A 57,470-nucleotide genomic window follows, 5' to 3' on the forward strand; every position below is an offset into this window, starting at 1 on the left:
CGCCTTCGACAGCCATACATACGGTAGCCAATGGATTCATATTCGCAATGACGGCATGCAGCAGTCACAGGACGGCTGGGTCCTTGCGGGAGACCTGGTCTACGTGTACGAGAACCTGGGAAGCAGCGGGGGCGCCGTGGGCGGTGACAAGATGTACAACCCGGTCGGACTCGCCGTGGGTAGCCAGACAAATCTCGTTTTGACCACGGAAGCGATGATGAAGTCGGTCAACTATGAAGTGAAACGAGTCGTCCCAGTCCACGAAGAGCGGTTAAAGGATATGTTCCCGTCACGAATCACACAACACGACCTGCGCGTCAGCGAAATCTGTCTGGCTGCGGACCAATCTTCCGTGGTGACTCGATAATGAGCGCTATCGAACTCGTGGGCGGCAGGCCGGTTGCAATCGTCGGAGCGGGCCTGGTCGGTGCGGGATGGGCCATAGCATTCGCGCGCGCGGGACTGACAGTGCGCATCTACGATTCGAATCAGGACACGGCCGATGCATCGCTTCCATGGGCTGCCGAACAGTTGGAAGCGCTCCATAAGCATGGCCTGCTCGGCGACGCTCCTGACACTGTCAAGCGGCGCCTGACTGTAGTCCAGACGCTTGAAGCGGGGCTCGACGGCTGCGCGTATGTACAGGAATCGGTGCTCGAACGCGTGGACGTGAAACGTAAGGTGATGCTCGAGATTGAACGGCTGGCAGCGGATGATCTCATCGTCGGCAGTTCAAGCTCGGGGATTGCCGCCTCTGCATTTGCCAACGACCTGACCATTTCGCCGCGTGTACTCATTGCTCACCCAGTCAACCCCCCTTACCTGGTTCCTGTTGTCGAGATCGTCCCGTCGACCCAGACTTCCCCGCAAGCGGTGATTTTCGTCGACGCGCTGATGCAAGCGATCGGGCAGAGCGTCGTGCATGTTCGCAAGGAAATAGAGGGCTTTGTGTTAAACCGTCTGCAGGCCGTGCTCCTGCGCGAAGCATGGGCCCTGGTTCGCGATGGCGTCGCTAGCTGCGAGGACGTCGACAAGACGGTGCGCGATGGCTTGGGCTGGCGATGGTCCTTTATGGGCCCATTCGAAACGATTGACTTAAATGCCCCAGGAGGGGTGGCCGATTACGCGGCCCGTCTTGGGTCGCTCTACTATTCGATCGCGAAATCGCGCACCGGTGAGGGACCATGGGAACCCGAGCTGGTCACGCGCGTGGAGGCGGAGCGCAGGCAGTATCTCCCGGCGACCGAATTGGCTAGCCGGCGAGCGTGGCGTGATGATCGCCTGATGAGCTTTGCTGCTATCCGGTCGAGATCGGGAAGCCACGAATAAAGGTTGCCGCTCCGTACGAGCACATCTGCCAGGCACACTCTCTTGACCGCCCGACAGGGCGACCGCGCTCTCGGTTGTCAATGCCTCAAAGCCACTCGTTCAGCCACCCCAAGCCGCTCGTGGTGTCGCGCCTCGGAATGTATTCGCAACCGATCCAGCCGTCGTAACCGAGCGTATCGATCAGCCTGAGCAAATACGGATAGTTCACTTCGCCGTCGTCCGGTTCGTGGCGCTCCGGTACGCCGGCGATCTGAATATGACCGATGTCCGCGATCATCTGCTTGAGCTTCATTGCAAGGTCGCCTTCGACGATCTGGCAGTGATACAGATCGAATTGCACTTTCAGATTGGGTGCGCCGACCTCGCGGCAGATCTGCTGCGCGTCGCCTTGCCGATTGAGGAAATAGCCCGGCATGTCGCGCATGTTGATCGGCTCGATCACCACCGTCAGGCCGTGCGCGGCCGCCTGCGAGGCCGCATAGGAGAGACTTTTCAGATAGACGTCGCGATGGCGCGCGCGATCGTCGGCCACGCCCAGCAGCCCCGCCATAATGTGAATCTTCTCGTTGCCGAGCGCATGCGCATAGCGCAGCGCGGTTTCGACGCCGCGCCGGAATTCGTCTTCGCGGCCGGGCAGCGACGCAATCCCACGTTCCCCTTTGGCCCAGTCGCCCGGCGGCCCGTTGAAGAGCGCCTGAGTGAGGCCGTGTTGCTTCAGGCGTGCGGCGAGTTCGTCCGCAGGGTAATCGTACGGAAACAGGTATTCCACCCCCTTGAAGCCGTCAGCTGCGGCGGCGCCGAAACGGTCGAGGAACTCGTGTTCCCGGTACATCATCGTCAGATTGGCAGCAAAGCGTGGCATGGTTGTCTAGGTCCGAATGTTGAGAAAGGCGTGCGCCAGCTCGAGTTAGACAGTTGATCTGTGCTTGAGCCGGGCGTGCGCGGTAAACGTTGTTTGCGCTGCTCGCGTGGTTTGCGCAACGCGCATTTCACCAGCGCGCGCCGAACGTCGTGCGCAATTCGTCGATTTGCGCGTCGCTCAACGGCGCAGGGCGCGGCTCGGTCATTAGCCACAGGCGTGCGGTTTCTTCGAGTTCCTCCAGTGCCCACGCGGCCTGTGAGACGCTCGCGCCCCATACGACCGGACCGAGTCGCTCGAGCAGCACGCCGCGCACGTCGTTCGCTAGTTCGCGCACGCGTTCGGCGACGCTCGGGTCGCCGGGCCGGCAATACGGAATCAGCGGAATGTGACCTACTTTCATCACGTAGTACGGCGTGATCGGCGGCAGCACGTCGTTCGCCTGCCATACGCCTGCGAGCGTCAGCGCGACCAGATACGTCGAATGGGTATGGACGACACCGTGTATCGCCGGGTTGCGGTCGTAGATGTTCCGATGCAGCGCGAGCGTCTTCGACGGCTTGTCGCCGCTGACCCATTGGCCCTCACCATCGACCTTGGCGATCTTCGCTGGATCGAGATGGCCGAGGCACGCGTCGGTCGGCGTGATCAGCCAACCATCGTCGAGCCGGGCGCTGATGTTGCCTGCGGAGCCGACCGTATACCGGCGTTGGTACAGATCCGCGCCGATGCGCGCAATCTCTTCGCGCGCCCGGCTTTCGGCGGCGGCTGCGGACGATATCGTGGAGCTCATCGGCGTAGTTCCTGGAGTTGTTTGAAAAGCTTCAGCGCCTTGCTAAAGAAATCGACCGTGCCGAAGTTGCCGGACTTCAGCGCGAGCGCGAGCGGCGACGCGCCGAGCGAGACGGTGCACGGCACACCGGGATCGATCTGTGGCCCGATGCACAGCGCCTCGACGCCTAGCGCATTGACGACCGCGCCCGATGTCTCGCCGCCGGCGACGACGAAATGCCGGACCCCTGCACCGCGCAGGCGCCGCGCAATGCTGGCCAGGGCCTGTTCGACCAGATCGCCCGATGCCGCACTGCCGAGCTGCTTTTGCACGGCAGCGACTTCTTCCGGCGCGCTGGTCGCGTAGAAAAGGACAGGTTCGCGGCCGAGGTGCTGTCCGGCGAACGCGATTGCTTGATCGACGACCGCTTCGCCGGCGAAGAGCGCGAGCGGATCGATGCGGAACGCAGGCCGCCCGTTGCTGCGCCAGTGTTCAACCTGCGCCTGCGTCGCGCGCGAACAACTGCCGGACAGCACCGCGGCAAGGCCGTCGACCGCCGGCAGCTGTTCTGTGTCTTCGGCTGCCGGCAGCAGGCCGGCGCGCGCAAAATTGCCCGGCAAGCCTAGCGCGAGGCCCGAGCCGCCCGTCAGCAGGACATCGTCCGCGCATGCGGCACCCAGCGTATACAGGTCTTGGTCCGAGATCGCATCGGCGATCGCGAGCCCGACCCCTTGTTCAAGCAGCGCTGCGCGCGCAGCGGCGATCGCTTCGACGCCACGTTGCACGGCGTCGTAGCGCAGCAGCCCGACTTTCGTCGGTGTCTGCCGCTGCAACACGCGCACGAGGTTGGCGTCGATCATCGGTGTCAGCGGATGGTTCTGCATCCCCGACTCATTGAGCGGCAGGTCGCCGACGAACAGATTGCCGCGATACACGGTGCGGCCGTTCTCCGGAAACGCCGGGCACGCTATTGCGAACGGCGTATTCAGCTCGCGCATCAGCGCATCGGCTACCGGCCCTATGTTGCCCGCATCGGTCGAATCGAACGTCGAGCAATACTTGAAATAGAACTGTTTGCAGCCGAGCGACTTCAGCCACGCCAGCGCGGCGAGCGACTCGGCAATCGCCTCGCCACGCGGCACGGTGCGCGACTTCAGCGCGACGACGACCGCCTGCGCCGGCGTATCGAGCGGCGCGCGAGGCACGCCTATGGTCTGAACGGTACGCATCCCGCCGCGCACGAGCATGTTGGCGAGGTCGGTTGCGCCAGTGAAGTCATCGGCGATGCAGCCGAGAAGGACAGGTGACGAGGTCATGGTGTTCGCTTTCGCAAGTCGTCGCGCTCAGGCGGCGAGCGCGGCGTTGTCCGCGATGAACGCGCGCACGATGCTGTCGAAGTCCGTGTCGAACACGAAACCAAGCGAGCGTGCGTAGTTCGCCGAGAAGTTGCCCGGCCACGAATTGACGATGCGCTCGATGGCGGGATCGCGTTCGATGCGCACACGGTTCGCCACTTCATTGCCGGCGATACGCCGCAGCGACGCGAGCATCTCTTCGACCGTCACCGACAGACCCGGCATGTTGATCACGCGCCCATTGGTTAGCTTGTCCTTGGGCAACTCGTGGCCGTGCACCAGGTTGTCGATCGCGCGGTCCGGCGACATCAGCCACAGCAGTGTTTGCGGCGCGACCGGGCACACGGTATCGACGCCGTTGATCGGCTCGCGAATGATCCCGCTCGCGAAGCTCGACGCCGCGCGGTTCGGCTTGCCCGGCCGCACGACGACAGTCGGCATCCGTAAGCTGCGGCCGTCGACGAAGCCGCGCCGGCTGTAATCGGCGAGCAGCAGATCGGCGAGCGCCTTTTCGGTGCCGTAGGAGCTTTGCGGCGACCAGACATGCGCGTCTTCGACGGTGGCCGGCAACGCCCCGCCGAACACGGCAACCGAGCTCGTCATCACGAAGCGCGCCTGCGTGCCTAGCGAGCGGATGCGTTCGAGTAGCGCGCGCGTCGCGTCGAAATTGATCCGCATGCCGAGGTCGAATTCCAGTTCCGCTTGCCCGGAGACAATTGCGGCGAGATGGAAAACAGTAGTTGTGCCCGCATCGATCAGCCGCTCGACCTGGGCCGGGTCGGAGATGTCGCCGGCAGTGGCGTGAACGCGCGGATCGTCGATGCCCTCGAGCGGAACGACGTCGAATGCATCGATCTGCTCGATGCGCTGCGGCTGGCCGTCTGCGCCGGCCAGCTCGCCGCGCGCGAGCAGCTCGCGAATCAAACGCCGGCCCAAGAAGCCCGCGGCGCCAGTCACCAGGATTTTCATGTGTGTCTCCATACAATACGTGCGGCGAAGGTGTGCCGCAAAAAAAGTTGTATGATGATCTTATATTAGGTCGACGTGCGTGGCAAACGGATGTGTTCGCGCTTAACCCTGCTTGACCCCTTAGGCGCGCGTGGCTTTCTTCGCCACCTTCTTCTCTTCGTTGATGAGCGGGCGCACCGCCGCAGTACCGACGCCTTCCCAGAACGCGGAGTCTGCTTCCTGAATACGCGCTCCGGCGTTGTCGATGTGGCTGATGGCGGCGTTCCGTGCAGCGGCCGGGTCCTGCGCGGCGATCGCGTCGAAGATTGCGCGATGTTCGTTGCGGACCTGAGTTGAGAAATCGTCGCGGCGCGCTTCGTTGGTCCGCGTCACACGGATCGCCGCATGGATGAACTGACTGATGTATTCGAGCAGCGACGGGTACAGCGAATTGCCGGTTGCGCGCGAAATTGCCATATGGAAAGCGAGATCCTCGTCGACGCCGTCGCGCTGATTCTTCGCTGCCGTGTCGATCGCCGTGAGCGCGCGCTTGATGTCGGCGAGTTGCGCGCGCGTGCGGCGTTGCGCGGCGAGCGCGGCAGCTTCCGCTTCGATGCCGCGCCGCAACTCGGTCACGCGCAGCACCGCGTCGACGGAGTCCTTCGGGTCGATGTCGAGCCGGAATGCAGTCGTGCGGTTGGCCTCCCGGACGACGGTGCCGCTGCCTTGCCGGACTTCGACGAGACCGTCCGATTTCAGCCGGGAGATGGCTTCGCGCACGACGGTACGGCTCACGCCGAAGCGCTCGGAGATCACTTGCTCGGTCGGCAGCCGCGAGCCCGCCGGAAACTCGCCGCCCTTGATCTTTTCGAGCAAAACGGCGGTCACCCGGTCGGCGAGCGTGCCGACGTTCGTGATCTTCGGCGGGTCGAACTCGATGGACGATTGTGGCGAAGAAGTCGAAGTAACCATGTCGATGCACTGATATGTGATGGGTCGTGAGTGGCGATGCGTTGACACGTTATCACTTTTTACCTATGATCGATACGCAATACATAGTATGTATGGTTATAATACAACTTGATAACAATTACATAACGCGAGACAGCGGTGATTGCGCCAGTCAGGCGGGCACACGGAATTCGCAGGCAATCCGAAGATCCAGCCATCAAGAAAAGGGTGGCGCGGGCATCGACAAGGAGACAGGCAGTGCTGAAGGATTCAGTTGAAGTCGCAATGCAGGACGAGCAGGACGATGCAAAGTCGTTCGAGGCGCGGACCTACGCCAAGGTCACGTGGCGGATCGTGCCGTTCCTGATGTTCTGCTATCTGGTCGCTTATCTGGACCGTGTGAACGTCGGGTTCGCGAAGCTGCAGATGTCAGCCGACTTGCACTTCTCCGACACGGTCTACGGCCTCGGTGCCGGTATTTTCTTCATCGCGTACTTTCTCGTCGAAATTCCGAGCAACATCATCCTGCATCGCGTCGGCGCCCGGCTGTGGATGGCCCGCATCATGATCACGTGGGGCGTGATCTCGTCCGGCATGGCGTTCGTGACCACGCCCACCGCCTTCTACGTGATGCGCTTTCTGCTGGGGCTCGCCGAAGCAGGTTTTTATCCGGGCGTGATCCTCTATCTGTCTTACTGGTATCCGTCACATCGGCGCGGCAAGATGTTCGCCGCGTTCGCGGCGGCGGTGCCGCTTTCCGGATTGATCGGCGGTCCGCTGTCCGGCCTCGTGCTGCATTCGTTCAGCGGCGTAATGAACTACGCCGGCTGGCAGTGGCTGTTCTTCATGGAAGGAATACCGTCGATCGCGGCCGGCATCGGGGCGATCTTCCTGCTGACCGACGGAATCAAGAAGGCGAAGTGGCTGACGCCTGAAGAGCGGGCGCTGCTCGACGCTCAGATCCGCGCGGATTCGACTCACAAGGCTGAGCGTTCGCTGCGCGAAATCTTTACCAACGGCCGCGTGTGGTTGCTGACCGGCATTTACTTCTGCCTGATCTGCGGTTTCTACACGGTCGGTTTCTGGTTGCCTACGCTGATCGCGTCGACTGGTGTCAGCGACCCCTTGCAGGTGGGCTTGCTGACAGCCATCCCATATGGCGCGGCGGCGGTGACGATGCTGCTCGTGTCGCGCAGCGCGGACAGGCGGCGAGAGCGGCGCTGGCACCTCGCATTCACTGCGGTGCTCGGCGGCGTGGGTCTGATCATGTCGGCCGCGTTCGGCCACCATCCGGTGCTCGCGATGGTCGGTCTCACGCTTGCGGCAATGGGCGGGCTCAGCACGCTGCCGATGTTCTGGAGCCTGCCTACGGCGTTCCTCGGCGGCTCGGCCGCGGCAGCCGGCATTGCGTTGATCAACTCTTGGGGCAACCTCGCCGGCTTCGTCAGTCCCTACCTGATCGGCTTCATCAAGGACGTGACGAACAGCACCAATCTGGGCCTCTATGCGATGGCGGGTGCGTTGTTCGTCGGCGCGCTGCTGACGTTCATCGTCCCGGCCAAAGTAGTGAACCGCTGAGCGCCGGAGATCGAGGAGGAATCATGCAATCAGTCGAAACATCGGCGGTTGCGCTGGTCGGCACGACTCAGGTGGAAGCCGAGCCGGTTCAGCTTGCGGCTGGAGCACTGACGGTCGAATTCGAACGCGGCGGTCTGCGTTATCTTCGTTACGGCGGTCAAGAGGTGATCCGCGCGATTTCGTTTCTCGCACGCGACGAGAACTGGGGCACCCATCCGCTGGATCTCGACGACGTACAGATCGAACAGCGCGACGACACATTCGAAGTCCGCTTCCGCGGTACGTGCGGACCGACCGGCAGTGAACTGCGTCTGGTCGCGTCGATCATCGGGCGTGCGCACGGCAGCCTCGAATTCAATGCCGACGCGACGCTCGAAGACGATCTGCTGACGAACCGGACAGGCTTCGTTGTGCTGCACCCGCTCGACGTATCGGGCAAACGCGTGGTCGTCGAGACCGTCGACGGCAAAAGCCGAGAAACGTATTTTCCCGAGAAGATCGACCCGTTCCAGCCGTTTCGCGACATTCGCGCGCTGACGACGCAGCATAGCGACACGCTAAGCGCGCAGGTGCGGATGGAAGGCGACACGTTCGAGATGGAGGATCAGCGCAACTGGTCGGACGCATCGTTCAAGACCTATGTGCGTCCGCTCGCGTTGCCTTGGCCTTATACCCTCGACAAAGGCTCGACGTTGAAGCAGTCGGTGACGGTCAACGTGCGCGCGTCCGAAGCGGCCGCGCCGACGGCCGCTTCGCGCGATCGGGCCGTTGCAGCGAAGGTGCGGCTCGACGGGGGCAATCCCGGTGCACGGGCAATGCCGCAACTCGGCATCGGCGTGCGTGCCGAACACCTCGAGGCCGCGCTGCAGCGCGCCGATGCATTGCGCACGCTGAACCCCGCTTATTTCTGCGCCCATCTGGATCTGCGCCGGGATAGTCCGGAGCGGGCGATGCAGGGCTTCGCGCGATTGAGCGAAGCGGCTCGCGTGCCGTACGTGCTTGAAGTCGTGCTGACCGGCGAGGGGAATCCCGCCGAAGAAATGGCGCGCGTTGCACGCGCGGCACGAGACTTCGTGGCGCCGGGCGCGCTGCAGGTATCGCCTGCGCCGGACCTGAAAGCGGTGCTGCCCGGCAGCCCATGGCCGCCGTGCCCGTCGTTCGACGAAGTGTTCGCTGCGGCACGCGCCGCGTTCCCAGGCGTTCCGCTCGGCGGCGGCTCGTTCGCGTACTTCACTGAACTGAATCGCAAGCGGCCGCCGTTCGAGCAACTCGACTACGCGACGTTTACGACCTGCCCGATCGTCCACGCGGCCGACGACCGATCGGTGATGGAAACGCTCGCGACGCTGCCGTTCATCGCGGCCAGCGTCACTGCGCTCGCCGGCAGCACGCCGTACCGGGTCGGACCCAGTACGATCGCGGCGCGCGACAATCCATACGGATCGTCGACGTTGCCGAACGAAGCGGGCTCGAACGGCAAACGCATCTGCCTCACCGACGAGGATCCGCGCCAGCGCGCATGGTTCGGCGCCGCGTGGAATCTTGGCTACTTCGCCGCGTTCGCGGCGGGCGGCGCGTCGCATATCGCGCTGTCGGAGCTGACCGGTCCGCGCGGTCTTTTCGATAGAGCACGGCCGACGCCGCTGTTTTACCTGCTTGCATCGCTGGCGGCGGCGCGCGGCGCGTCGATCGCCGAACTGACGGTCGAACGGGGCCGCGCGCCGTTGGCCGCGTTCGCAGTGAAACAGCAGCATCACACGAAGGTGTGGATGGCGAATCTGTCCACGCAGCCGCAGGCGGTCGAACTCGACTTCGGTTCGTCGAACGCAGCGAAAGCTGCGAACGCGACGCTCGCGCGCTGGAACGCCGCCGCGGAATTCGCAACCGCACCGCAACACACCGTGCTCGCCGCCGGTCCGCTGACACTGGGCCCCTACGAGATTGTCGAAATCCGCACAGCGACGTAAATGATGGATACAGACGCGCCCCAGCGGGCTGGCCGACCGGCCCCGATCGAAATCCTGCGCGCCGAGCACGTGACGAAACTGTTCGGCCCGGTGCGTGCATTGAAAGACGGTTCACTGACGCTGCGCGCGGGCGAGGTGCATGCGCTTGTCGGCGTCAACGGCGCAGGCAAGTCGACGCTGTCGCGTATCGTCAGCGGTCACCTGCGCCGCTCCGAAGGAGTACTGCGCTACAAGGGCGAGGACGTCGACTTCGCGATACCGCGCGATGCGATGCGCGCCGGCATTTCGCTTGTGCTGCAGGAAACCAGCATCGCGCCGGATCTCAGCGTGATGGAGAACCTTTGCCTCACGCATTTCGGCCAGCGCGAAAGGCTCGATTGGAAAGCGCTCAGGCGCAAGGCCGAGGCGGTGCTCGAGGAGTTGCGCCAGGCGGAGCATCTGCCGCTGCACAAGCGCGCCGGCGACCTGTCGATGGCCCAACGGCAGATCATCGAAATCGGCCGCGCATTGCAGCAGGATTCGGACTTGATCATTCTCGACGAGCCGACCGCGTCGTTCTCGCCGACCGAAGTCGAGAGCCTCTTCGAAGTGATGCGGCTGCTGCGCTCGCGCGGCAAGGCGCTTGCGTTCGTTTCGCATCGGCTCGAAGAGATCTTCGAGATTACCGACTACGTGACCGTGATGCGCGACGGCCGCACCGTCGAAGGCGACGTCGCGACGAAGAATCTGACGCCCGCGTCGCTGATTCAAATGATGGTCGGCCGCGAAATCGAGAATCTGTACGAACGCGGCAGCGCACCGGCGCAAGCGCGCGTGCGCGACGAACCGCTGCTCGAAGTCAGCCGTCTCGCGTCCGGCGCGATGGTGCGCGACGTGTCGTTCACACTGCATCCGGGCGAAATTCTCGGGCTTGCCGGTCTGGTCGGCGCGGGCCGTTCCGAGACGATCGAAACGATCTTCGGCTTGCGCAAACGCGACGCCGGCACCGTGAAGCTGAACGGCGCGCCGTTCGCCGCGTCGTCGCCGCGCGACGCAATCGCGCGCGGCGTCGGTCTGATCGGCGAGGACCGGCGCCGGCAAGGGATCGTGCCTGACTTCTCCGTGACCGAGAACCTACTGCTCGCGCATCTCGGCCGCGACCCCGGCATGCACCGTCATTACGACCGGCATTTCGCCGAGATCGACCGGCTGATGACCGAACTCGACATGCCCGATCACATCCTGACGGCGCCGATGCTCGGCTTGAGCGGCGGCCAGCAACAGAAGGTGATTTTCGCGCGCTGGCTGCTGCTCAATCCGTCGGTGCTGCTGCTCGACGAACCGACGCGCGGCGTCGATATCGGCACGCGCAACACGATCTATCAGATCATCCGCAAGATCGCGGCGAAGGGGATCGGCGTGTTGGTCGTGTCGTCCGACTTCGAGGAAGTGCTTGGCCTGTCAGACCGGGTCGTCGTGCTGAGCGACGGCGTGTCCGTCGCGCAGGCGCAAAGCGAACTGCTCGATGCCGAAATCCTCGCGATGTACTCGGCGCCGCGTTCGTCGGCGCAAGGGGTGCACGATGCGCTCGCTGAACTGTCCGCGCAATGCGGCGCGACGAGCTACTGGCTGCAGGTCGAACGCGAGCGGGTGTTCTGCTTCGATCTCGTGACCCATTCGAGCGCCCACGTGGGCATCGCCGCGGAACGCTTCCCGCTCATCAGCGAGACGTCGATTCCGGAAGCGCTCAAGACGCAGAAGCCCGGCGCGGTGATCGCCGACGGCGCACTGCAATCCGTGCTGTTCCGGCTCGTGAACCAGAGCGGCCATTCGTTCGGTTATGTCGGCGTCACCGCGCCGTCGTCCGCATCACTCGATCCGGAGGCAATACGAAACATGATGACGAGCAACCTGACCCGTCACGGCGTGGGCCAACTGCTGGTCCAGACGCAGGCCGTGGAGACCGTCGCATGAGCACCGATCATTTGAACGCGCCTGCTTCGGGCGATGCGAAGGCGCCGGCGGCGCGCCGCCGGCACGGCAGTTTCCTGCATCGTTTCCAGCTGGAAATCCGCATGTTCGTTTTGCTGATGGCGCTGTCGGTCGCGCTGTCGCTCGTGTCGTCGCACTTCTTCTCGCTGGGCAACCTGTTCAACCTGATGGACCAGTCGGTGGTGACCGGCATAGCGGCGATCGGGCAGACGTTCGTGATTCTCGTCGCGGGCATCGACCTTTCGGTCGGCGCGCTGACCGGCGTGGCCGGGATCGTGCTTGGTCTTGCGCTGTCGTCGGCCGGCTTGCCGGTGCCGGTCGCGATCGCCGCGGCGATTGTCTTCGGCGGGCTAATGGGGCTGGTCAACGGGCTGTTCGTCACGTTCGGCCGGATCGCGCCGTTCATCGTCACGCTCGGGATGATGTCGATCGGCCGTTCGCTCGCCTATGTCATCAGCAACGGCAATTCGATTTCGTCGTTGCCGCAAGGTCTGTCGTACATCGGTTCGGCCGATCTGTTCGGCATCCCGGCGAATTTCCTTTTCGTGGTGCTGCTGTTCGCACTCGCGTGGTATTACCTGACCTTCACGAAGGGCGGCCGCACGATCTATGCGATCGGTTCGAACATCGAAGCGGCGCGTGCGTCAGGCCTGAAAGTCTCGTACTACACGAACCTCGCTTACGCGGTGTCCGGCGCGCTGGCGGCGCTTGCCTCGGTGATGCTCGCCTCGCGGCTGCTGTCGATCGACCCGATCGCCGGCAACGGGCTCGAACTCGACTCGATCGCGGCCGTCGTAATCGGCGGCGCGAGCCTGTTCGGCGGACGCGGTTCGATGATCGGCACGTTCCTCGGCGTCTTGATCATGGGCCTGATCCGAAACGGTCTGAATCTCCTGAACGTCGGTCCGTATTGGCAGGGCAGCGCGATCGGCGCAATCATCATCATCGCGGTGCTCGCCGAGCGCATCGTAACCACACGACTGAACCGGCGGGGCCAATGACGGATCGCGGTCGACAATCTCACCAACAGGAGACAACACAATGATCAAGATGGGAATGCGGGTATTCGTGACAGGCGCGTTGAAGACGGTTGGCGCGCTCGTGCTGGGCACCGTGCTCAGTGCATCGCTTTCAGGCGGTGCGTATGCGCAGCAGAGTGCATCGGGCAAGCACTTTGCGTATCTGACGCCTGGCCTCGACCTGCCGTTCTGGCGGATCGTCGGCAAGGGTGTGTCCGATACGGTCAAGGCGCAGGGCGGTGCGGTCACGATCTATGACTCGCACAACGACGCCGCGACGCAACTGAAGAATGCTCAGGACGCCATCGCGCAAGGCGTTGCCGGCATCGTCATTTCGCCGACCGATTCGTCGACCGCGCCTAGCGTGCTGCAGATCGCGGCGCGCGCGAAGATTCCGGTGGTGATCGCCGATATCGGCACGAATTCCGGCGATTACGTCTCGTTCATCAGTTCGGAGAACGAAAAGGGCGCATACGAAACCGGCAAGAAGCTCGCCGAGGTGATGAAGCAGAAGGGCTGGGACAAGGGCGGCTACGGCATTTCTTCCATTTCGCTCGCGCGGCAGAACGGCAAGCTGCGCACGGAGGGGTTCAGCCGGGCGATGAAGGAGGCGGGCATTCCGGAGGTCGCGCTGAACCAGATGCAGCACTACACTGCGGATGAAACGTTCCGCTTCGTGCAGGACATGATCACCGCGCATCCGGACATGCACGGCGTATTCGTGCAGACCGATGCGCCGACGCTCGGCGCCGCGCGGGCAATCCAGGTAGCTCACAAGCAGTCCGACATCGCACTGGTGGCGTTCGACGGCATTCCGCAATTCGTCGACATGATCAAGGACGGCACGCTGACCGCTTCGGGGATGCAGCAGCCGTATCTGATGGGCCAGAAGGCCGCCGGTGCGCTACTCGACGACTTGGCCGGCAAGACGCCGCCGAAGAGCATCGTGGTGCCGGTGGTCGTCGTGTCGAAGGACAACCTCGCTCAGGAATTGCCGGTGATCCAGCAAACGGTGTTCGGCGGCGAGCTGAAGTGACTTGATGGTTCGCTTCGGGTCGTAGCGAAGTGCGGCAGAAGCCCGGGCAGGGCGGATGCCGCTGCTCGCCGCTAGTCGGCCGCACAGATGGCCTCCCGAGCTTGCTGACGGCTCGTCCTCGGGTTAACCATATCCCGCTTTAGCTTGCGGTGGCGTCGAGATTCTTCTAACCTTCAATGCAATTGCATACGTATGCAACACGCAGGGTTTGATCAATTTTTTTGGGGGAATCCACATGGCGGTATGGCTCAAACATGGCGCTGAAGCCGAGGTCATCAAATCGGCGGCGAAGGAAGTCCGCGAGACGGTCGAAGCGACGCTCGCCGACATCGAAGCGCGCGGCGACGCGGCGGTCCGCGATCTCTCGATCCGTTTCGACAAGCTGGATCGGGAAGACTACCGGTTGTCGCAGACGGAAATCGACGAATGCCTGTCGCAGCTCTCGCGCCGCGACATCGCCGATATTGAGTTCGCCCAGACGCAGGTCGAGAACTTCGCAAAGCATCAGCGCGCTTCGCTACGCGACATCGAAGTCGAAACGTTGCCGGGCGTGATCCTCGGCCACAAGAACATCCCCGTAAACGCCGCTGGCTGCTATGTGCCGGGCGGCAAGTATCCGCTGCTGGCATCCGCGCATATGTCGGTGATTACCGCGCGGGTGGCGGGTGTCGAGCGCATCATCACGTGCGCGCCGCCGTTCAACCGCAAGCCGGCGCCGGCGATTGTCGCCGCCCAGCATATGGCGGGCGCGAAGGAGATCTATTGCCTCGGCGGCATCCAGGCGGTCGGCGCCATGGCGATCGGCACGCAGAGCATTGCGCCCGTCGATATTCTGGTGGGACCGGGCAATGCTTTCGTTGCCGAAGCCAAGCGTCAGTTGTTCGGCCGCGTCGGTATCGACCTGTTCGCAGGCCCGACCGAGACCCTGGTGATCGCCGATGAAAGCGTAGATGGCGAAATGTGCGCCACCGATCTGCTCGGCCAGGCGGAGCACGGCCCGGATTCCCCGGCGATCCTGCTGACGACATCGGAAAAGCTTGCGCGCGAGACGATGGCCGAAGTCGAGCGCCTCCTGAAGATCCTCCCGACTGCCGAGATCGCCCGCAAGTCCTGGGACAAGTTCGGCGAAGTCATCGTCGCAGAAAGCGATGAGGAGATGGTCAGGATTGCGGACCAGATCGCATCGGAACACGTGCAGATCCTCACGAAAGACCCAGACTACTTCCTCAACCGCATGACGAACTACGGCGCGTTGTTCCTCGGCCCGCGTACCAACGTCGCATATGGCGACAAGGCCATCGGCACCAACCACACGCTGCCGACCAAGAAATCGGCGCGCTACACCGGGGGCCTGTGGGTCGGCAAATTCCTCAAGACTTGCACGTACCAGAAGGTGCTGACCGACGAGGCGTCGGCGATGGTCGGCGAATATACGTCGCGGCTGTGCGCATTGGAAGGCTTCGCCGGACACGGCGAACAGGCCAATCTTCGCGTGCGACGGTACGGCCACAAGGACGTGCCTTACGGCGGCGCCGCAGTCTAATCCGACCCTTCAAGCAAGGGAGGCGAACGCCGCTGTGCAGTGGTGCTGACTGGGCATCACCCACGGTGGCGCAATAGCAATCAAACGCAGATATCCAGGTCAACGCACGGATCAAGCCGTTCGCTGGCCATAGGCCAGTCCCAGAAATGGCCCGTCTTCCTCACGAATCAGAGGCGACCGTTCATTGACGTCGTGGACAATTTCGTACAGCTCGCACAATGAAGCCTAGTCCCCCATCAATAGAATGCCAGCGTGATTTTTCAGCGATCGATAGGACCGCTAAGCACAGTCGGTTTTTTCAATGTCAGAACGGCATGGCGTCGAAGGGTGATGCAGCAGGTATCAATTGGATGCGTTTCAGCCAGCGCTTCAGATTCTTGACGTCTTCGAACGCAGCAAGGTCCTGTTCAAGGGCCCGGATATTGAGGCGGAGCTCGTTGAGATCAACGGCGAGATTTCGCAGAACGGTATCTGGCGAGACAGGTTCGAAAGGATCGATTCCATATGCGTAGCGAAAGGCCGACTCGACGTGGAGGATTTCCTGATCGAGTTCGCGTACCTGTTCCTTCAGGATCGTGTTGTAGTGTTTCAGGCGCTCTTCGCTCATGCTGTTGAGGGCATGCTGGTCGATATGCTCGAGCTCGAGTTGCAGCTCTAACAGCTGCAGCAAGTTATTTTTCTGATAGGCCTCGTTGACGCGTTGCATCAACTTGGTTTTCCGATCACGCTCCTGCGGATCGGTTTCGCGATCAGGGTGCAACGTGCTGGCGAGTTTGCGGTAGACCTCGCGAATGGAAAGGCTGATCTGCGCCTGCTGTTCTTGTGCGCGGGCCTCGGCGGCCTGTTGTTTCGGGGATTTTTTCCGCTTCGCGCGCCGAGCGTCCCGTTTTGCAATTTTTTCTGCCCGCTCTGCCTGAGTTTGCTGGATATGCGCCTGTGCATGTTGCAGCAGGTCTTCCGGCGAGTTCAAGTCCAGATCGTCGCCCAGATCGACGCCGAATACCGTCTCGAGCATGGATTTCATCCCGTCGACTTCCGCGGCCATTTGGCTGTCGTAGTTGGTGGGGCTGTACTTGTCGTAGACGGCTTTCAACTCCTTGCCTTCATCTTCTTCGTCGATCAGATCGCCTGCCAGATTGACGATCACCATGGCCATCTTCCGACGTTCGGCCTTGGTCAGTTCTCTTTGCTCATATGCCCGGTCGAGGCAATGCACCATCCGGATCTGCAGCGTGGTCGAAGTCTGGTCAAGAGGCAGAAGTTCGTTGACATACTGCTGCTGGAATGTGGGGGTAACCGTTTCCCAGGCGCGAAGCCGTATGCGGCGCTTCTCGATCTGCTTGATCAGCGAATTGAACGTTTTTTGCCCTTTCGATAAGGCAGGCTTGTCGTGATCGTGCGCGATGCTGACAGACCGCAAATTTGTCCTGGTCATGGGTCGGAGTTTGGCTGAGGGCAGGAGAGGCAACCGCACGGTGCATTTTACTCGATGGTGCGACCTACGGACCGGGTGGGCAGGTGCGCTGCGATGACGACTCATGTGCATCCCACCGTTGCGACAATAATTGTGTCAGTGCGCCGGGAGAGCGGCGGGCCCCTTTGCCCGCCGCAAGATCGGGACCTATCGCAACGGCAGCGGAAGAAGGTTATCAGGCACGAACCCGGCGCGTGCTTCCAGGTTTCGCCATCAAATCCGCTGAAGTGGTCGTCCTCAACTCGGCTGGGCCCCAATGATGGGGGGCGGGTACCTTCGTTCGCGCGTTTGCCGCGGCAGCACCTTCGGTGGAAACCCTGCAGTTGCGATTAGACGGACGGTCGATTGATCAGCCGGTGCCCGACGCCTTGTTCGTCGCGCCTCCTGCCGCGACGATACAATCGACAAACGTATGGGCCCGGGCTTCGGCATAGTCCAGCGCTTCGTCGACGCACGTAAATTCAACTGGCTCAGCAAAGCTCGCAATGACGTTTGATCGCAGTCCGTCCCGATGGATCGACCACGCCACCGTGTAGCGCCGTTCCGCCCCGATAAAGGAGGCGATTTCGAGTTCCGTCGCCGTAAGATCAATGCCGTATCCGCGGTACGGCGCGCATAATCGGCACGACATATTTCCTCCTGACACTCATTTATGAAGGTCGATACCCATAAAAGCGCGCAACAAGCATTCCTGAACGTGGGTGCCGAGCGGCGACTCAGACGCCGCTCGATGACACGTTAGTTATGCTGAGCATGTGGGCTCAACGTCCCCGGTACTGTGCGTCTCTGGCTGCCGCCGGACCCGCAGGCGCCGTCTTGCTTGCCGCTTGCGTGCGCGCGGCGCCGCCCGGACTATCCTCTGCCGGACCCGCTGCGCCCGACGCCAGGTAAGCTGGTGCCGCCTTCTCACGCTGCTTCTGCCCCGCCGGCGGTGCGCTCGGCGCCGTGCGCATGTCGGCGAGCATCTGCGCGCATGGCAGCGGCTTGTTGTTGCTCGGCACGATCAGCGGAATCAGCGCTGCGAAAGGATTAACCAACCCGAGCCCCACCACCGCCCCACCACGCACCGCCAGCGCGCCGGCATCCACACCGACGTCCGGGTTCTTGAACGTCCCCTTCGCGTAAAGCGGCGAGCGCAGCGAAACCACCCGGACGCCCTTGGTATGCGGATGAATCCCAAGATCCATCTGCTCGGTCCGCAGGTCGATGCGACCATCCATGTTGATCACGGCATCGTCGGTGTCGAGGGCGAACACGCGCGATTCCAGCACGCCGTTGGTCACCACAAAGTCCGCCGCCGCGCAGTTGATCTTCACGTCGCGATTGCCGAAGAGCTTCTCGTAGACTACGTTCGCCACGTTCAGCCCCGCCGCTTCCATGTACAGGCGACTGATCGTGCCATCGGTGATCAGCGCCTTCACTTCCCCATTCGACGTCGCCGCCAGCGCTGCGGGTGAATTGCCCGTTGCCGACAACTCCGCGTCGCCATTCACTTCGCCGAGCGCCGACTGCATCGTCTTCACGGTCGGGAAAAGTTGTTTGAGCTTCAGGTGCCGCGCTTGTGTAGAAAAACGTCCCTTGAGCGGCACCGCGCTGCCGTCGAGGTGAATGTTTGATGCCAGCGTGCCGCCCGCGACACCGAACTTGAGCGGCTCCAACGTCAGCACGCCGTCCGTCATGATTACGTGGGTATAGAGATCGGTGATCGGCAGAGCCGGGTCCTTGATGATGCGGCGGCCGGTGAACTTCACGTCGGCATCGATGGCCTTCCAGCGATCGGTCTTGAATTGCTCGACCGGCAACGCCTTGCTCGACGGCTGCCGGGTTCCCTCACCGCGCTTCGCCTTGCTCGCGTTGGTGTCGGCGCCGATGATCGGAGTGAGATCGGAAAATTGCAGCAGGTTGGACACGAGTTCGCCCGTCAGCAGCGGCCGCGGCTTCTTGTCTGCATAAACCATCGAGCCGTTGAGGTCGCTGCCGCCGACGCGGCCCGTGAAGTTCTCATACTTGAAGACATTGCCGTATTCCGCGAACTGTCCGACGAGCCGCCCCTCGGTCGCGTACGGCGGAGTCTCGGGCAGCGGCACGCCAGCGATCGGATAGAGATCCGCCATGCTGACGCCCTGCAGCCACAGCTTCAGGTCGAGCGCGGCGAGGTGCGCCGGGTCGGTCACGGTACCGGCGAGCGCGATATGCGTATCGCCGATCTTCACATTTGCCTGCACGGGAAACGGCCGCCTCGTGTCCTGCAGCGCGAGCACGCCTCCCACCTTGCCGCTGCCCGACACAGCCGTCTGCTTGTAGGTGCCCTTGACCGTCCAGCCGAGACCATAGTACGGCATCGAAGGCTTCGACTCCTGCTGACTGGTCGTGCCGGTATTGGCCGACGCGCTCGCCGGACTCGCCAGCACGCTGCTGGCGGCCGCGGTAGGGGACGCCGCCGATGCCGCCGACGCTTCGACCTGCTTGGCTTCGATCTGCTTGTGGAGCTTGCTCGCGCCGCTCCGGCCGACCACCTGCGCCGACGATTCGCGCGACGCCTGCTCCTGCTGCTTGATGACGTCGCCGATCGGCACGGGCTGACCGAGCGTATCGACGGCGACCTGCATGTCGGCCTGGGTGATCTGGTCGGTGTACGCAACGTGGCCCGTCGCACACGCGATGTCGTGCAGTTTGAGATTCCACGTGGACGGCGCGGCCGGTTGCTTGAACTTGAACGTCCAGTTGTTGCGGTTATCTTTGACGCGTTCGAGATCGATCGACGGATTGACGAGGTTGATCGTCGGAATCACGATGTCGCGTGCCAGCAGCGGGAGAGGCTCAACCTCAAAATCGATCTCGTCGAGGGTGGCGAATTGCGGCTGGCTGGCCCAGTCCGGATTCGCGATTGTGATTTTCTGAGCGGAAAAACGCGGCCACGGCACCCAGCGACGCCAACCGGATTCGCTCGGCGGACTGCGCCAGCCGACCTTCAGGTCCCCGGTGATATGAAACTGCCGGCCAATCGCCTGCGAGACCTTATCGTCGACCCACGGACGTGCGCGATTCCAGTCAAACGTCAGAAAGAAAGTGACGAGCGCCGCTATCAGTACCGCCAGAATGGCCAGCGTCCACGCGGTAATTCGTCCGATTGGCAGTCGTTGCCCCATAAGGGCTCCATTGCTTTCCCCGTTTCGCCTGGAGAAGCATATAGCATGCCCGTCTGACAGTGGATTCGCTTAGGACGGCGAATCTCTTCGTTACGACCGATTTGCGATTCGACCAGTCCGCATTTCGAGCAACCTGGTCACAACGAGACCGAGCAGTCTGACTTTGCATTTGTAAATTTTCTAGCGCATATGGGTACAGCATCGGATACACGCACGTTTGGCGCGGTCGACAATCAAAATTGAGGGGTCAGTTCATGAGGGCGGCCCCACCACAGCCCCGTTCATCGCATCCCGGCTGCGGGTGAACGGTCCGCGTGTCGGCGGCGTATTGCGGCGCGGCGTGGCGCGGCGCCACCTCGGCTAGCGTGCGGCAAGCATACCGACCACCAGGCCTCCAATCATCGCTAAGGCAATCGCTTGCCACGGTTTCGCGTGGGCAAAGTCGTCGTCGTATTCCGGCGGCGGAGCGTCGGGGTCGGCCTCGGGCGTCGGCGGCGAAATCGGATCGACGTCGGGCGGAGAGGGCGCGTGCATTCGCTGCGTGCGCAACGAATTGCGCCAATCGAGCGGGTGGGGAATCGTCATCGTGTTTCTCCGTGAATGAGTCGAGTGGCGTGAGCGCCTGGATCATTCCTCGATCAAAAAACTCGCCGCAACCGCTGTACCCGAATCACTTCCTGCCCGCGGTTTCGGCCGGCTTTCATCCTGCGTCGACGTGCCCGGGCGGTCCGCTTGTTGCTTCGACATACCCGTAGGGTTCCCAACGGAGGATTCCATGAACCAATCGACGGCGGCTGAAGACGGGAATGCGCTGATCGTCATTGAAGCGTCACGCGGCACACGTGCGTTTGAAAAAGATGCGCGGTGTCATGCAAGGCTTTCCGCCGAGTGACGTTGTGCGCGCGGGCGCGCAGATTCGAAAGAAGGGGGTGATCGACATGCAATACGAACGGCAGACGGGGCAGATGGAACAGGGATGCTACGAAGCATTCGTGCTGGCGGCGCGCGACTGGGTGCCGAACAACCGCAAGCTCGCCGTAGCGGTCTATCGTGCGGCGATACCGGTGACTAGCGCGCGTTGAGCGCGAGAAGCTTGTCCTGTCGATGGACGTGGGCAGTTGGCTCGCAACGGTGTCGGCCATCGAAGCCGTGCGCTTCGTCCCGGTCGATCCCGAAATCACGGTCAAGTCCGTTGAGTGGGCAGGCGAGTTTCACAAAGACCCGGCCGAGCGGATGATTGTGGCAACCGCGCGCAAACTGGCCGTCCCGCTGGTCACGAAGGACGAAAAGATTCGGGCCTACTCGCACGTTAAAAACCATTTGGTGATTCGGAAAACGGGGGGCCATATGGACGTTTTGTTTGCCGCCGACGCGGCTGTCAAAGAAGTGGTGCCCGGTGTTGTGCTGCGTCATCGATCGGCCGGTGTACTGACGTGGGTGCTTCTGCACCGCATCGAGTCAGAAGTCCTCGCGGAGGTTGCTGCGACAGGCAAACACAGCACACGAATGCTGAACATGCTGCGCGTTCCGGCCGCTCTGGACTATCCCAAAGACGATCGGCCAGCATCGTTTGAAGGACACGATTTTGTGCCAGTGGTGTTCGGCGCGATTATCGATGCATGGCGTCGTGTCAACTAGGTTTTAAACGGAAAATCCGGCCGAGCCGGCGCAGGGGAAACCAATAAATCTCGTCGAAAATATATGTTTCCATCAATCGAACTTCACGAGTTGCTGACCTCTGAGGCCACCAATCCCGGCCTCGTAGCGTTGTATCAACGGGTTATGCAACACCGCGCCCGCGCTTGGGCTGCGCACATCATCGCCGCTTGATGGTGGAAAACCGGGGAAACTTTATGTCGAATCACGCCCATGTGCGCCTTTATCCCGTGGTACCACTGATTACGCTTCTTCGTTTGATGCCTCTCCGGGTCGCGCGCCTTGTCCCGATTCTTCGTTGAGGTCGGCGCCTCGGGGCGCACCCGCGACATGGACACGGAAGGCCATCAGGCTGGTTCATGGTTGGATCGCGGTCTCAAACGAGGATGCAATCGAACGGTCGTAGTATTGTCGTTGTGAAGCTTCCTTCAGTCGGCCAAACCCAAGCGATTCTTCGACGAATTTGATAAAGGCACGCGTTTTGGCGCTCACCATACGACCTGCCGGGATGACTGCAAACAGTTCGCTCGGCGGTAGTCGCCAGTCCATGAGAACTGTCTTGACAAGGCCGCTCTTCAGCTCCGACGAGAACATCCATTCTGGTGATATCGCAATCCCGGCTCCAGACAGTACCGCTTCCCGGATACCTTCGGTTGCATTCACAGAAAGGCGTCCTGAAATCGACAGCGACAACTCTGTGTCATTTCGCTGGAACGTCCACGCGCGGCCGCCGCGGCGTCGGCTATAAGTGATAAATTGATGTGAGGCAAGATCAGTGGGCGTCGTTGGCGTGCCGAACCTTTGGAAGTAGGAAGGTGCGCCTAAAATAATTTGCCGAGCCTCGCCAATTTTGCGTGCTGTCAAGTTGGAAATATCGAGCGTTCCAATGCGTAATGCGACGTCAACGCCTTCCTCAATCAGATCGACGTTGCGATCGTCAAGTACGATATCAAGGGATATGCACGGATGTTTATCGAGAAACTGGCCGATCAACGGCATGATATGGATTCTTGCGAACGTCACGTCTGCGCTTACGCGTATCCGCCCGAAGAGTTCCGTACTGGCTCTACGTGCAACGTACTCGGCTTGCTCGACTTCCAGCAGGATACGTTTCGCGCGTTCGTAGAATGCCGATCCTGAATCGGTCGGAGTCAGTCCGCGTGTCGAGCGCAGCAGAAGCCGGACGGCGAGACGCGCCTCGAGTGTGGCAATCGCTTTTGATACGGTTGGTTGTCCGACACCGAGCGATTTGGCAGCAGTCGAGAAGGAGCCAGTCTCAACGACTCTTACAAAGGCTCCCAATACTGTCATCTGGTCCACTATCCCTTCTCCTTTTTAAGAGGCAAATGGCATTGCGTGACTCCAAAGGCGCAGAATCCAAACGGGGATCATCGTGTCACCTTCTTTCATGCATGGCGGGTGAGCGAGCGGTGCCTTCGATCCGCGCTAGCCAACCTTCCCCGGTGACCTTGCGCGTCGGTAAGCTCGTGAGTCACGAGCGTGGGGCTCAATAGCATAAGCGCGCGGACATTTTTTCATCGCCTGTCCGCGATGAATCTTCACGGTGATCTTGCTCAGATTCATCTCGGAGGCGATCTGCTTGTTCATCAGGCCGGCCACTACAAAACTCATGACCTGTTGTTCTCGCGGCGTCAACGAGTTGTAGGCGTTACGAAGCGCGGCGATCGGTTGCTCGGCCGCGAGGCGCGCGCTGTCGAAAGCGCATGTTTGAAAACAAGGTGCACGCCTGGACCAGACTCCAACAGAACTGAAAACTGGTCAAATCCGCCCAGTTGAGCACTCAGTCTGATGCCGTTCACGAGGAACGCGTGTACAGTGGTCTTGGCCTTTACGAGCGTGTGTAGAAAGTTGTCTTGTACGCATGGGCGTGCGGTCATGTTCTGAGGTCAAAGCGATATGTCCTTCGATGGTACCGGCGATATCTGAAGCTGCAAGCCAGTCCGGAGGAAGTGCGTTACCGCGACGCTAGGGCGTCGAGACGCGCTTCCGCAATCTCGCCCGGGTGTTGGTAGTCGTACGCGGCGAACAACTGTGAGCATAGCTGAGCAAGTGAAACCAGGTCGACGGCCTGGTCTGCGTGCTCGACCTCTCCTGCATTGAGTACGTCATCGAGAACCGGCGCGAGACGGCGCAGTCGCACAAACGTGGCGGTCTCTAGTCTCATGTTGAACCTCCTGTGGCCAGACGGTGGAGCGCACCCTGAGTCGGCCGGCACCCAGGCGATGCTTCACTAGTGAGTTCGAGTCAGCATACTGCAGCCCCAGCGCGTCTCAGGCGCTTATGCGGGCCTCGACCAGTTCGCTGGCCAGAATCATTGCGTCGCCGTTAAGTGGCATGACTCGTCCGCGGGTTCGGGGTCGGTAGACCGCGTCGCCCCGGCTGATATGTTTGCCGGATAGGGCGCAACGCCCCGACTCGCGAGCTAGACACGGCGACCACACCTGCTCCTGATAGTTGCAAAGCGTAGGGTCGTGCCAGCACAGCGCGAAGAGCGAATTGGACAGCTTCTCCACGACCGTCACAGTAAAGGTGCGCACGTCACCGCCGTCGGCATTGCGCGGACGGAACGGCTCGCCACCGAAGCGGGGGCGCCCGGACAGGCCCGGAGGATTCGGCATCGGGTCCGGGGGGGAAGAAAATTGATGGATGGCTGCGAGCGTCGTCGCCCACGGGTCTCGACCCTTGGGCGCTGAGGCGAGTCGGCCCGGCCGATGCGATGATGGGCAATGGGTTGACGGCAAGGCAATGGACGCATGATGAGAATCATTCTCTGACAGGATGTCAGAAGTTGTATTGGGTTCAGCGTTCAACATCTTGTTCCTCTCTTTAGCGAAGAGCGAAGCAGTAATCGAACAAATGGTCGAGGTCGAATAACCCTTGAGTTTCAGCTACTGGATGCATATTGTGGAGAGGTCGACAGTACGGCGATAGATGTTCCTGCCGAGCCACGGCACGAACGTGTACTCGTCGTATGCGTTGCTTCCGATATATATCCAACTATGCAGAACATGGGACACGATGATTCCTTGGAGACGCTATAGAGGGAACCGGTCGGGCGGGCATCCGAAAGGGCAATGTTGTCGTCGGGCCGAACCGCGAGTTTTGCGCCGTCCTAACGGCGAGCACTGTCGCGATGAGAGAAGATTAGGTTTAGCCGAAGGGCGAATCTACTCTACGGTCGGATATCTCGATGCCGCGTTAGCGTAACCCGCTTATACGCGCGTATAAGCGCGGTGAGGAGGCTTCACGAGTGGTGTTCGAGCTGCGCGAAACAATCCCCGTCGGCTATTATCTGGAGAGGAACAACAGAAGCCTCGAGAGACGAGCACTGTGTCGGTCTGAGACGCCGAGAGCTTTTGCGACAGACCGGATGCAAGCGGTGAGTACAGTTGCGCTAAGGGAGGCGTTCTGTGCGGGCAGCAGGTTCTTCATATGATAACGGCGGCCTTAAATATCTGGTGCTTTTGTGGATTGGGGGCTGCATCGCGCTCGGAGCCGTTGCTGCAGCCTGTCTCCGACTGCAGCTGCGACTGAGCACCACCGGCTTCTGTCTCTTAATTGTCATTGTCCTGTTGTCCTTGGCGGACAGCTTCATTTCATCCGCGATTTTCTCGGTTGTGGGCGCCGCGTTGCTGGACTTTTTTTTCACGCCCCCTCTCTATAGCTTTCGGATAGCCTATACCCAGGACTTTTTCCCCCTTAGTGCCTTTCTCATCGCGTCAATCGCTGTCACAACGCTTGTCAGACGGATTGACCGGATTGAGAAAGTGCAGCGTGCCCAGGCGCGGCTCCTGGACCTGACCCACGACACCGTGTTTGTCCGCGACCAGAACGAAGTCATCACGTACTGGAATTACGCCGCGGAAACGCTCTATGGCTGGAAACAGGAAGAGGCGATTGGGAAGGTCGCCGATGAGCTTCTCCGAACCCTGTTTCCGCTGCCTCGCGAGGAAATTCAACAACTGTATATTCGCGACGGGCACTGGGAGGGCGAACTGGTTCACACCAAACGCGATGGCTCCGAGGTCATCGTGGCCAGTCGCTGGACACTGCAGCGTGACGAGCGGGGCGCGCCGCTCGCCACCCTTGAGACAAACAACGACATCACCCAGCGCAAGCGTGCCGAGGATTGGCTGCGAAAAAGTCAGGCGCAGTATCTTGCTGAAGCGCAGAAGCTGAGTCGTACCGGTAGCTTCGGGTGGAATGTCTCAACCGGCGAGGTATTCTGGTCTGAGCAGGCCTTCAACATCTTCGAGTACGACATGGCAATGACACCCACGATTGACATGGTCCGGCAGCGTGTGCACCCTGACGACATGCAGGTGTTCGAGCAAGTACTCGCGCAGGCCGGAGGTTCGAAGAGTGATTTCGACGTCGAGCATCGCCTGCTGTTTCCGGATAGGAGAGTCAAGCACCTGCACGTCGTGGCGCACCGAACAACCGGTCAGGCGGATAACAGGAAGTTCATCGGAGCCGTGATGGACGTGACGGAGGCAAAGCAGACAGAGGAACAGTTGCGGCAGGCGCAAAACGAGCTCGCACGCGCCAGTCGCATCACCGCCCTCGGCGAACTAAGCGCGTCGATTGCGCATGAGGTCGGTCAGCCGCTTGCCGCCATCGTCACGAATGGGGAGGCCGGTCTTCGCTGGCTGCGCCGCCAGCCGCTCAACGTGGAAGAGATTGAGGGGTGCTTGACCCAGATAACTGATGAGGGGAACAGGGCGGCTGAAATCGTGCAGCGTGTGAGGAAATTGATGAAGGGAGCGCCACCTGACCGGGCACTGGTTCAGGTCGACGAACTGATTGACGAAGTGATGGCGCTGATTCGAGGGGAGGTCGCGAACCAAGGTGGCTCGCTTGTGCTGAATCTCGCGCCCGGACTTCCGGCGGTGCTTGGCGACCGTGTACAACTTCAGCAGGTGCTCATCAACATCATCATCAATGGTGTGCAGGCGATGGCCACCGTCGACGGCAAGCGTGAACTTGTGGTCGGGTCCGGACTCGACAACGAAGAAAACGTGGTAGTGGCGGTGCGGGACTCCGGGCCCGGTATCAGCAAGGAGAACCTGCCGCGTCTGTTTGAGGCCTTCTTTACGACGCGCAGCACCGGTATGGGGATGGGGCTGGCAATCTGCAGTTCGATTATCGAGGCGCACGGCGGTCAACTCTGGGCATCCAACAACCCCGAAGGTGGCTCGACATTCAGTTTCAGTTTGCCGCCAGTGCGAGTGTCTACAGCGGTCGCGTAGCCCGCGCCAGCGTTCGCATCACTTATACATTCGTATCATCGCGGCAAAGGCGGTTGTACGCTAACCTCCAAATAACTAGCTAACAAGACGGGCGAGTGGGTTGGCCGCTCCTTATCCCGCAGGGAGAGAGGTCGAGGGCCGCTACTTTGCAAACATCACCTGTTGTCTCGATTGTTGACGACGATAAAGCCGTTCGTCTCGCGTTAGGAAGCCTGGTGCGGTCACTAGGCTGGCGGGCACGCATGTTCGAGTCAGCCGAAGAATTTCTCATGTCGGGGGCGGTCGGCGACACATCCTGCCTCATCTCCGACGTTCGCATGCCCGGCATGTCGGGTGTGGAGATGCACGAGCGCCTGCTTGCGCAAGGCCATGCCCCGGCCACAATCTTCATAAGCGCGTACCCTACGCCGTCGCTGCACTCAAAGGCGGTCAGTAACGGCGCGCTGGTGCTGCTTCAGAAGCCATATCAGGCCGCAGTAATGACTCACTGGCTCTCGGTTGCACTTGGCGATCCGTAGGGAGAATGTCCGCGCGAGACTATCACCGTGCAGAACTGGATAGTTGCGGCTTGATGCCAAGGGATTCGGCCTTGCGGACAAGGTCCGGCATGGAACGCGCGTTCATCTTTCTCATCACCTGTCCGCGGTGGACCTTCACTGTAATTTCGCTCAGGTTCATTTCGGAGGCAATCTGCTTGTTCAACAGCCCGGACAGCACGAAGGCCATCACCTCCTTCTCTCGCGGAGAGAGGGACTGATACGACGCCCGCAGGTCAGCCACAGCCGCGTCTGCAGCAAGCCGCTCACTATCGCGCGCCAGAGCGTGTTCTACTGCGTCGAGCATGTCCTGGTCCTTGAACGGCTTGGCAAAGAAGTCCTGCGCGCCGGCTTTCATCGCTTTCACGCCCATCTCTATGTCCCCATGAGCAGTGATGAAAACGACGGGAATGCGCATGCCGCTGTTGACGATTTCCTGGTGAAAAGTCATTCCGCTTTTGCCGCGGAGCCGGACATCAAGAATCAGGCAGCTGGGCCCGGTCGAAGAGGGAAACTGGAGAAATTCTTCAGGGGACTCAAACGTTTCGACGCGCAGGCCAACCGAGCGCATGAGCGTGCTGAGAGCGATCCGGATTGCTTTGTCATCATCGACGACATAGACAACCGGGCCGTCACTTCCTGCAGCGCCGGTCATGATTGGGTCGGTCGGTCCAGCAGCCATCGGGTCACCCTGTGAAGCCGAACGGCGCTCTCATCGCGGCCGGCAATGGCTTATTCTACGCGCCCGGACGGAACGCGAACAATCATGCGCTACCCCAGGTAATTGTCCGCGACTTGTGCGATGCACTGCGCGTCTCCGCCAAAAGCTTTCATGTTGAAAGATTTTGGCGGAAAGTGTCGTTGAAATGCTTTGGGAGTCCCCGAAGCGCTGCCGGGATAACGTCTTTCTCGTTCGGTTTACCGCCCCCTTGAATGAGGCGTTGTGCGACAAGAAACCCATAAGCGGCAATGCACAGTGATGCATGGTGGGGTATGCGTACTTCTCGTGCAATTTCTGGCGGTTGCTTCCCGAAATTTCATATTTATCAAAGACTTGCGAAATCGCGCTTTGCCGGAATGATGGGGCGCCGGAAAGCCTTGCCGCAAGCGGCTCTCCGTTCGATAACCGCTAGATTTCGCACGAATCGAACGATTACACCTTCAACAGGATTCATGCTCAACCACTCCGCCTGTTTTGTCCTGTTCGCGCGGCGATCGCCACTGGTTCATTTGAAAAGCCGCCGGTCCAGCTCGAAGCGCTGCTTGTGAAGCACCACTACATGCTTCATGCCCGCATGCGCCGGATTCAGGATCAGGTTGTGATCATTCGGGCACACCACTGACGGAACCCGCATCACGAGCCGCTTGCCTTCTTCCAGCCACTGCCTCGCAAGGTCGACCGTTGATGCCGGATCGTGATCGAGCGCGTTCCAGTCGTCCGGCAGCTCGGGCACGTAGGCGCTCGATACGGCCTTGTCCGGCACCTCGAGCATGACCAGATAAAGGTTGGCCACCGGTAGCAAGCCCGACGCATGAACGCGCGCCTCGAGTACTGCCGTCGACGCGTGGCAGCACGTGTACACCACGGGCACGCCCCGCGGATTCCAGCGGCCACCGGCAAGAGCCGCACCGTTGCCGCTCAGGTCATCGGCCCGGTGCTTGCCGGGCTTCTCTTTTGCAAGACGAAACACCTTCATACGGTAACGCCGTGTTCGAGCCGCACCAGAATGTCACGTACACGGTCGAATCCCGTCTGCGTATCCAGCATGTCCAGCGGCCGCTCACCCCGCAACTGGACGTTGGGCCGCAGCAGCCATTCGGCGGCCAGCTTGTCGTCTTCGAGTACGTCCCTGGCCTGCGCATATGCCAGCATCGTGCGCGCAGCACGGTCCGACTCGCTTGCGCTGAGACGCTCACCCTGCGAAATCTTGCGGTTGATCGTGCTGCTGGGAAGGCGCAGACTGGACAGCAGCGTTTGCACCGGGATATCGAGCAATTCAGTGGCGATCCGGCTGACGATCACTGCCTCCATGCCGTCGCGAATCAGTCGAGACTGTTCGATCTGGTCCAGACCAAGAAAGAACGTGAAATCGTCGTCCTGGGCTCCGAGTCCGTTGGTGCCAATGTGCGCAAGCCGAGCGGCCGCCGCCGACTTCGCAGCCGAGGCGCTTTTTGCTCGGCGGGCGTGCCGCCGTCCCGCGATTGCTTCTGCTGTCATGATGTTCTCCCGAATGAGCAACCGTATTTGCTCAACTGGAGACAATATATACTTCTACCAAACGGGAATCAATGCAATCCCATTTGGTAAGTTCAGACGGCGAGCAGGCAATCGGGATAGGGGCAGACCTCGCGGCCCGGTTCTGATGTGATAGACGACTCCCGCTAAACGTCGTGAGATCCATGCCAAAGTGGACGGGTCGTGATGTCCACGAGCACGAAGCTTACGCCGCCTCACTCTGGAACGTTCATCGCGGCCCGCTGGTGGGACACTAAGCCTGTATCGACGGACTGCTACAATCGATCCTCTTCTTTATTGGTTGTGTACTATGGGTTTCGAACAACTCGCTGAATTGAAAGAGCAGCTTGCGAAACGGGCCGAGGTCAAGCGTGCGGCCAGGCTGCCACGAGCGCGCCGGGCCACTCCTCCGGCCAACTCGAAAACTGTGGATCCAGTGGTGCGAACGATCGGAAAATTGCAAAAACGATTCCCCGACGCATTCCCGAAGAATCCGGCGCCCAAGGTTCCCCTTAAGGTCGGTATTTTCGACGACCTTTTGATCCACGCCACCGAGCTGGCGTTAAGCGACTCAGAGTTGCGCGACGCGATCAGGATATGGTGCCGCGGTAGCCGTTACTGGACCTGCCTTGTTGAAGGCGCCGTGCGAGTAGACCTTGCTGGCGGCGCAGCAGGCCGCGTATCGCAGGCCGAAGCCGCCGGTGCGCTGAAGCTGGAAGCAAATCGTTTGGCCAGGGCTGCGTCGAAGTCGGCAAGTTCCAAGAAGATTGTCTGATAAGCAGGCCCATGTTGCCGAGAGATGCGGCTCGGCCGTGCTCGGGCCTGGGCGTCCGCAGCGGGACGCGGTGCCTGATCCGCGAACGGCGGTAGTCGGCCGATCGTGTTTGCAAGGACTTCCACCGAGAGTCAAGTTCCGGGTGAGATGGGTTGGCGCCGGCAAATGCGTGGCGTCAACGTAGTTGGTGGTCCAATTAGTTGGGTGGTCGTATCACTTCCCCGTTGTCAGCTACGGCTCACGCATCGAAGCAATACCAGGAACAGACTGCGTCTTTGCAAACGGCCTTGCTGCCGATAGCGTATCGGGCGGGCCACGATATGAGCCGCACAGGAGAACCCTATTCTAATAGCCCTGGCCAATATCGAAAGAGATCGCTCGTTAAGCGACGAAACGGCCTACGCTTCCACCTGCTCATTCCCAATGCCCAATTCGTCCGTATTCAGCGCGTCGGCGATCCACCCGCGAAGGAACTCGACCCATGTCTTGATCTTTGCGTCGAGATACTGCCGGGATGCATAGACGGCGTACAGGTTGAGCTCCTGAAGACGGTATTCGGGCAGCACTCGGACCAACGATCCGTTTCGAAGCGACGACCTCACGGCCTTCATGGTCAATGGACCGATGCCCATGCCTTCCTGAAGCGCGACGGCCATCGCGTCCGAGACGTTCACTTTGAAGCGGCCGTCGGGCAGACGATATTCATCTACCCCATTGGGGCCGACGAGCACCCAGCGGTCCGACGGGAGGATCGGCAACGCGACCTGCAAGCACTTGTGATTTGACAGGTCGGCAACGCTGGAAGGCTTGCCGTGAAGCTCCAGATAGCGGGGGGCCGCGCACAAGACGCTATCCACCACCCCGAGCTTGTGGGAAATGTAATTCGAATCCGGAAGCGTATTCGGCGTGAGTCTCAACGCCACGTCATAGCCATCTTCGAGAAGGTCCGGGACGTTCTGCGACAAGGTCAGATCCACGTTGACCGAGGGATAGTGCTCCAGATAAGCGGCGACGGCGGGCACGACATAGCTCTGGCCGATGCACGCCATGGCGTGGACTCTCAGAACTCCAACGGGCTTGGCCCGGGCGTCAGAAGCCTCGGCCTCCGCTGCGTCGATCGACGCGAGGATTCCCTGGCATCGGACCAGATACCGCTCGCCCGCCTCGGTCAGCGCAAGCCGGCGGGTCGTGCGGTTCAATAACCGCGTGCGCAGATGAGACTCGAGTTCGGAGACCGAGCGGGAGACAAATCCCGTACTCGTATCGAGCTGGCGCGCGGCCGCGGTGAAGCTGCTTGTTTCTGCAACCTCGACGAAGATCCTCATGTTGCGAAGCGTATCCATACTCGGCGATGTTCCTTTAAAGCGCGCCCTTGTGATCAACCTGCAACTGGTGCATCCGGAATTCATCGTGCCTTGGCTTGGCCCGCGAGCCATACACTCCCACACGCTTGGATGTCCGTTTGCTTCAGTGTGATCTCCGGGTAAATGGATACCCCAAACGCCGGTCATTGCGGGTGTCGGCCGGTCGCGTGCCGTCAGCGAACTTTGCGTTGCCTGGAACGTGTTGCCTATGCGTCACCGATTCGTCAATGCTCGCTGAGTGTTTCTCTGACGAAGTCGAGCCGGTCTTGTCCAAAGAACATTCTGTCTCCGACCATGATGGTCGGGCAACCGAATGCGCCAGCCTGGACGGCTTCCTCGGTATTGCGCCTGAGCTTCTCCTTCACCGCAGGTGAACTGACGCGTTCCTTGAAATCGACAGCGTCAAAGCCAGCCTCGACGAGCGTTGCCTCCAAAATCGCCGGGTCAGCAAGGTTTTTCGGGAATTCCCACATTGCCGAAAACACGGTTTCGACATAGCTGGCAAACAGGTCGCTGCCTTCATAGGCGGCCGCTCCGCGCTGCAGCGTCAACGTGTTGATCGGGAAGTAGGGGTTGTGTTCAAGGCGTGTGCCTCGCTTGTGAGCCCAGAGTTGTAGATCGTCGATCATCCATTTGGCTTTGGCAGGTAAATCCATCGGCGTTGCATTGCCGGTTGCCTGGAAAATTCCCCCCAGCAAAACGGGTTTCCAAACGACTTGCGCGCCAGTTTCCTCGGCAATTTTTGGCAACGCACGATGTGCGAGGTATGACGTCGGACTGCCGACGTCGAAATAGAAAATCGCGTGTTGGGTCATATTGCAATTCCTTCAAAATTCCCAGTGGAGTTACCACGGTTCCATGTAAGGTCGAAGATCGAGTTCGAATGTCCACGCGGTGCGCGGCTGGCTGTGAAGGTGCCAATAATTGTCGGCAATGTGATCGGGGTTGAGAATGCCGTCGACATCCTTGAGCTTGTAGTGCTCGGGAAACAATGTGCGGATGAAGTCCGTATCGATTGCACCGTCGATAACGACGTGGGCAACATGGATGCCTTGCGGACCCAACTCCCGAGCCATGCTCTGCGCGAGGGCGCGCAATCCGTGCTTCGCACCGGCGAACGCGGAGAAGCGGGCAGAGCCGCGAACGCTTGCGGTTGCTCCGGTGAAAAGCACGGTGCCGTGACCTCGCGGCAGCATGACTTTTGCTGCTTCCCGGCCTGCAAGGAAGCCGGCAAAGCAGGCCATTTCCCACACCTTGAAGTACTTCTGTGCGGTCGTCTCCGTGATGCTGAACTGCACGTTCGCCCCGATGTTGAATATCGACACTTCAATGGGGCCGATTTCACGTTCGATGATCTCATACAGCTTGATGACCTCATCTTCCTTTCGCGCGTCGACGCCGAAAGCATGAGCTTCGCCGCCCTCGTGATGAATGGCCTCGACGAGTGACTCCAGCTTCGCAGCATCTCGCCGAACCACGCAAGTGACAAAGCCCTCACGTGCAAACCTCCGTGCGATCGCTCCGCCCAGGGCGTCGCCCGCACCAACGACCAATGCGACTTTCTTGTTCACACGTTGTCTCCAGATGACTGACGGCAGTTCGAACTCGAACTGCCTCGGATCGTGCAGCAGAGCGCGCCATCGGAATGCATCCTGCCCTTGGCCGCGATCAAGTTACTGTGATAGTAACATTCAGGACCGAGGTTAGTGTGCCGAATCAAGTACGTCAAGTTAAATTGCGAGCGGGAAGGATGCAAGACAGGATGCCGCGCGGATGGAACCGTTGCGTCGTGTCGTCCCGCTACCCGGCCTTGCGTTTGTTCAGGAAGCGAGCGAATGCTTGCTGTGCAGCAACGCCGGTCACGGCGTCACGCATTGCATCTCGCTCCGCCACAAATTGACGGGCAACCAGCAGTTCGAGGCCATCCTGCATCAGGCGTTTCGTCTTGCGGATCACTTCAGGTGCCAACGCGGCCAGGTCTTGAGCGCGCGTGATGCTCACTTCGCGCAACGCGTCGACTGTAACGACCTCGTTGATGATCCCCAGCACGCAAGCCCGCTCGGCCGATATTCGTTCGCCGAGCAGCAGCAATTCGGCGGCGCGCCGGTGACCGATTAGGAGCGGCAGCAGGATCGTCGATGCACCTTCGGGTGTCAGGCCCAAGCTTGCGAACGGAAGTGCGAAGGTCGACCGGTCGGTCGCGTATACCAGGTCACAGTGCAACAGCGTGGTTGTGCCGAAGCCAATCGCCACGCCATCGACTGCCGCGACGAGGGGCTTGTCGAGATCCATCAAGGCGTGGAAATAGTGCCAAACCGGCGCGTCGTGCGTGACGGGCGGCGCGGCCACAAAGTCCTGGATGTCGTTTCCGGCCGAAAACACGCCATCTTTTCCTGTCAGGAGCACGACGCGCACGTCGTCCCGCGTCTTTGCGTCCAGCAGGGCATGGGCGAGCGCGTGATACATGTCTCCAGTAATCGCGTTCTTCCTGTCCGCACGATTGATGGTGATTTCAAGAACGTGGTCCGTGAGCGAGGAGACGATCAATTCAGACATATCGATACCTGTGGAGAGAGATATTTGAGAGGATGAGCAAATTCCGTCTTGACGCACGCGTCGAAGAGAATTAACCTAAATGCAAATGTCATCGTAACATTAACTAAATTTCATTTTCGGAACTGTTCAACGCCGGCGAGCGGTGTGTGAGAGTGAGCCGCGGGATGCATCAAAGGAGCGAGATAGATGAGTGAGGCATTTGTGGTGAGCGCGGTGCGCACGGCGATCGGTGACTATGGTGGTCGCCTCAAGGAAGAACCACCGACGCGACTTGCGGCTGCGGTCGTACGTGAGGCGGTGAGTCGCGCGGGCGTACCAGCAGAGCAGGTTGGGCACGTGGTGTTCGGAAACGTGATCCATACGGACCCCATCGATATGTACCTCGCACGCGTGGCTGCGTTGCAGGGTGGACTCACCGAACATACGCCCGCACTCACGGTCAATCGCCTGTGTGGAAGCGGCCTGCAGGCCGTACTGAGTGCATCGGAATACGTCAGGCACGGTCACGCTGAAGTAGCGATCGGCGGCGGTGCAGAGTCGATGAGTCGAGCCTTATTCGCGTCAGCCGCAGTTCGTTGGGGGCAGCGCATGGGAGAGGCGAAGCTCTTCGACATGATGGTCGGCGCGTTGACGGATCCCTTCGGCAATGGACACATGGGGATCACTGCAGAGAACGTCGCAAAGAAATTTGGTGTCGGGCGAGAAGCACAGGATGAGTTCGCCCTGGAGAGTCATCGGCGGGCCGCGCACGCAACGGCCGAAGGCCGCTTTCGCGAACAGATCCTTCCCATCCCGGTCAAGATGGGCCGCGAGCATGTCGAATTTGCTCAAGACGAGCACGTGCGCGGCGACGCGACGCTGGCTGACTTGAGTGAACTCCGGCCCGCTTTCATGCGCGACGGCGGCACGGTTACCGCTGGCAATGCGTCGGCCATCAACGATGGCGCGGCCGCCGTCACGATTGCGAGCGAAGCGTATGTCAAGCGATCTGGCGCTACACCGTTAGGCCGCCTCGTTGCTTACGCGCACGCGGCGGTAGACCCGGCGGTGATGGGCATCGGCCCCGTTCCTGCCGTACGCGCCGCTCTGGCGCGGGCCGGCATCACGGTCGACCAGCTTGACGCTATCGAGTGCAATGAGGCGTTCGCATCGCAGGCTTGTGCTGTTACACAAGCGTTGCATCTCGATCCTGCACGCGTGAATCCGAATGGCGGCGCGATCGCGCTGGGGCATCCGATCGGCGCAACCGGCGCCATTCTCGTGACGAAACTGCTCTACGAATTGAAGCGTACGAGCGGCCGTTATGGGCTCGTCACGATGTGCATCGGTGGCGGGCAAGGGATCGCGGCGATATTCAGCCGCGATTAGTCAGTCACACCGACCGGATTATCCACGACATCGAGGATTCGTTCCATGAAGCGCGTTTTGATTGTTCACGCTCATCCCGAGCCCCGCTCCTTTACGTCGTCGATGAAGGGCGAGGCGACGCGCGTGTTCGAGGCACTCGGGTGCGAGGTGCGCGTATCGGACCTGTACGCCAAGCAATTCAATCCGGTTGCGAGCGCCGCGGACTTTGCTGGCGCAGAGGGTCGCGACTATCTTGTGTACGCAAAGGAGCAGCGCGCCGCGTATGCAGGCGGCACGCTCGCTGACGACATCAAGGAAGAGGTGGAAAGCGTTCTGTGGGCAGATCTGGTCGTGCTCAACTTTCCGATCTTCTGGTTTTCCGTTCCGGCGATCATGAAGGGATGGATCGATCGGGTCTTTCTGTCCGGGCCGTTTTATGGCGGCCTGCGCTTCTACGACAAAGGCGGCCTGACCGGAAAGCGCGCCTGGATCACGACCACGCTGGGCGGCCAGCCACACATGTTCGGAGAACGCGCGGTGCACGGGCAAATTGAATTGATGCTGTCGCATCTCATTCGCGGAACCCTGGGCTATGTCGGCTTCACGGTGCTCGAGCCATTTTTCGGATATCACGTGCCGTACATCTCTGAGGACGATCGGATCGCGCTGCTCGCCCGGTTCAGGAACGCCGTGCAACAGTGGGAGCGGCGCGAGGTGCTCGAGATGCCCTCGCTCGACAACTTCGACCAGCGATTGTATCCACTGAGTTCGCTCCAAACCTCATGAACTGGTGTCCAACGTTAGAAATGTGAGCCGCAGGATGGTCGACGAGTAGCACGTCGGCATGTAACCAGAGGGGACAACCAAGTGCGAACTAAGTCAGGCTGGGATCTGGACAAGAGTCAGGCAAATTATCACGCGCTTTCGCCTGTTTCTTTCTTGAACCGAACGTCAAAGATTTTTCCGGATCACATGGCTGTGGTGTATGGGAAAACCCGCCTAACCTATCGGGAATTCGCGGACCGCTGCGAACGAATGTCTGCTTTTCTTGACACTCGCATGGTCGGTCCGGGCGACGTTGTTTCGGTCATGCTGCCTAACATCCCGGAAATGCTCGAACTGCATTTCGCGGGGATCGCCGGCGGCCGGGTACTGCACCCCATCAGCACGCGTCTGGATGCTCGGGCAGTCCGGTTTCAGCTTGAACACTCACAAAGCAGCGTGCTGGTCTTCGACCGCGAGTACGCAGCGATCGTGACCGAAGCACTCGCGGAAATGGACAGCCCACCGTACGCGCTCGAGGTCGTTGACGTCTATGCGTCGTACGACCAGGGGGCGTCGGCCTACCCGAACTATGAAGACGCCCTCGCTAACGTCGCCGATCCCGTGTGCCTGACCGGTCCTCATGACGAGTGGCAAGCCATCGCGCTCTCCTACACGTCGGGTACGACCGGCAACCCGAAGGGCGTGGTCACGCATCATCGCGGCGCGTACCTGAATGCGATGGCCAACACCGTCGGCTGGTCGCTTGAGCAGCATCCGGTCTATCTATGGGTGCTGCCGATGTTCCACTGTGACGGATGGTGCTTTCCATGGTCGATAACGTTGCTTGCCGGCACGCACGTGTGCCTGCGCAAGGTCGACATCGACGTGATATTCGCGCTGGCGGAGTCGGAAGCCGTCAGCCATTTCTGTGCGGCGCCTGTGATTCTGTCGATGCTGGCAAGCGACGCGAATACCAGCCAGCGCTCGTTCCAACGGCCGGTGAAGATTCTCACTGCGGGCGCGCCGCCGCCGGCTGCCGTCATCGAAGCGGTCGAGGGCATCAACACTCACATTACGCAGGTTTATGGGCTAACGGAGACCTATTCGTCGACAGCGATCAGCGTCTGGAGGCCCGAGTGGGACGCTCGACCCAAGCACGAGCGCAGTCATCTGAAAGCGAGGCAAGGCGTTCAATATCCGGCGTGCGAAGACATGGACGTGGTCGACTCGCAGCATCGCTCCGTGCCGTGGGACGGACAGACACTGGGAGAGATCGTCGTGCGTGGCAATACAGTCATGAAAGGCTACCTGAACAACGCAGCAGCGACGCAGGAAGCATTCAAGGGCGGCTGGTTTCACACCGGCGACTTGGCGGTCCGTGATGCGGACGGCTACATATCGATCAAGGATAGAACGAAGGACATGATCAATTCGGGAGGCGAGAAGATATCGTCGATCGAAATCGAAGAGGTGCTGTTCGAACATCCCGCTGTTCTCGAGGCTGCGGTTATCGCGGCGCCGGATCCGAAATGGGGCGAGGTGCCGTGGGCCTTCGTGAACGTCAAGCCCGGTATGCGCATGACGGAAGAAGAGGCGATGAACTTCTGTCGCACGCGGCTTGCTAAGTACAAAGTGCCGAAGCGCGTGGTTTTCGGGCCGCTTGAGCGAACCGCGAGCGGAAAAGTGCAGAAATTCAAGCTTCGCGACATTGCTGCGGAAATTGGTACCGATGCGCACGCAAAAGAGCAGGTTCCGGAATAGCGTAGGTTCGCCCGTTCTAAACGGGAGTGAGAGGCACGGCAATGACAGAAGTACCGGCGGAAAATGAATTGGCGGTTGATGCACTCGAGTCGCCTGTCGTGGACAAGCACATGATCTGCGCCAGTTGTGACATTGCGTGCCCGGTGGTGGCCAAAGTCAGGGATGGGCGTGTGATCCGGATTCGCTCTTCGTACAAGCCGTCCTTGCGCGAGAACATCTGTGTCAAAGGGATCTACGCGCACAAAGGCTTTGAGAATCCCGCGCGGATTACGCATCCTCTCAAGCGTGTGGGCGAACGGGGTTCGGGCAAGTGGCAGCAGGTCACATGGGAGGACGCGCTCGATGACATCGCGCAGAGGCTGACGCGCGTGGTTGATCGCTACGGTCCCGAAGCGCTTGCGGTTGCGACCAGCGAATGGAATACGTCTGTGGACAACGGCGCCGGCCGTCGCTTCATGAATCTGCTGGGCTCACCCAACTGGATCAGCGGCGTGGCGTTATGCGCCGGCAACACGGCTGCGATTAACCGCATGGTGTACGGCTGGTTCCCGAACCCCGACTTTGGCAAAACGGATTGCATTGTGCTCTTCGGTCACAATCCGAAGAAGCATAGCTGGACGCCCGTCTACAACAAGATACGCAAGGCACAGGCCCGCGGCGCAAAATTGATCGTCATGGACCCGCGCCGCAGCGAGAATGCGGAGCTTGCCGACGTCTGGCTGCCACTGCGCGCCGGCACCGACGCCGCGATGGCCTTCGGTTGGCTGAACGTGATCATCGAAGAAGAGCTTTACGACCGCGCATTTGTCGACACATGGACAGTCGGGTTCGATGCCTTGAAGCAGCGCGCAGCCGAGTATCCGCTCGAGCGCGTGGCTGCCATTACCGGAGTCGATGCGCAATTGATCCGCCAGGCCGCCAGGATGTATGCACAGGCGAAATCCGCCATTATTCCGTGGACACCGATCACGGACCAGCAACTCAACAGTACTTCGGCGATCCGGTTGCAATGCACACTTCGCGCATTGACGGGCAACATCGATGTGCCGGGCGGTGAGTTGCTGCAGGGATTCAACCCCGACATCGTGTCGCAATCCGAACTCGAATTGCATGAGTCGTTGAGCGACACGCAGAAGGCGAAGCAACTCGGGGCCGACACCCATCCCGCCTTTACCTATCGAGGGATGGCTGCACTAGGCGAGCCGACCGCACGTGTTTGGGGCAGGGAGTACGCCAATCTGATGACTGGCTGCTACATGGCCAATCCGCTTGCGACATTCAAGGCGATGGCGGACGGCGTGCCGTATCCGGTCAAGGCATTCATCTCGCTGGGCAACAATACGATGATGGGCCTGGCGAATCTGCAAACGATCTACCGCGCGATGATGAACCAGGATCTCATCGTGGTGCATGAGCACGTCAAGACGCCGACGGCGCAACTCGCAGATTACATTTTGCCCGGGGACAGTTGGCTCGAACGTCCGTTGATGTACGAGGCATTCGGCTGGACCGCAACGGTTGCCGTAACCGACAAGGCGATTGAACCGCCCGGCGAATGCCGTAGCGTCTACACATTCTGGCATGACCTTGCAGCCCGCATGGGGTTAGGCGCGTCCTTTCCATGGGCGACGCTGGAAGACGTGTACGACTATCGCCTTCGAAAACTCGGCGTCAGCTTTCGCGAATTCGTGGCAACGCGTCAATTCCACGCGCCAGCGCCGCAATACCGCAAGTATGAAACGACCGGTTTTGCGACACCATCCGGAAAGGTCGAGTTGTACTCTTCAGTCCTTGAGAGCCTCAATTTCGACCCGTTGCCCTATTACCGCGAAGCGCCAGGCTCGAGCGCTTCGTTTCCCCTGATGCTGTTCATGGGCGTGCGCGACGATCCGTTCTTTCAGACTGGCCAGCGTCATATTCCGGAGCTGCGCCGATTGTGTCCCGAACCCAAGACCTATCTGCACGCCGATGACGCCCGGAGCGCAGGCATCGAAGAGGGTGAATGGATCGAACTGGAAACGGCATCCGGCAAGGTGCGCGCACGCGCTGAAATTCGTGACGACATGCCGCGCGGTCTCGTCAGAATTCCGCATGGCTGGTGGCTGCCGGAATCTCAAGAGGGCAAAGAGAATCTCTCCGGTGCGTGGGTGTTCTCCGATGCCATGGTCACAAGCGACGATGAAGCGTACATGGACCGCGAGCAGGGCATCCCGCATCTGAAGGGCCTGCCGTGTCGCATCTTGAAGGTTGACAAGGCATCGGCGACAAAGCTGGTGGTGCCGCAACTCAATCGAACCGGCGCTGGCGCATAGCCGGCATCACAGTGCCCCCCGGAGGATGCGCACGGGGCAGGTGGACATCAATGGCGCGTCATTCAATATCGCGGATGTCGATTTGCGGTCTTTGTCCTACAACGCCAGCCGAGAATCCGCCACAGGGACTTCGATCCGCAATCTTGCTATGGCCGAAAGGGCTGTGCTCAATTCAGCCATTGACGGTGCGCCCAGGCAAAGACGAACGCCGCCTTCTATCGCCTCGGGATCGGCGGCAGTGGATGACGGCGGCGTGACCATGACGCCCAGCGCGCTTGCCGCGTGCTCCAGGCGTTGCGCTTCAAGCCTCGGCATCGGCAGCCAGACGTGATAGCCATGGTGGCTGGTTTCCCGCATCACCTCGCCGAGCATGGAGCGCGCCAGTGCAACGCGGCGATCCGATTCGTCCTGAATGGCCCGGCTCACGACTTCGGCCGTTCCGTCGACCAGCCACTGTTCCATGACGGCGCAACTCAGTGGTGACACCATGATCGCGGTCGCCTGCAAGGCCGCCTCGATTTGCGAGTACATCGGGTCCGGTGCCACCAAGCCGCCGATCCTGAGTGTTGGGTTCAACGTCTTGGACATGCTGTTGGCGTAGAACGTCCGTTCTGGCGCCAGCATGGCAAGCGGCGACAGGTTGGCGTCAGCGGTGAGCGTATAAACATCGTCCTCGATGATCGCAATGTCGTGGGTTCGGCAAACCGCGACGATCGCCTCGCGTCGCGCGCGCCCCATCGTGGCGGTAGTCGGGTTCTGCATTGTCGGGGTCACGTAGAGCGCGGCGGGACGGGCGTGCCTCACCGACAACGCCCGATCCAGCGCTTCCGGCGTGACGCCTTCTCCATCAATCTCCACCCCTATGAGACGGGTTCTGTGATGGCGCGCGAGGGCAATCGCGCCCGGGTAAGTCTGCGCCTCCGTAAAGAGCGTGCCGTTAGGCCCGCATGCCACCGATAGCGCAAGGGAAACCGCGTGATGCGCCCCGCCCGTGAGAACCAGCCGGCGGGGATCGGCATCCATGCCTAGCTTGGCGAACCAGCGCGCCAGCAGCCGGCGATGTTCGTCATGCCCGCCCAACGGCGGGTAATCGTTGAACAGGCCCGCATCGATGCGCTTCGCGATCGCCATGAGCGTTCGAGCCAGCACCCGTTCACTCATCACCGCCGGCGGCGCATTGCGGGAAAGGTCGATGAGCGGCCCGCGCCGGGTCTGCGCCAGGGCAACGAACGTGCCGCTGCCCTTGACGCTTCGCACCAGCTCCCGGCGTTCCAAGATGCCGTAAGCCTTCGTCACCGTGCCCACACCGATGCCGAGCGAGTCGGCCAGGTCGCGATGCGCCGGCAACCTATCGCCCGTGCCGAGCCGACCCTCAAGTATGTCTTCGGCAAGTGCTGCCACCAATCGATCCGAGGGCGAGGTGGAGCCCTCGGCAAGCCGTGGCGTCCACGGAGATGTCAGACGCATAACGAATCCCGTAAAAAGTGTCTCGTGACACTTTATATGTTTACTAGAAGTGTATCAATCGTTATGCTCGAAGCTCAATTGCGTCATGAGGAGATCCCATGCCACTCGATTTTGTTCAGGTCGATGCCTTCACCCGCCATCCGCTTTACGGCAACCCCGCTGCCGTCGTGTTCGATGCCGACGGCATTCCGCCGGAGACGATGCAGAAGATCGCGCGCGAGATGAACCTGTCGGAGACAGTCTTCATTCTCAAGCCGACCACGCGGGAAGCCGACTATCGCGCCCGCATCTTCACTCCGATGAGCGAGCTGCCGTTTGCCGGCCACCCGACGGTTGCGGCTGCGCACTCCGTGCTCGCGCGCTACCCCGACAAGGCCAACGCCACCCTGCTGCGTCAGGAATGCGGCATGGGCATAGTGCCCGTCGAAGTCATCCCGACCGTATCGGGCACCCTATTGCGCATGACGCAGGGCGCCCCGGCCTACCACGAGACGGGGCTCACGCGCGAAACTGTGGCGAAGATGCTCGGCTGCCGCGACTCCGACTTGGCTGACAGCCCGTTTGAAGTCGTTTCGACCGGGGTGCCCTGGCTCATCGTCGAACTCTCCCGGTTCGAGGCGATTTCAGCGCTCAATCCCGACCAGGGCTTGATCGCGCGCGAGTGCAAGGCATTGCGTGCGGCCGGCCTGACAGTGTTCGTGGAACGCGGCGATGCCGGCCCTGTGCGCATCCGCGTACGGACTTTCGCGCCCGGCGAGGGAGTCGCCGAAGACCCTGTGTGTGGTTCCGGCAATGGCTCGGTCGCGGCATTCATCGCGCGCCACAAGCATCCCGGAGAAGCCACCGGCAGCTATGTGGCTGAACAAGGCATCGAGATCGGCCGTGATGGTGAGGTACACGCCTCATGGGAGCGCGAGGGCGATGTTCTGCGCGTACGCATCGGAGGCGAGGCAGCCGTGGCCGCCAGTGGCCAACTGCACCTTTAAGGTGCCCGGCCCACGCGCAAGCGTGGGTTAAGCATGAGGGAGAACCCCTCATTGATCTGTCGAAACAACGCGCGGCAATGGTATTAAATGGCTCGGGTCAACTCAGGCACCAGCTCGAACAGATCACCCACCAGACCATAATCGGCGATTCCGAAGATGGGCGCATCGGCATCTTTGTTGATGGCCACGATGACTTTCGAGTCCTTCATGCCGGCAAGATGCTGGATGGCTCCCGAGATGCCGACTGCGATGTAGAGTTCGGGCGCAACGATTTTCCCGGTCTGCCCAACTTGCAGGTCGTTCGGCGCGAAGCCTGAGTCGACAGCCGCGCGCGATGCGCCAACAGCGGCTCCCAGCTTTTCCGCCAAGGGGTCCAGGAGCGAGAAATTGGCGGCGCTCCCGAGGCCGCGTCCGCCGGACACAACCGCAGCCGCGCTGGTCAACTCCGGGCGCCCACTTTTCGATACGTTGCGCTCGACGAACTTGGAAAGTCCACTGCCCGCTACCGCAGGCCGCGACTCGATACGGCTCGTTGCGGCGGAGGAGGTCGCGGCTTCGAACGACGTCGTGCGAATCGTAGCTACGATGACGGGGTCGGCAGACTGCACGGTCGCGATAGCATAACCGGCGTATATCGGGCGCTTGAAGGTATCGCGAGAGACAACCGCAATGACGTCCGACACCTGTGACGAATTGAGTTTCGCTGCGACACGCGGCGCGACGTTCTTTCCCGAAGCCGTCGAAGCGAAGAAGATATGACTGTACGAGCCTGCGACGGCAAGAATCTGCGCCGCCACCGTCTCCGGTAGTTCGTTTGTGAACACGGGGGAGTCGACGACGAGAACCTTGGAAACACCGCCAAGTCGACTAGCTGCGTCGGCCGCAGCGTCGACGCCGTCACCGAGGACAAGCACATGTACGTCTTCGCCGACCTTCGCGGCGGCAGTCACGGTGCTCAGCGTCGCGCCACGCAAGGTTCCGCTTTCATGTTCAGCAATGACGAGTATCGTCATGATCAGATTACCTTTGCTTCATGCTTGAGTTTATCGACGAGGGCCGCCACATCGGGAACGATGATTCCGCCCTTGCGGCCGGCAGGCTCCTCGACGGAGAGCGTCTTGAGCTGGGGCGTCACATCGACCCCCAAGCTCTGAGCATCTATCGTTTCTACGGGTTTCTTTTTGGCCTTCATGATGCTCGGCAGCGTCACGTATCGCGGCTCGTTAAGCCGGAGGTCGGCAGTGACAATGGCGGGCAGGTTCACCTCCACGGTTTCGAGACCTCCGTCGACTTCGCGGGTGACCCTGACGACGCCGCCGGACACTTCGATAGCACTGGCGAAAGTCGCCTGGGGCCAGTCAAGAAGACCTGCGAGCATCTGGCCTGTCTGGTTGGCATCGTCATCAATTGCCTGCTTTCCAAGGATGACCAGTTGAGGCTGTTCCCTATCGACCATTGTCTTGAGAAGCTTCGCAACTGCCAGCGGCTGAAGTACTGCCTCCGTCTGAACCAGGATGCCGCGGTCGGCACCGATAGCCAAAGCAGTGCGGATGACATCCATGCTTTGTGGCGCGCCGCACGACACAGCTACGACTTCGCTGGCCGTCCCAGCCTCTCGAAGACGCGTGGCAGCTTCTACCGCAGTCTCGTCGAACGGGTTCATCGACATCTTGACGCCGTTTGTCTCAACGCCCGACTTGTCTGCCTTGACGCGCACTGAGACGTTGTAATCCACGACTCGCTTAACCGCTGTCAGAATTTTCATCTTCTCTTCTCGTTGCTGGGTCCGACCACTTTTCATTCAAGTTTTCGTGAAGCTCGACGCCGGCAGCAGCGATTCACCTTCTGGTGAGTACCTGCAGGGGCTGCGCCCGGCGTTCGACTTGCGGAGGGAACAAACCGTCAGGCCCGAGCCGAAGTCGATATGAACGAGGCAGAAGAAATTCTGGCGGCGAAAATCCCTGGTCGGGGTGACATAAGAACATCTACTGCCGGAGTTAAGCCGGCCTATGAGGAACGAGCGGCCGGACGACGGGTCATATCCGACGCCTTGTACTGAGACATGCAATGAGACTCTTCTCGAAGACCATAGCGACCTGTCGGCGCCGATCGCCCTGTATGAGTTGCTGCGACGCAGCAGAGGGTTGTCCCTGACGCGGGATGGGCATCTCGGCGGTTCTTATTAGCGGGCCGCAATCAGCCTCATTAGAGTGTCTAATATCGCCCCCGTTTTTTTGGCGAGGTGAGTAGCGTCATTAAGATTTGGAGCATCCGGGCATTGCGACAAGTCACCGACAGCGCCTTGTTTCCATCCCCTTCGATTGCTGAATCCTGACCACAAGGAGTGAGAGTTGGATAACACGCGCCGTAAGTTCATCAAGCAAGCTGGCTGCCTCAGCCTCGCATCTTCGCTAGCCGCGTTCCCGGCATTGAGTCGAGCGTCCACGACGGTTGCCTATGGAGGTTCCTCATGGCTGGGGCACTATTCAGCCTACCTCGCTATGAAGAGCGGGATCTTCAGTACGCTAGGCATCGACCTCAAGTGGCAATCGTTCGGGACGTCATCGGCACGCATGGGCGCGTTGATGGCCGGGAACCTGGACGTCGGCGGTACGGGGGTCGTGTCCGCACTCGCGCTGATGGCCGACGGGGCACGCCAGTTTCAGCTAATCTCGACCCCGGATAGCTATAGCCGCTCAGAGGGGCTTCTCGTACATGACAACGTCAACAGCCTTGCCGACTTGAAAGGTAAGAAAATCGGCGTGACCTACGCCTCGAGCTCACACGTCTTGCTACTAGACGTACTCAAGCAGGCTGGCATCGCCCAGTCGGCGCTGACGATTATCAATCTACCCGCTCCGGAATTGCTGTCCGCTTACGAAGGTAAGCAAATCGATGCGGCGGTGGCCTGGACGCCGACGTTCGACAAGATTCGGGCTCTGCCGGATACCAAGCTGCTCCTGGACGACACCGCCTTCTCGCTTTACAAGCAGTTTCAGATCGCGCCCGGTCCGGATGTCTTGTTCGTTCGGACTGCGTTTGGCAAGGAAAATCCGGAAGCGACGAAGAACTTCCTCAAGGGTATTGGTCAAGCCAACGACATGCTCGTCCAAAAGCCCGAGGAATCGGCGAAGCTACTGATGAGCCTGACGAACCTGACGTACGACGAGCAACTTGCTGTCGTCAAACAAACGCAGTGGTACGCGCCCTCAAAGCAGAAGGCCATGTTCTCGCTGGGAGCGGACGGTCAGCCATCGTCGTTTATTGCGGGCTTGCAAAAGCTGGCGGATATGCTGGTGACGTTGAAACAAATCGACAGCGCGCCTCGTGTCCAAGAGTGGGTCCAGGCGTCCTATTTTTGAGGTGCAGCATGGCAGAGAAGAATGTCGGTCTGACCGTTGCGAGAGGAGGCCCAAGCTTCTCATTTCTGAGGTCTAGCGCGGGGAAAAAGAAGAACTGGCGCGCGAACGGCGGTCTGGCCGTCGTTAGCGCTTGCTCCCTGATAGCGTTCATCGGCATCTGGGAGCTGGTTTGCCGCCTTGGGCTCGTGGATCCCATTTTTTTACCGGCACCTTCACAAGTGTTCGCACGCGGGGTTCGACTGTATGAGAACCATGTCTTGCTGATGGACGTCGTTTCGTCCACACGCCGCGTGATGGTCGGGTTTCTCGCTGCAGCGTTCGTTTCAATCCCACTTGGCATAGCGCTAGGTACCTCGCGAGCGGCGCGGGCCGTCTTTGACCCGCTGCTATCGTTCTTGCGTCCTTTGCCCTCAATGAGCTGGATTCCGCTTTCGTTGCTTTGGTTCGGAATCGACGAGACGCAGAAATACAGCATCGTTTTCATGGGGTCCTTCGCACCGGCGTTGCTCTACGTCATTGATGCGACGCAGAGCATCGACCCGATTCTCGTTCGGGCCGCGCGAAATCTTGGTGCAAACCGATGGCAGGTCATGCGCGAGGTCATCCTGCCCGGATGCATGCCGCAAATCCTGTCGGGCATGAAGGTCATTCTCGGGCTCTCCTGGACGTGCGTGATTTCGGCCGAGCTTGTCGCCGCACAAGAGGGGCTTGGCTTCTTGATCATGAACGGGAAGGAATTCTTCCAGACCGATACCGTGGTCCTGGGCATGGTGATGATAAGCATCACCGTGCTTATCACCGACGCGGTATTTCGGTTTATTGAACGCGGAGTGCTGTCATGGCAGAAGTAATGCAACCGATGATCAGACTGGAAGGTGTCAGTAAATCTTTCGGTTCGCTTGAAGTCCTCCAGGCAGTTGACCTCGATGTTGCCAAAGGCGAATTTCTCGTGCTGCTTGGCGCGTCCGGGTGTGGAAAGTCGACGATGCTGAACTTGATTTCGGGCTTCGAACCGCCGACGAAAGGTCAGGTCGTCGTCAACGGTCGCCGAGTCAAGGACGTGGAACCGGCGTGCGGCATGGTCTTTCAGCAATACGCTTTGTTCCCTTGGAAGACCGTCGTCGAGAATGTCGAGTTCGGGCTGAAGATGCGAGGTGTCGGGCGGACAGAGAGGCGGGAACGCGCGCTGCAGTTCGTTGAGTCAGTCGGACTGAAAGGTTTCCAGGACGCGTATCCTGCAAAGCTCTCCGGCGGTATGAAGCAGCGCGTGTCTATCGCGCGGGTCCTTGCTAACGATCCATCCGTGATGCTGTTCGACGAGCCGTTTGCCGCGCTGGATGCCATGACGCGGCAGGTTCTCCAAGAACAACTGTTATCGATTTATCAAAAGAGCGGTAAGACGATTGTCTTCATTACGCATTCAATCGACGAAGCCTTGATGCTGTCGACTCGGATGATAGTCATGGGTTCGAAGCCGGGTCGCGTCGTGCAAGACATCAAGAACGACCTGCCGCTTCCCAGGTCAGCCGATATTCAACTCTCGCCAAGGTACGTCGAGCTTAAGCGCTCTATCTGGGAAACCGTGCAGGTCGAGGTCATGAAGGGTCTGGAAAGTCATTGACCGGCCGCGCCCAAAGCTAATTGAAGACGTTCTTTGGCAGCGACGGGAGCGCCTCACGCAAAGCCGGTTCGATAAGGTTATGGACGGTATCGACAGATACGTTGGCTAAGGTGTCGGCGAGTTCCGCCCACTCCGAATTTCGCGTCAGCAGGAAAAAATAACGCTGACCTAATCGGCTCGTTGGAAGCGGTGACACTACCACGTTGTCCAAATACTGACGCGACTGCCAAAGGCAGAGCGGTGTCGTAATGGTGCAACCCAGGCCGGACGCCACGAGGCTAAGCAACGGGTCGCTTGTGTCGAACTCGAATTTTCGCGGAGCCTCGATTTTAAGATGTCGAACAAATCGTTCAACCTGCTGCGCGATGACAGACCGACTGGTATAGCGAATCAACGGCAGCAGCTTCAAGGCTTCTTGAAATGCGAGTTGAGGGTGGGCGAGTGAAAACGCTCGTGGAAGCACGGCAACGAATGGTTCTGAAAAGAGGGTCCGCTGAGTCACCCGCTTCGAATCAAGCGTGGCCTCCGTGCAGACTGCGATGTCTAGCTCTCGGTTGACGAGCTGCTCGCTGACGGCCGGCGTCAGGCCGGACCACATCTCGAGGTCTTGCACCCGGTCAGCGAGACTCTTGACGAGTTCGGGACCCACGGTTGCGGCAAACGAGTCCACGCACCCTATCCGCAACTGCGTTGCACCGGCTTTAGCCGCTGCCCGTACATTTTGAGTCACGGCATGAGCATGCTCAAGAAGCCCTCCAGCTTGTTCGAGCAGTACTCTTCCGGCGGCCGTGGGTCTGAGAGGCCGAATGTCCCGGTCGAACAGCAATCCGCCCTGTTCTCGCTCAAGTGATTTGATGAGCTGGCTCACCGCACTTTGTGTCACGCCAAGTACTCGGGCAGCTTCCGTCATGGATGCCGTGTCGCACACGGTCACGAACACCTGCAACGCTCGCCAATCAACGGTTGTTAGAAGAGTGCGCACGCTTTTGCTCCGAAATTTGTGACGACTGGACCACCAGATCGTGCCCACTTCAGCGACAGATTCTGCTCGACATAAGTTTATCTAATTTCGAGTCGCAAGAAACCGCAGTCACCTACGATTCAGCTAATCAAGTCATGCAAACCGCAGAGGAAGTTTCGTGGACAAGACCTTGTCGAATAACGTCAAGTACGACCCGGCGTCGGTTGCGGGTAAGCAGCCGCCAGTAGCAGACGAAACCGATTTGCTCATTGTCGGCGCCGGCAGCGCCGGAATCGCGGCAGCTTTGAGCGCGGCGGGAAAGGGCTTGCGCGTAACGCTTGTCGACGAAAACCCGGTTCCCATCGAAACCATGGGCGCAGAGATTCCCCTGCATTTTGGCGGGAGAATGGGCGCGGTCGTCGCAAATCGAAACGCGGTGTTCGAGACGATGCTCGATACTGCCTCTGAACTCGGCGAGGCGCTGGAAGTCGGCGTGGACGTGCGCCTTGGCACGGCGGTATGGGGGCTGTTCCCTCAACGAGCGACTGCGGCCTGGATTGATGGTTGTGTCGCCGGGCTAGCGGACGATGACCGTACCTACCTCTTGCGATTTCGGCAGGTCATCGTAGCGTCGGGCCAGCGTGACATGGGCCTGGCCTTCGATGGTTGGGAGCGGCCGGGGGTGATGGGAGCCAGCGCTGCCTACCGCCTTGCCACGACCTACGGCGCGCTGGATTCGAAGACGGCAGTCCTGGTCGGAAGCGGGACCGCATCGCTGCAGATCGGCAATGCGTTGGCAGATAAAGGCGTCAAGATTGCCGCCGTGGTCGAGCAAGGAAGCGCCATCAAGGGTGACGAGACTTTGCTCGCGCGACTTGAGTCCCAAGGCGCCCGCGTGTTCACTGGGCACGTAGTTCGCCAAGCAGTAGGCGATGCTTATGGTGTAAAGGCGGTCGTTCTGACGAGCATCGACTCGTGCGGCAAGCACATTCCGCAAACGGAGCAGAGAATCGAATGCGATACCGTGCTATTGGGCATCGCTTCCATACCGGCAATTGAGTTGCTGGAAGCGGTAGGGTGCGCGACGGCATTCCAGGCCGAGCGCGGCGGTCACGTCGCTTTGGTCGATGCCAATCAACGGACGTCCCTTCCGTTCGTATTCGCAGCAGGAGATTGCGCAGGGACATGGGGCCGCAAGTCATCGTCGAGCGAAGTCGCGAAACGAGAAGGGCGCATTGCCGCTGCTGCTGCGCTGCAGGCGTTCGGTGTCGAGTCGAGCATCGAGGAACCGGTGGTCCCCGATAGCTTTCAGGGCGACGCAGGGCAAGACCGCTGTGCTTGGGTTAGAGCGTCTGTCGTAGAAGCGCAAGGAGAGCCTTACGTCTGCCAGTGCGAGGAAGTCACGGCAGCGGAAATTCTTGAAGTTCGCCCTCCGCGCTACCTTGAATGGGAGCCGCGCGACGAAAAAGTCCATACCCGCGGGATAGCCGGCCTGGCGTGCGACGGACCGCCGAATCCGGACATCGTGAAGCGACTGACTCGCGCAAGCATGGGTCCCTGCCAAGGTCGGCGTTGCCGCGAGCAAGTGGCGGCACTCCTCTCGATTGAATCCGGCACTCCGTTGCCCCAGGTACCGCTCGCGACTTTTCGCGCGCCGGTGCGCCCGCTTGCGCTCAAGCAGTTGGCCACGCTCGAAGAGGCGCCTGGAACGGCAGAGCACTGGGACAGTTGGTTCCACATCGCGTCGCAATGGGTTCCGTTCTGGCAGTCGACCCCACCGTACACGGCAGCCGGCCGCCAACAACGCGGTCCGGTGGCAAGTGAGTAGGCGCGGCGGTCAGTCCCAGTCAAACACGCGTGGCGGATACAAACATGGAACCAAATAAACAGATCGTGGAACATGAAGCACCGAGAGGCGCCTCGGTCGTCATCATCGGCGGGGGCGTGACCGGGCTCAGCGCGGGCTGGTGGCTAGCGCGAGAAGGCGTCGACGTACTCGTGCTTGAGGCCGGGCTCATAGGCTGGGGGGCTTCCGGGCGAAACGGCGGCGGGTGCTCCCACCACCATAGTCCACTGTTTCTGGAGGAGCAGCGGCTATGGCCCATGATGGACGATCTGCTGGGTTACCCCACTGAGTTCAGGCCGAACCGGATTCGCATCGCCCTGAACCACGAACAGTTTCAGCTATACCGGCGGGCGTTGACGAATGGCGCGCATCATGGGTTTCGCTCGGACGTGCTGGATCCCAGGCAGGTGCGAGAACTGGTTCCGTACGCCGGAGACAACGTCTTCGCGGGATATTTCTATCACTTCGGCGGACATGCAAACCCTCACCGGACATTGCAAGGCTACGCCTGGGCCATGCAAGACCATGGTGGTCGGCTTTTGCAACACACGACGGTGACCGGCTTCGAGAAAAACGGCGATAAAGTGGCTGGCGTTCAAACCACTCGCGGCGTGTTCGCCTGCGACCATGTCGTCATCGCTGCCGGGCCGCACACGGGCGAGCTCGCCGCGATGCTCGATATCGACGTGCCGCTGGTTGCCGCAAGGGCGGAGATGATTGTCACAGAGCCACTTCCTTTGATGGCGATCGGAGGGGTGGATGGAAACGGACTCTATGGCCGGCAGACGCTGCGCGGCAATCTTGCCTATGGCGGCGGTCCTCACGAATGGATCGACCATCGCGACATGCGCCGCGAGCGCGCACACTCGACCCCGTTGCAAAGCAGTATCGCCGCACGTGTAGCCGCGCTTTTTCCGAAAGTCGCTCACGCGCGGGTCATTCGAAGCTGGGCGGGATTCATCGAGAATACCCCGGATGGTCGACCCATCATCGACCGGGCAGGCGGTGTGGCCAACGTAACGGTAGCGACGCTCTCCAGCGTGGGATTCGGCTTGTCGCCGGCGAGCGGTCGCGCTATCCGCGATTTGGTTGTCGACGGCGCTTGTCGTTTTGCCGACCTATCCACGTTGTCGCTTTCACGATTTGTGCAACTCGAGCCGGAGTGGAAGGAGATGCAAGGATGGTTGCCCCTGCCGGCAGGACTGATCTGACGTTCGAGCGACGCCGTTACCATTGAGCCATTGCTCAAAAGGAACGGCGTCGAGACGCTGTCTATAGAACGGCTTCATCATTGGAGCCTTACGACACCGCACCCGAACCGTACTTCCCGACCAGTAGTTCGCCCGTCGAGAAGCGCTCGATGGAATACGGCCGCAAAGACACGTCCGTAGGCAGGCCTAGCGCTTCTTGGGCAAGAACACGCCCAACGGTGGGAGAGAGCTTGAAGCCGTGACCCGAGAAGCCATATCCGACCACGAGGCCTTCGATGCCCGGCAATTTCCCGAGCACGGGATTCCAGTCCGGGGTCACGTCGTACACGCCGGTCCAGGACGAGGCGATGCCCGCGGTTTCATATTCAGGAAAGCGCTCCGCGACTTGGCCACCCACCTCTATGATGTAGTCCATCGGGATGTCGCCTTGCTCGACTTCCGCTGCGTTGAGCTTTTCTCCTGCGATCCCCTCGCTGACAAGCATCTGGTTGCCGCCGTAGCTTCGGCAGTACAGCATCCCAGGCGATGCCAAGTCCTTGAAGACCGGCATGGAGAACGTATATTTCGCGGCTTCGCATTCAAGCGCCAAGACTGCATGGCGCTCCGGCATCACGGGTAGCGAGTGGCCCGTCCAACCGGCGAGTTCAGGTGTCCAGATATTTTGCGTGCTGACGACCGTCGACGTGAAGAAGTCGCCGATGCTGGTAGAGACGCCGGCGATCTTGCCGTTTTCGATGATCAGCTTATTGACCTGCGCATTTTCGCGAATGGTGACGCCGCCCTTGCGGGCCGCTCGTGCAAAGCTCGTGGCGACGAGATAGGCGTCGGCAAACCCCGCTTCCGGCTCATACCCGATAAGCGCCGCGTCCGCGAACTGAGCGATCGGCAGGAGCTCTGAAGCTTGCTTCGCATCGAGGAACTCGAGCGGGATGCCCTGGGCTTTCTGCTGCGCCAATGAGGCGCGTAGCGGCTCGAGTTTGTCGCCTTCCGGCGCGCAAATCATGTATCCGGACTTCACCAGGCCACACGACGCCTCTTCATCCTCGAGATACGCAGAAAAGTTGTTGAAGACATTCCACGACTTCCGGGCGAGCTCGACGTTTTCCTTTACCGAATAGTGCGTGCGCAGGATGCCGGACGACTGCGATGTAGTGCCGGCTCCGATGGTCCCGCGGTCGAGAACGAGTACGTTCTTTGCACCGAGCCGGGCCAATTGATACGCTACCGAGCTGCCGACGACACCAGCTCCAATGACAATCACGTCGTATGTTTTCACGAGTCTGCTTCCGTTTTTTCCAGTGTATCTAAGTGTGATACAGCCAAAATCGACGTCCAAAGGTATAAGCAAACTTGATGTCTCTTAGAAGCCGCACTGCAAACGCGATTCTTAGCCAATGGTGTCATCGACGGGGGCAGGCACCCGCACCCATCCTTCCATCAGCACCCGGGCGCTGCGGCTCATGATGGCTTTCGTGACGGTCCATTCGCCGTTCACTTGACTGGCCTCTGCACCGACCCGCAGCGTCCCTGACGGATGGCCGAAGCGCACCGCGTTGCGCTCGCCGCCGCCCGCAGCGAGATTCACGAGCGTGCCCGGTATCGCCGCGGCCGTGCCGATGGCAACCGCCGCCGTGCCCATCATCGCGTGATGGAGCTTGCCCATCGACATCGCGCGCACGAGCAGGTCGACGTCCGCGGCGGCGACGCGCTTGCCGCTGGACGCCACGTAATCCGCAGGCCGCGCGACGAACGCGATCTTCGGCGTGTGCTGCCGGGTGGCGATCTCGCTCAAGTCCTTGATCAAGCCCATGCGCAGCGCGCCGTACGCACGGATGGTCTCGAACTTCTTGAGGGCCTCGGCATCGCCGTTGATCGCGTCCTGCAGCTCGGTGCCGGCGTAGCCGATGGCTTCGGCGTTCACGAAGATGGTCGGGATGCCCGCGTTGATCATCGTGGCTTTCAGCAGGCCGACGCCGGGCACGTCGAGATCGTCGACCCGATTCCCGGTCGGGAACATCGCGCTGCCGGCGCCATCCTCCTCGGCGGCCGGGTCCATGAACTCGAGCTGCACTTCGGCGGCGGGGAAGGTCACGCCGTCGAGTTCGAAATCGCCCGTTTCCTGCACCGCGCCGTCGGTGATCGGCACGTGCGCAACGATGGTCTTGCCGATGGTGGCCTGCCAGATGCGCACGGTCGCCACGCCGTTTTGCGGCACACGGCTCGCGTCGATAAGCCCCGCGCTGATCGCAAACGGTCCCACGGCGGCAGAGAGGTTGCCGCAGTTGCCGCTCCAGTCGACGAACGCCTGATCGATGGAGATCTGCCCGAACAGGTAATCGACGTCGTGACCGGGCTTGCTGCTCTTGGAAATGATGACGGCCTTGCTGGTGCTCGAAGTCGCGCCGCCCATGCCGTCGATTTGCTTGCCGTACGGGTCCGGGCTGCCGATCAGGCGCAACAGCAGCGCGTCGCGCGCCGCGCCCGGCACTCGGGCGGCTTCGGGCAAATCCTGCAGGCGGAAGAACACGCCTTTGCTGGTGCCGCCGCGCATGTAGGTGGCGGGAATCTTGATCTGGGGAAGGTGGGCCATGGGGTGGGTATCCTGAGGAGACCGCGGGCGGCACGTTGTCGTGCCGTCCGCGTGTGATGTCTGAACGCGTTGTTATACGGCTTTCATCAAGCCGCCTTCGACGATTCGAGGAAGTCCTGCGCGAAGCGCTGCAGCACGCCGCCTGCTTCGTAGATCGAGACTTCTTCCGCGGTGTCGAGCCGGCAGGTCACGCTCGCTTCCACGCGCTCGCCGTTCTTGCGATGGATGACGAGCGTGAGATCCGCGCGCGGCTTGCGCTCGCCGATCACGTCGAAGGTTTCGGTGCCGTCGATGCCAAGCGTCAGCCGGTTCACGCCCGGCTTGAACTCGAGCGGCAGCACGCCCATGCCGACGAGGTTGGTGCGGTGAATGCGCTCGAACCCTTCGGCGACGATCGCTTCCGCGCCCGCCAGGCGCACGCCCTTGGCCGCCCAGTCGCGCGACGAGCCCTGGCCGTAGTCCGCGCCCGCGATGATGATGAGCGGCTGCTTGCGGTCCATGTAGGTTTCGATGGCTTCCCACATGCGCGTGACCCGGCCTTCCGGCTCGATGCGCGCGAGCGATCCCTTCTTCACCTGGCCGTCGACCACCGCCATCTCGTTGACGAGCGTCGGGTTGGCGAAGGTCGCGCGCTGCGCGGTGAGGTGATCGCCGCGGTGGGTCGCGTAAGAGTTGAAGTCCTCTTCCGGCAGGCCCATTTTGGCGAGGTATTCGCCCGCGGCGCTGTCCGGCAGGATCGCGTTGGACGGCGACAGGTGGTCGGTCGTGATGTTGTCGCCGAGCACCGCGAGGGCACGCAGGCCGCGCAGCGTGCGAACGCCCGCCAGCGCGCCTTCCCAGTAGGGCGGACGGCGGATATAGGTGCTTTGCGCGCGCCAGTCGTAAAGCGGGCTGATCGGCTCGCTGCCCGTGGCCGTGACGGCGAACATCGGCTCGTAGACCTTGCGGAACTGCTCGGGCTTGACGCTTTGCGCGACGATCGCGTCGATTTCCTCGTCGCTCGGCCAGAGGTCCTTCAGATACACCGGCTTGCCGTCCGGATCGGTGCCCAGCGCGTCCTGCTCGATGTCGAAGCGGATCGTGCCGGCAATCGCGTAGGCCACGACCAGCGGCGGCGACGCCAGGAAGGCCTGTTTGGCGTACGGATGGATGCGGCCGTCGAAGTTGCGGTTGCCCGAGAGCACGGCGGTCGCGTACAGGTCGCGCTCGACGATCTCCTGCTGGATCGCCGGATCGAGCGCTCCCGACATGCCGTTGCACGTGGTGCACGCGAACGCGACGATGCCGAAGCCGAGCTGCTCCAGTTCAGGCAGCAGCTTCGCTTCTTCGAGGTAAAGCTGCACCGCCTTGGAGCCCGGCGCGAGCGAGGACTTGACCCACGGCTTGCGCGCGAGCCCGCGCGCGTTCGCGTTGCGGGCCAGCAGGCCCGCCGCGATCACGTTGCGCGGATTGCTCGTATTCGTGCAGCTCGTGATGGCCGCGATGATGACGGCGCCGTCGGGCATCTGGCCCGGGATGTCTTCCCACTTGCCGGCGATGCCGCGCGCAGCCAGATCGGCAGTCGGCAGCCGCTTGTGCGGGTTGGACGGGCCGGCCATGTTGCGGACCACGCTCGAGAGGTCGAACTTGAGCACGCGCTCGTATTCGGCGTGCTTCAAGGTGTCGGCCCACAGGCCGGCGGTCTTCGCGTACGTTTCGACGAGCTTGACCCGCTCGTCGGCGCGGCCCGTCAGGCGCAGGTAGTCGAGGGTCTGCTCATCGATGTAGAACATCGCCGCCGTGGCGCCGTATTCGGGCGCCATGTTGGAGATCGTGGCGCGGTCGCCGAGCGTGAGGCTCGCAGCGCCTGCTCCGCGGAACTCCAGATAGGCGCCCACGACCTTTTCCTGGCGCAGGAATTCGGTCAGCGCGAGCACGATGTCGGTGGCCGTGATGCCGGGCTGGCGGCGGCCGGTCAGCTCGACGCCGACGATATCGGGCAAGCGCATCCACGACGCGCGGCCGAGCATCACGTTCTCGGCTTCGAGGCCGCCCACGCCGATCGCGATCACGCCCAACGCGTCGACGTGCGGCGTATGGCTGTCGGTGCCGACGAGCGTGTCGGGGTAGGCCACGCCGTCGACGGCGTGGATCACCGGGCTCATCCGCTCCAGGTTGATCTGATGCATGATGCCGTTGCCCGGCGGAATCACGTCGACGTTCTTGAACGCCTTCTTGGTCCAGTTGATGAAGTCGAAGCGGTCAACGTTGCGGCGGTCTTCGATGGCGCGGTTCTTCGCGAACGCGTCGGGGTCGAATCCGCCGCATTCGACCGCCAGCGAGTGATCGACGATCAGTTGCACCGGCACGACCGGGTTGACGAGCGCCGGGTCGCCGCCTTGCGCCGCGATCGCATCGCGCAGGCCGGCGAGGTCGACGAGCGCGGTCTGGCCAAGAATGTCGTGACACACGACGCGCGCCGGGAACCATGGGAAGTCGAGCTCGCGCTTGCGTCCGATGATCTGTTTGAGCGACGCGGAAAGCGTGGCCGGGTCGCAGCGGCGCACGAGGTTCTCGGCCAGCACGCGCGACGTGTAGGGCAGCTTGTCGTAGGCGCCGGGCTCGATCGCATCGACCGCGGCGCGCGTGTCGAAGTAATCCAGCCGGGTGCCGGGCAGGGGTTTGCGGTTTGCGGTGTTCATAGCGTGGGGAAAACGCGAGTTATGAGCGGGGCGGTCGGGGGACTGCGCGGGTTGTGTCGCGCATTATCCCCTTTCCCCATCAACGCTTTTCGATCGGCACGAATTTCAGGTCTTCCGGGCCCGTGTAATTCGCGCTGGGGCGGATGATCTTGTTGTCGATGCGCTGCTCGATCACGTGGGCGCTCCAGCCCGAGGTGCGGGCGATCACGAAGAGCG

The 57,470-nt window shown here is 61.0% G+C and carries 51 protein-coding genes and 2 pseudogenes (1 of these 53 only partly in view); 23 read left to right on the top strand and 30 right to left on the bottom strand.

Annotated features, from left to right (window positions below):
• Both J3489_RS23750 and J3489_RS23755 read left to right on the top strand, forming a co-directional pair.
• Positions 1-367, top strand: partial view of an N-acyl homoserine lactonase family protein gene (locus J3489_RS23750; protein WP_207002246.1) — the final stretch only. 527 nt of this gene lie to the left of the window's left edge; only the last 367 of its 894 coding nucleotides appear in the window; its start codon lies off the left edge, out of view; the stop codon is at positions 365-367.
• Positions 367-1,329 carry a 3-hydroxyacyl-CoA dehydrogenase gene (locus J3489_RS23755; RefSeq protein WP_207002248.1) on the top strand — a complete coding sequence of 321 codons (963 nt, stop codon included), beginning with the start codon at positions 367-369 and terminating at the stop codon, positions 1,327-1,329. The genes J3489_RS23750 and J3489_RS23755 overlap by 1 nt, the downstream gene beginning before the upstream one ends.
• A gap of 85 nt (positions 1,330-1,414) precedes the next feature.
• Here the strand turns inward: J3489_RS23755 and otnI are convergent, their stop codons facing one another.
• The 5 genes from otnI to J3489_RS23780 form a co-directional block, all read right to left on the bottom strand.
• On the bottom strand, positions 1,415-2,191 hold the full coding sequence (otnI, locus tag J3489_RS23760) for a 2-oxo-tetronate isomerase (RefSeq protein WP_207002250.1): 777 nt from the start codon (positions 2,189-2,191) through the stop codon (positions 1,415-1,417).
• 127 nt (positions 2,192-2,318) lie between these two features.
• Entirely contained in the window at positions 2,319-2,981 is a 663-nt protein-coding gene (gene otnC, locus J3489_RS23765) for a 3-oxo-tetronate 4-phosphate decarboxylase (RefSeq protein ID WP_207002253.1), read from the bottom strand.
• Positions 2,978-4,276 (bottom strand): 3-oxo-tetronate kinase, encoded by a 1,299-nt coding sequence (otnK, locus tag J3489_RS23770; protein WP_207002255.1) that lies wholly within the window; start codon positions 4,274-4,276, stop codon positions 2,978-2,980. Before otnK ends, otnC begins: the two co-directional genes overlap by 4 nt.
• A gap of 27 nt (positions 4,277-4,303) precedes the next feature.
• Positions 4,304-5,284, bottom strand: coding sequence for a D-erythronate dehydrogenase (denD, locus tag J3489_RS23775; RefSeq protein WP_207002257.1), 981 nt, complete (start codon positions 5,282-5,284; stop codon positions 4,304-4,306).
• 120 nt (positions 5,285-5,404) lie between these two features.
• The gene (locus J3489_RS23780) at positions 5,405-6,235 is read right to left on the bottom strand and encodes a FadR/GntR family transcriptional regulator (RefSeq protein ID WP_207002259.1); all 831 of its coding nucleotides are present in this window, start codon (positions 6,233-6,235) and stop codon (positions 5,405-5,407) included.
• Positions 6,236-6,499: 264 nt separating this feature from the next.
• On the opposite strand from J3489_RS23780, the gene J3489_RS23785 reads away from it, so the two are divergent.
• The 6 genes from J3489_RS23785 (at position 6,500) to hisD (ending at position 15,328) form a co-directional block, all read left to right on the top strand.
• The gene (locus tag J3489_RS23785; RefSeq protein WP_207002325.1) at positions 6,500-7,792 is read left to right on the top strand and encodes an MFS transporter; all 1,293 of its coding nucleotides are present in this window, start codon (positions 6,500-6,502) and stop codon (positions 7,790-7,792) included.
• Between the two features lie 23 nt (positions 7,793-7,815).
• The gene (locus J3489_RS23790) at positions 7,816-9,759 is read left to right on the top strand and encodes a D-apionate lactonase family protein (protein ID WP_207002261.1); all 1,944 of its coding nucleotides are present in this window, start codon (positions 7,816-7,818) and stop codon (positions 9,757-9,759) included.
• Positions 9,760-11,712 carry a sugar ABC transporter ATP-binding protein gene (locus J3489_RS23795; protein WP_207002262.1) on the top strand — a complete coding sequence of 651 codons (1,953 nt, stop codon included), beginning with the start codon at positions 9,760-9,762 and terminating at the stop codon, positions 11,710-11,712. It begins immediately after the preceding gene.
• On the top strand, positions 11,709-12,731 hold the full coding sequence (locus J3489_RS23800; protein WP_207002263.1) for an ABC transporter permease: 1,023 nt from the start codon (positions 11,709-11,711) through the stop codon (positions 12,729-12,731). Before J3489_RS23795 ends, J3489_RS23800 begins: the two co-directional genes overlap by 4 nt.
• A gap of 40 nt (positions 12,732-12,771) precedes the next feature.
• A complete protein-coding gene (locus J3489_RS23805; protein WP_242540241.1) occupies positions 12,772-13,785 on the top strand; it encodes a substrate-binding domain-containing protein in 1,014 nt (337 codons plus the stop codon).
• A 235-nt stretch (positions 13,786-14,020) separates the two neighbouring features.
• Positions 14,021-15,328, top strand: a complete 1,308-nt coding sequence (gene hisD, locus J3489_RS23810; RefSeq protein WP_207002264.1) for a histidinol dehydrogenase — start codon at positions 14,021-14,023, stop codon at positions 15,326-15,328.
• 304 nt (positions 15,329-15,632) lie between these two features.
• Here the strand turns inward: hisD and J3489_RS23815 are convergent, their stop codons facing one another.
• The 4 genes from J3489_RS23815 to J3489_RS23830 form a co-directional block, all read right to left on the bottom strand.
• Positions 15,633-16,763, bottom strand: coding sequence for a J domain-containing protein (locus J3489_RS23815; RefSeq protein ID WP_207002265.1), 1,131 nt, complete (start codon positions 16,761-16,763; stop codon positions 15,633-15,635).
• A 388-nt stretch (positions 16,764-17,151) separates the two neighbouring features.
• The gene (locus J3489_RS23820) at positions 17,152-17,433 is read right to left on the bottom strand and encodes a hypothetical protein (protein WP_207002266.1); all 282 of its coding nucleotides are present in this window, start codon (positions 17,431-17,433) and stop codon (positions 17,152-17,154) included.
• A gap of 130 nt (positions 17,434-17,563) precedes the next feature.
• Entirely contained in the window at positions 17,564-19,951 is a 2,388-nt protein-coding gene (locus J3489_RS23825; protein ID WP_207002267.1) for an AsmA family protein, read from the bottom strand.
• Between the two features lie 360 nt (positions 19,952-20,311).
• Positions 20,312-20,536, bottom strand: a complete 225-nt coding sequence (locus J3489_RS23830; RefSeq protein ID WP_207002268.1) for a glycine zipper domain-containing protein — start codon at positions 20,534-20,536, stop codon at positions 20,312-20,314.
• Positions 20,537-20,889: 353 nt separating this feature from the next.
• Here J3489_RS23830 and J3489_RS23835 point away from each other — a divergent pair, with 353 nt between their 5' ends.
• Both J3489_RS23835 and J3489_RS38945 read left to right on the top strand, forming a co-directional pair.
• Positions 20,890-21,033, top strand: a complete 144-nt coding sequence (locus J3489_RS23835) for a hypothetical protein (RefSeq protein ID WP_242540242.1) — start codon at positions 20,890-20,892, stop codon at positions 21,031-21,033.
• 22 nt (positions 21,034-21,055) lie between these two features.
• On the top strand, positions 21,056-21,589 hold the full coding sequence (locus J3489_RS38945; protein ID WP_374193482.1) for a DUF2471 family protein: 534 nt from the start codon (positions 21,056-21,058) through the stop codon (positions 21,587-21,589).
• A gap of 224 nt (positions 21,590-21,813) precedes the next feature.
• Here J3489_RS38945 and J3489_RS23850 read toward each other — a convergent pair.
• The 6 genes and pseudogenes from J3489_RS23850 to J3489_RS38625 form a co-directional block, all read right to left on the bottom strand.
• Positions 21,814-21,918, bottom strand: a pseudogene (locus tag J3489_RS23850) (IS5/IS1182 family transposase); the annotation flags it as partial.
• A 46-nt stretch (positions 21,919-21,964) separates the two neighbouring features.
• Positions 21,965-22,927, bottom strand: coding sequence for a LysR family transcriptional regulator (locus tag J3489_RS23855; protein ID WP_207002269.1), 963 nt, complete (start codon positions 22,925-22,927; stop codon positions 21,965-21,967).
• Positions 22,928-23,053: 126 nt separating this feature from the next.
• Positions 23,054-23,323, bottom strand: a pseudogene (locus J3489_RS23860) (LuxR C-terminal-related transcriptional regulator); the annotation flags it as partial.
• The gene (hfq, locus tag J3489_RS23865; protein WP_207002270.1) at positions 23,260-23,505 is read right to left on the bottom strand and encodes an RNA chaperone Hfq; all 246 of its coding nucleotides are present in this window, start codon (positions 23,503-23,505) and stop codon (positions 23,260-23,262) included. The gene hfq and the pseudogene J3489_RS23860, both read right to left, overlap by 64 nt.
• Positions 23,506-23,582: 77 nt before the next feature.
• Positions 23,583-23,792 carry a hypothetical protein gene (locus tag J3489_RS23870; RefSeq protein WP_207002272.1) on the bottom strand — a complete coding sequence of 70 codons (210 nt, stop codon included), beginning with the start codon at positions 23,790-23,792 and terminating at the stop codon, positions 23,583-23,585.
• A 106-nt stretch (positions 23,793-23,898) separates the two neighbouring features.
• Positions 23,899-24,441, bottom strand: a complete 543-nt coding sequence (locus J3489_RS38625; protein WP_309491413.1) for a DUF3331 domain-containing protein — start codon at positions 24,439-24,441, stop codon at positions 23,899-23,901.
• 597 nt (positions 24,442-25,038) lie between these two features.
• Here J3489_RS38625 and J3489_RS23880 point away from each other — a divergent pair.
• Positions 25,039-26,877 (top strand): ATP-binding protein, encoded by a 1,839-nt coding sequence (locus J3489_RS23880; protein ID WP_207002274.1) that lies wholly within the window; start codon positions 25,039-25,041, stop codon positions 26,875-26,877.
• Positions 26,878-26,972: 95 nt separating this feature from the next.
• Positions 26,973-27,395, top strand: coding sequence for a response regulator transcription factor (locus J3489_RS23885; RefSeq protein WP_309491414.1), 423 nt, complete (start codon positions 26,973-26,975; stop codon positions 27,393-27,395).
• 22 nt (positions 27,396-27,417) lie between these two features.
• On the opposite strand, the gene J3489_RS23890 is transcribed toward J3489_RS23885, so the two are convergent.
• The 3 genes from J3489_RS23890 to J3489_RS23900 all read right to left on the bottom strand — a co-directional run bounded on the left by J3489_RS23890 (position 27,418) and on the right by J3489_RS23900 (position 29,631).
• Positions 27,418-28,068: a response regulator transcription factor gene (locus tag J3489_RS23890; RefSeq protein WP_207002278.1), complete on the bottom strand. Its 651-nt coding sequence runs from the start codon at positions 28,066-28,068 to the stop codon at positions 27,418-27,420.
• A gap of 571 nt (positions 28,069-28,639) precedes the next feature.
• Positions 28,640-29,110 (bottom strand): RES family NAD+ phosphorylase, encoded by a 471-nt coding sequence (locus J3489_RS23895; protein WP_207002280.1) that lies wholly within the window; start codon positions 29,108-29,110, stop codon positions 28,640-28,642.
• Complete coding sequence (locus tag J3489_RS23900) at positions 29,107-29,631, bottom strand: Xre family toxin-antitoxin system antitoxin (RefSeq protein ID WP_207002282.1); 525 nt, start codon at positions 29,629-29,631, stop codon at positions 29,107-29,109. Before J3489_RS23900 ends, J3489_RS23895 begins: the two co-directional genes overlap by 4 nt.
• 328 nt (positions 29,632-29,959) lie before the next feature.
• Between J3489_RS23900 and J3489_RS23905 the strand changes: the two genes are divergently transcribed.
• Positions 29,960-30,424, top strand: a complete 465-nt coding sequence (locus tag J3489_RS23905; RefSeq protein WP_207002284.1) for a ProQ/FinO family protein — start codon at positions 29,960-29,962, stop codon at positions 30,422-30,424.
• A 398-nt stretch (positions 30,425-30,822) separates the two neighbouring features.
• Here J3489_RS23905 and J3489_RS23910 read toward each other — a convergent pair whose 3' ends face one another.
• From J3489_RS23910 to J3489_RS23925, 4 genes are all read right to left on the bottom strand, one after another.
• Entirely contained in the window at positions 30,823-31,767 is a 945-nt protein-coding gene (locus J3489_RS23910) for a LysR family transcriptional regulator (RefSeq protein WP_207002331.1), read from the bottom strand.
• Between the two features lie 245 nt (positions 31,768-32,012).
• A complete protein-coding gene (locus tag J3489_RS23915; protein WP_207002286.1) occupies positions 32,013-32,603 on the bottom strand; it encodes a 2-hydroxychromene-2-carboxylate isomerase in 591 nt (196 codons plus the stop codon).
• 30 nt (positions 32,604-32,633) lie between these two features.
• Positions 32,634-33,359 carry an SDR family oxidoreductase gene (locus tag J3489_RS23920; protein WP_207002288.1) on the bottom strand — a complete coding sequence of 242 codons (726 nt, stop codon included), beginning with the start codon at positions 33,357-33,359 and terminating at the stop codon, positions 32,634-32,636.
• A 229-nt stretch (positions 33,360-33,588) separates the two neighbouring features.
• Positions 33,589-34,401 carry an enoyl-CoA hydratase-related protein gene (locus tag J3489_RS23925; protein ID WP_309491415.1) on the bottom strand — a complete coding sequence of 271 codons (813 nt, stop codon included), beginning with the start codon at positions 34,399-34,401 and terminating at the stop codon, positions 33,589-33,591.
• Between the two features lie 129 nt (positions 34,402-34,530).
• On the opposite strand from J3489_RS23925, the gene bktB reads away from it, so the two are divergent.
• From bktB to J3489_RS23945, 4 genes are all read left to right on the top strand, one after another.
• Positions 34,531-35,712: a beta-ketothiolase BktB gene (bktB, locus tag J3489_RS23930; RefSeq protein WP_207002289.1), complete on the top strand. Its 1,182-nt coding sequence runs from the start codon at positions 34,531-34,533 to the stop codon at positions 35,710-35,712.
• Between the two features lie 45 nt (positions 35,713-35,757).
• Positions 35,758-36,477 carry an NAD(P)H-dependent oxidoreductase gene (locus J3489_RS23935; protein ID WP_207002291.1) on the top strand — a complete coding sequence of 240 codons (720 nt, stop codon included), beginning with the start codon at positions 35,758-35,760 and terminating at the stop codon, positions 36,475-36,477.
• An 81-nt stretch (positions 36,478-36,558) separates the two neighbouring features.
• On the top strand, positions 36,559-38,217 hold the full coding sequence (locus J3489_RS23940) for an AMP-binding protein (protein ID WP_207002293.1): 1,659 nt from the start codon (positions 36,559-36,561) through the stop codon (positions 38,215-38,217).
• 41 nt (positions 38,218-38,258) lie between these two features.
• Positions 38,259-40,529: a molybdopterin-containing oxidoreductase family protein gene (locus J3489_RS23945; RefSeq protein WP_207002295.1), complete on the top strand. Its 2,271-nt coding sequence runs from the start codon at positions 38,259-38,261 to the stop codon at positions 40,527-40,529.
• 96 nt (positions 40,530-40,625) lie between these two features.
• On the opposite strand, the gene J3489_RS23950 is transcribed toward J3489_RS23945, so the two are convergent.
• A complete protein-coding gene (locus J3489_RS23950) occupies positions 40,626-41,930 on the bottom strand; it encodes an aminotransferase-like domain-containing protein (protein WP_309491416.1) in 1,305 nt (434 codons plus the stop codon).
• 164 nt (positions 41,931-42,094) lie between these two features.
• On the opposite strand from J3489_RS23950, the gene J3489_RS23955 reads away from it, so the two are divergent.
• Positions 42,095-42,982: a PhzF family phenazine biosynthesis protein gene (locus J3489_RS23955; protein WP_207002299.1), complete on the top strand. Its 888-nt coding sequence runs from the start codon at positions 42,095-42,097 to the stop codon at positions 42,980-42,982.
• Between the two features lie 83 nt (positions 42,983-43,065).
• On the opposite strand, the gene J3489_RS23960 is transcribed toward J3489_RS23955, so the two are convergent.
• The gene (locus J3489_RS23960) at positions 43,066-43,995 is read right to left on the bottom strand and encodes an electron transfer flavoprotein subunit alpha/FixB family protein (RefSeq protein ID WP_207002301.1); all 930 of its coding nucleotides are present in this window, start codon (positions 43,993-43,995) and stop codon (positions 43,066-43,068) included.
• 2 nt (positions 43,996-43,997) lie between these two features.
• The gene (locus J3489_RS23965; RefSeq protein ID WP_207002303.1) at positions 43,998-44,747 is read right to left on the bottom strand and encodes an electron transfer flavoprotein subunit beta/FixA family protein; all 750 of its coding nucleotides are present in this window, start codon (positions 44,745-44,747) and stop codon (positions 43,998-44,000) included.
• 586 nt (positions 44,748-45,333) lie between these two features.
• Here J3489_RS23965 and J3489_RS23970 point away from each other — a divergent pair.
• The 3 genes from J3489_RS23970 to J3489_RS23980 are packed head-to-tail and all read left to right on the top strand — an operon-like array spanning position 45,334 to position 47,965.
• Entirely contained in the window at positions 45,334-46,344 is a 1,011-nt protein-coding gene (locus tag J3489_RS23970; RefSeq protein WP_207002305.1) for an ABC transporter substrate-binding protein, read from the top strand.
• An 8-nt stretch (positions 46,345-46,352) separates the two neighbouring features.
• Positions 46,353-47,195 carry an ABC transporter permease gene (locus J3489_RS23975; protein WP_207002307.1) on the top strand — a complete coding sequence of 281 codons (843 nt, stop codon included), beginning with the start codon at positions 46,353-46,355 and terminating at the stop codon, positions 47,193-47,195.
• On the top strand, positions 47,183-47,965 hold the full coding sequence (locus J3489_RS23980) for an ABC transporter ATP-binding protein (RefSeq protein WP_242540243.1): 783 nt from the start codon (positions 47,183-47,185) through the stop codon (positions 47,963-47,965). Before J3489_RS23975 ends, J3489_RS23980 begins: the two co-directional genes overlap by 13 nt.
• Before the next feature lie 16 nt (positions 47,966-47,981).
• Here the strand turns inward: J3489_RS23980 and J3489_RS23985 are convergent, their stop codons facing one another.
• Positions 47,982-48,947, bottom strand: a complete 966-nt coding sequence (locus J3489_RS23985; RefSeq protein WP_207002309.1) for a LysR family transcriptional regulator — start codon at positions 48,945-48,947, stop codon at positions 47,982-47,984.
• A 157-nt stretch (positions 48,948-49,104) separates the two neighbouring features.
• On the opposite strand from J3489_RS23985, the gene J3489_RS23990 reads away from it, so the two are divergent.
• Complete coding sequence (locus J3489_RS23990; RefSeq protein ID WP_207002311.1) at positions 49,105-50,754, top strand: FAD-dependent oxidoreductase; 1,650 nt, start codon at positions 49,105-49,107, stop codon at positions 50,752-50,754.
• A gap of 44 nt (positions 50,755-50,798) precedes the next feature.
• Positions 50,799-51,983, top strand: coding sequence for an NAD(P)/FAD-dependent oxidoreductase (locus J3489_RS23995; RefSeq protein WP_207002313.1), 1,185 nt, complete (start codon positions 50,799-50,801; stop codon positions 51,981-51,983).
• A gap of 88 nt (positions 51,984-52,071) precedes the next feature.
• Here J3489_RS23995 and J3489_RS24000 read toward each other — a convergent pair whose 3' ends face one another.
• The 4 genes from J3489_RS24000 to J3489_RS24015 form a co-directional block, all read right to left on the bottom strand.
• Positions 52,072-53,259 carry an NAD(P)/FAD-dependent oxidoreductase gene (locus tag J3489_RS24000; RefSeq protein ID WP_207002337.1) on the bottom strand — a complete coding sequence of 396 codons (1,188 nt, stop codon included), beginning with the start codon at positions 53,257-53,259 and terminating at the stop codon, positions 52,072-52,074.
• 111 nt (positions 53,260-53,370) lie between these two features.
• A complete protein-coding gene (prpF, locus tag J3489_RS24005; RefSeq protein WP_207002316.1) occupies positions 53,371-54,573 on the bottom strand; it encodes a 2-methylaconitate cis-trans isomerase PrpF in 1,203 nt (400 codons plus the stop codon).
• 86 nt (positions 54,574-54,659) lie between these two features.
• The gene (acnD, locus tag J3489_RS24010) at positions 54,660-57,254 is read right to left on the bottom strand and encodes a Fe/S-dependent 2-methylisocitrate dehydratase AcnD (protein WP_207002318.1); all 2,595 of its coding nucleotides are present in this window, start codon (positions 57,252-57,254) and stop codon (positions 54,660-54,662) included.
• Between the two features lie 79 nt (positions 57,255-57,333).
• On the bottom strand, positions 57,334-57,470 hold a 137-nt coding region (locus J3489_RS24015), incomplete at its 5' end, for a citrate/2-methylcitrate synthase (RefSeq protein ID WP_289623115.1).

Origin of the sequence: Trinickia mobilis, from assembly GCF_017315705.1 — a bacterium.
Taxonomy (GTDB): Bacteria; Pseudomonadota; Gammaproteobacteria; order Burkholderiales; family Burkholderiaceae; genus Trinickia_A; species Trinickia_A mobilis.

What these genes read in the sequence shown, in the direction of transcription:
- J3489_RS23820 (WP_207002266.1), bottom strand. Translation starts at nt 17,433, where the DNA reads ATGTCGTGCCGATTATGCGCGCCGTACCGCGGATACGGCATTGATCTT.
- J3489_RS23910 (WP_207002331.1), bottom strand. Translation starts at nt 31,767, where the DNA reads ATGGATACGCTTCGCAACATGAGGATCTTCGTCGAGGTTGCAGAAACA.
- J3489_RS23935 (WP_207002291.1), top strand. Translation starts at nt 35,758, where the DNA reads ATGAAGCGCGTTTTGATTGTTCACGCTCATCCCGAGCCCCGCTCCTTT.
- J3489_RS23945 (WP_207002295.1), top strand. Translation starts at nt 38,259, where the DNA reads ATGACAGAAGTACCGGCGGAAAATGAATTGGCGGTTGATGCACTCGAG.
- J3489_RS23780 (WP_207002259.1), bottom strand. Translation starts at nt 6,235, where the DNA reads ATGGTTACTTCGACTTCTTCGCCACAATCGTCCATCGAGTTCGACCCG.
- J3489_RS23835 (WP_242540242.1), top strand. Translation starts at nt 20,890, where the DNA reads ATGCAATACGAACGGCAGACGGGGCAGATGGAACAGGGATGCTACGAA.
- J3489_RS23795 (WP_207002262.1), top strand. Translation starts at nt 9,760, where the DNA reads ATGATGGATACAGACGCGCCCCAGCGGGCTGGCCGACCGGCCCCGATC.
- J3489_RS23965 (WP_207002303.1), bottom strand. Translation starts at nt 44,747, where the DNA reads ATGAAAATTCTGACAGCGGTTAAGCGAGTCGTGGATTACAACGTCTCA.
- otnC (WP_207002253.1), bottom strand. Translation starts at nt 2,981, where the DNA reads ATGAGCTCCACGATATCGTCCGCAGCCGCCGCCGAAAGCCGGGCGCGC.
- J3489_RS23980 (WP_242540243.1), top strand. Translation starts at nt 47,183, where the DNA reads ATGGCAGAAGTAATGCAACCGATGATCAGACTGGAAGGTGTCAGTAAA.
- J3489_RS23785 (WP_207002325.1), top strand. Translation starts at nt 6,500, where the DNA reads ATGCAGGACGAGCAGGACGATGCAAAGTCGTTCGAGGCGCGGACCTAC.
- J3489_RS23955 (WP_207002299.1), top strand. Translation starts at nt 42,095, where the DNA reads ATGCCACTCGATTTTGTTCAGGTCGATGCCTTCACCCGCCATCCGCTT.
- acnD (WP_207002318.1), bottom strand. Translation starts at nt 57,254, where the DNA reads ATGAACACCGCAAACCGCAAACCCCTGCCCGGCACCCGGCTGGATTAC.
- J3489_RS23815 (WP_207002265.1), bottom strand. Translation starts at nt 16,763, where the DNA reads ATGACCAGGACAAATTTGCGGTCTGTCAGCATCGCGCACGATCACGAC.
- J3489_RS23895 (WP_207002280.1), bottom strand. Translation starts at nt 29,110, where the DNA reads ATGAAGGTGTTTCGTCTTGCAAAAGAGAAGCCCGGCAAGCACCGGGCC.
- J3489_RS23805 (WP_242540241.1), top strand. Translation starts at nt 12,772, where the DNA reads ATGATCAAGATGGGAATGCGGGTATTCGTGACAGGCGCGTTGAAGACG.
- J3489_RS23790 (WP_207002261.1), top strand. Translation starts at nt 7,816, where the DNA reads ATGCAATCAGTCGAAACATCGGCGGTTGCGCTGGTCGGCACGACTCAG.
- J3489_RS23825 (WP_207002267.1), bottom strand. Translation starts at nt 19,951, where the DNA reads ATGGGGCAACGACTGCCAATCGGACGAATTACCGCGTGGACGCTGGCC.
- J3489_RS23755 (WP_207002248.1), top strand. Translation starts at nt 367, where the DNA reads ATGAGCGCTATCGAACTCGTGGGCGGCAGGCCGGTTGCAATCGTCGGA.
- J3489_RS23900 (WP_207002282.1), bottom strand. Translation starts at nt 29,631, where the DNA reads ATGACAGCAGAAGCAATCGCGGGACGGCGGCACGCCCGCCGAGCAAAA.
- J3489_RS23870 (WP_207002272.1), bottom strand. Translation starts at nt 23,792, where the DNA reads ATGAGACTAGAGACCGCCACGTTTGTGCGACTGCGCCGTCTCGCGCCG.
- J3489_RS38945 (WP_374193482.1), top strand. Translation starts at nt 21,056, where the DNA reads ATGGACGTGGGCAGTTGGCTCGCAACGGTGTCGGCCATCGAAGCCGTG.
- hfq (WP_207002270.1), bottom strand. Translation starts at nt 23,505, where the DNA reads ATGACCGCACGCCCATGCGTACAAGACAACTTTCTACACACGCTCGTA.
- bktB (WP_207002289.1), top strand. Translation starts at nt 34,531, where the DNA reads ATGAGTGAGGCATTTGTGGTGAGCGCGGTGCGCACGGCGATCGGTGAC.
- otnI (WP_207002250.1), bottom strand. Translation starts at nt 2,191, where the DNA reads ATGCCACGCTTTGCTGCCAATCTGACGATGATGTACCGGGAACACGAG.
- J3489_RS38625 (WP_309491413.1), bottom strand. Translation starts at nt 24,441, where the DNA reads ATGTTGAACGCTGAACCCAATACAACTTCTGACATCCTGTCAGAGAAT.
- J3489_RS23800 (WP_207002263.1), top strand. Translation starts at nt 11,709, where the DNA reads ATGAGCACCGATCATTTGAACGCGCCTGCTTCGGGCGATGCGAAGGCG.
- J3489_RS23830 (WP_207002268.1), bottom strand. Translation starts at nt 20,536, where the DNA reads ATGACGATTCCCCACCCGCTCGATTGGCGCAATTCGTTGCGCACGCAG.
- prpF (WP_207002316.1), bottom strand. Translation starts at nt 54,573, where the DNA reads ATGGCCCACCTTCCCCAGATCAAGATTCCCGCCACCTACATGCGCGGC.
- J3489_RS23890 (WP_207002278.1), bottom strand. Translation starts at nt 28,068, where the DNA reads ATGACCGGCGCTGCAGGAAGTGACGGCCCGGTTGTCTATGTCGTCGAT.
- J3489_RS23905 (WP_207002284.1), top strand. Translation starts at nt 29,960, where the DNA reads ATGGGTTTCGAACAACTCGCTGAATTGAAAGAGCAGCTTGCGAAACGG.
- J3489_RS23915 (WP_207002286.1), bottom strand. Translation starts at nt 32,603, where the DNA reads ATGACCCAACACGCGATTTTCTATTTCGACGTCGGCAGTCCGACGTCA.
- J3489_RS23975 (WP_207002307.1), top strand. Translation starts at nt 46,353, where the DNA reads ATGGCAGAGAAGAATGTCGGTCTGACCGTTGCGAGAGGAGGCCCAAGC.
- denD (WP_207002257.1), bottom strand. Translation starts at nt 5,284, where the DNA reads ATGAAAATCCTGGTGACTGGCGCCGCGGGCTTCTTGGGCCGGCGTTTG.
- otnK (WP_207002255.1), bottom strand. Translation starts at nt 4,276, where the DNA reads ATGACCTCGTCACCTGTCCTTCTCGGCTGCATCGCCGATGACTTCACT.
- J3489_RS23960 (WP_207002301.1), bottom strand. Translation starts at nt 43,995, where the DNA reads ATGACGATACTCGTCATTGCTGAACATGAAAGCGGAACCTTGCGTGGC.
- hisD (WP_207002264.1), top strand. Translation starts at nt 14,021, where the DNA reads ATGGCGGTATGGCTCAAACATGGCGCTGAAGCCGAGGTCATCAAATCG.
- J3489_RS23995 (WP_207002313.1), top strand. Translation starts at nt 50,799, where the DNA reads ATGGAACCAAATAAACAGATCGTGGAACATGAAGCACCGAGAGGCGCC.